Consider the following 57368-nt stretch of genomic DNA (forward strand, 5'->3'; position numbering starts at 1 on the left):
GGATAGCGAGCGGGAGCAGGTATTTCTGGCACGGGATCGGCTGGGAGTGAAGCCGTTATTTTATAGCCAGACCGAAGAAGTATTCGTATTTGGCTCAGAACCCAAAGCACTGCTTCAGCATCCAGCAGTAGAAGCAGCAGTGGACGCCGAGGGATTGGCCGAAATTTTTATCATTGGGCCTGCACGTACCCCCGGACACGGCGTCTATTCGTCCATGAAGGAGCTACGTCCCGGGCATACGCTAACCTACACCCGCGACGGCGTGCGCATTCAAGCCTACTGGAAGTTGGAAAGCATTGCGCATGAGGATAACACCGAAGAAACGGCGCTCAAGGTACGAGAACTGTTGCTGGATACGGTGGAGCGGCAGCTCATTTCGGATGTTCCAGTGTGCACCTTATTGTCTGGCGGGCTGGATTCAAGCGCTCTATCCGCATTAGCTGTCGATTATTACAACCGTACCGGGCAAGGACAAGTTCATACGTATTCGGTGGATTATGTGGATAACGACAAGCATTTTAAAGCCCATGCGTTTCAACCCGGAGCCGATGCCCCCTGGATTCAGCGGATGGTGGATGAATTAGGGACAAATCATCACTGGATTGAATTCGATACGCCAGAAGTCGTAGCAGCTCTGAACAACTCCACACTAACGCGGGATTTACCCGGCATGGCGGACGTGGATTCGTCGCTGTATCTCTTTTGCCGGGAGATTAAAAAAGGAGCCACGGTCGCTATTTCCGGCGAGGCTGCGGATGAAGTTTTTGGCGGATATCCTTGGTTCCACCGGGAAGATATGCTGAATTCGGGTACATTCCCGTGGGCAGTTGCACCCGATATGAGAGCCAGTCTGTTGTCTCCCGAGGTACGGGACTGGATCAAGCCGCTGGAGTATTTGAACGATCGCTACTCAGACGCGGTAGGAGAAGTGCCGAAGCTACCGGGGGAAACAGGAAAAGCTGCGCAAATGCGCGTCATGTCCTATTTGAACATCACCCGCTTTATGCCTACTCTACTGGATCGCAAGGATCGGATGAGTATGGGAGCCGGACTCGAAGTGCGGGTGCCGTATTGCGATCATCGACTGGTACAATATGTATGGAACATTCCGTGGAGTATCAAGATGACAGGCGGACGTGAAAAAGGTATTTTGCGCAAGTCGCTGGAGGGCGTATTGCCGGATGATGTGCTGTATCGCAAAAAAAGCCCATATCCCAAAACGCATAACCCTTCCTATCTTGAGGCTGTGAAAAAGCAGGCGTTGCAGCTGCTGGATGATTCCTCTTCCCCACTGCTCAAGCTGATCGATGCGCAAAAGGTACGCGATATTGCCGCCTCACCGGAGGCATCCACCAATCTGCCTTGGTTTGGTCAGCTGATGTCGGGTCCCCAGTTGTTTGCCTACTTGGCTCAAGTGGATAACTGGTTGCGCACTTACAAGGTAGCTATTCGATAAGCTACACTGAATGCTGGAGCAATAGAGCTTCTAAGCGGCAGCGGCAATTTTTCGCTGTGTACTATATGGGGAACAGAAAGTACCAAAAAGGCTATCCGCAGCTCATGACTGACGGATAGCCTTTTTTTTCGTTATGTGAATGGGGGGATGATTTCTCCCCTGTTACCAAGCTATGCCTGTGGATTACCCAGCTTTGTTGCCAAATCACGCAGAGCTATCCCTCGGTGACTGATAGCCTGCTTTTGTTCCAACGTTAGCTCGGCCATTGTCTTTTCAAACTCTAGCAAATAAAACAGTGGATCATACCCAAACCCGCCGCTGCCGGCGGTTTCAGTAGTAATCCAGCCCTCCACGGAGCCTGTCGATTCCAACGTCTCGCCAGTCTGCGGATTATATAGAATCAAGGTACAGACGAATTGAGCCGGGCTTAGCAAAGGCTGTCCCGTATCATCACCCAGCTGCTTCGATTCCAGAACGTCGAGCAGCTTAATATTGTTTTCGTGATCGCTGGCACCTTCTCCAGCATAACGGGCAGAGTATACCCCCGGTGCACCGTCCAGCAAGTCCACACAGAGGCCGGAATCATCGGCCAGTACGGGCAATCCGAGCACATCTCCAACCGCTTTAGCTTTTTTCAGTGCATTTTCGGCAAAGGTTTTGCCATCTTCAACGACATCAGGAATGTCGGGATAATCGTACATGCTTCTGACTTCCTTGCCAAACGGCGCAAAGGCATGCGCGAATTCCCGCACCTTTCCTTTATTTTTCGTAGCGACAATGACGACCGGGCCATCCAGCCGCATTAGGCGCCAGCTCCTGTACGTCCAGCACCGATCTTATCAGCAATCGGTCCAAGCACTTCTTTTTGGCGCTCAATCATTTGCAGAATCCCTTGTTCGCCCAAGCTAAGCAGTTGATCCAATTCGTTACGGTCAAATGGGCTTTCTTCACCTGTACCTTGCAGCTCAACATATTTTCCGCTGCCAGTCATGACAAGATTCATGTCCACTTTGGCCTTGGAATCCTCTTCATAGTTCAGATCCAGCAATGCTTTTTCACCAACAACCCCTACGCTGACGGAAGCCAGGAAATCGGTAATTGGAAAAACAGGCAGCTTGTGCTGGGTGGCAATTTTATTGACCGCAATCGCCAACGCTACGAAAGAACCGGTAATTGAGGTTGTGCGTGTTCCGCCGTCCGCCTGAATGACGTCACAATCCAACGTAATCGTCCGTTCACCAAGCGCCTGCAAATTGACCACCGAACGCAACGCTCTTCCAATCAGACGCTGAATTTCCATGGTACGGCCTGTCAGCTTGCCACGCGCAGCTTCACGCTGATTACGGCTATGAGTCGCACGCGGAAGCATGGAATACTCTGCGGTTACCCAGCCTTTTCCTTGTCCCTTCATAAAGGGTGGTACGCGTTCTTCTACAGTAGCCGTGCAAATGACTTTCGTCTCGCCAACCTCTATAAAAACAGAGCCCTCCGCGTATTTATTTACTCCTGCTGTCAATTTCATCGGGCGCAGCTCATCACCGTTTCGTCCGTTAGATCTACTCATGCTTTTTCCTCCTACGTCGTATGCAACCTGTTCTTATATGTTTATTTTACCAAAGTGTGCAGGCAAAAGCACCCCAAGGACGATTCCCGCCCTTAAAGAGGGATTTCGTTAATATGTTGCGGCTTGGCTACAGGCTCTCCATAATTTTGATTATTTTGTCCAATCACGCTTTTTTCACCATTTAGTTCAATCCGAATTTTTGTTTTGACCGCATCATCTGAATTGTCTGCCGCTGTCAGCACAACCGATTCCAAAAATTCAGCAGGCACGGCTTCTCCCTTAGCAAACATATCATCTGAAAGAGATACCGTAATTACGTTGTCTTTGGAGCGTTCTACCGATTTCAGCGCCGTCTCCCCTGTCATCACTTCTTGTAGCCCATCCTTGGTCTGCGGCCCTTGAATCAATTGATGCAGCGCTGACTGGACACGATCTTTCTCAGGGCTAACCAACCGTGTTACAGGTACATAGTATTGAACTCCAGCAGGAGAAGAAGAAGAGAAATACACGGTGACTGGACTGGAATCCAGGGGTGTCACGCCATGACCAATTTCCAAATTAATACCTACTGCACGCGTCAATGGATGATCCAGCGGTGTGCCGCCAACAGGCATTTCGTTCAGTTTCTTGCCATCCACCCAGATCTGTACGCTCTCAATATCGGGACGGTCGGTCAGGGTCCAGGTCAAACTCTCCATTAATTTTCGTTCTTCCTGTGGCTTATAGTTGGCGAAAGATTTATTGAACTCGACAACAGCCAGCTTGTTGTTCTTGTCCACCGTCACACTTTTCACTTCTGTACCCTGGGGTATTACACCTTTAAATCCCTCTGGTAATAATCCAGCATACGGCCCGCCCTCAACCAATGTTTCCAGCGCTGACTTGGCATCTGCCTGCACATCACCTGTAGCAATCGGTAAAGATACCGGGGCCAGCAAACCGTTATGATCTTGCAAAAAAACAGCTCTCAGTTGACCTGTACTGGCAGGTGCTTTTCCGGTTACAGCCTTAATCATGGACTGCTCTGTCGTGGACGGCGGGGGGTCAATGGATGCCGATTCGTTGCCGAAAAGGCTGCAGCCCGACAACAACAGGGGTAGGGATAGCAGTCCAGCTACAGAGGTCATACGCCATGGGTGTTTTATATTCATAAGTGAAGTTCCTCCCTAACAATTTTGTACAGATTGTACTAATATGTATACGAGCCTCGCGTAAAAAATAACTACTTTTTCAGCAGACTGGACACACTGGTCATAATTGCAGTAGAAATCAGGATCTATACGAGGAGGGGAACTTCAACTTTATGGACAAGAAAAAAGCACCTTACAGCCTGAATAGTAAAAAGGTAGCCGATGCCACCCGCGAGTTGCTGCACAAGCGTGGTGTGAACCTGACTGAAATTGCAGAACTGGTCATGCTTTTACAAAAAAAATATTACCCGACCCTAACGATGGAAGAATGTATGGAGAATGTGGACAAGGTACTGATGAAGCGCGAGGTTCAAAATGCCGTGCTCACGGGCATCCAACTGGATATCCTTGCTGAACAAGGCGCTCTTCTTCCCCCATTGCAGGACATGATTGAGAATGATGAGGGATTATACGGTGTGGATGAAATTCTGGCCTTTTCCATCGTAAATGTGTACGGCAGCATTGGATTTACCAATTACGGTTATGTCGATAAGCTCAAACCAGGTGTGCTGGAACGCTTGAATGATAAAAGCCTCGGGCCGATCCATACGTTCCTGGACGACATTGTGGGCGCTATCGCAGCTTCGGCCAGCAGCCGTATCGCCCATCGCAAACAGGCAGAGCGCGAGCAGGAGCTTGGGGAAGAAAGCGCACCGAATACAACCCGTTAAACAACAAACAACGCTTGGAATACAACAGATATATATAGGGTTAGAGGAGAACTAGACATGGCAAATGTAACTGAAGGGTATACATTCCGTACGATGCAGGCTGACGATTATGATCAGGCCATTGACCTTTGGAATGGCTTAGACGGATTGGGATTAAGCGAGGCCGACTCACCGGAGCGGATTGCACGCTTTTTACAACGGAACGAAGGACTTAGCTTTGTCTGTGAGCATGATGGAAGCATCATAGGCACGATTTTGGCGGGTCACGATAGTCGCAGGGGGTTTCTGTATCATCTGGGTGTAGCCACAGCACATCGTGGTCAAGGGATCGCGCCCAGACTGGTGGATAAAGCGTTATCTGCTTTGCTGAGAGAAGGCATTGATAAATGTCATCTGTTTGTGATGGAGCATAACGCAGGGGGTCAACGCTTCTGGTCAGCTAACGGCTGGGAGAAACGGGATGGAATTTTACTATATTCCCGAGGACTAGAATAGGATCTAAGCGCTTGATCTATACAAATAGGAACACCGGGTCTGATTCAAGTCGAGCTATAAACGATCAGACCCGGTGCATAATACTCACAGCTTATTCATTAGCATTTCTAACATTTCAAGCTCAGATTACCTTTATTCATAAATTACAATCCATTTTGTGGACGCAGTGCACGTTCTACAATTCCCAGCGTGGATTGACGAGAGAAGAACCGGGACACCTGAGCTACCCAATAGTTTTGGCGACCGGAAATGATGTGACTACGCCCCTTTTCAAATGCTCTCAACGCGTTCTTCACAACGGTTTGGGGAGTTTCCCTAATTCCAATTGACGCTTCACTTGCGCCAACAATATCAAAAAACGGCGTTTCCGTTGAGCCTGGACAAAGGGCCAGAACTTTAAGCCCCCGTTTCCGATTTTCGGCCCATAGCGCTTCAGTAAAAGAAAGCACAAATGCTTTGGTTGCTCCATACACCGCCATATAAGGATCGGGCTGAAATGCAGCTGTGGAAGAAACATTGATTAATCCACCATCCCGCTTACGCAATAAATCAGGCATAAATGCATGTGTGATGTCGACTAAAGCAGCCACATTGAGCATCACTTCCTCATGCTGTCGTTCTCCTGAAACCTGCTCAAAGTATCCATAGGTGGCAAAACCCGCGTTGTTAATCAAGAGATCTACCTTTAGCTGTTGCTTTTGAACCTCCTGATGCAATGCTTGGGGTGCTCCTGATGTAGAAAGATCTAACGCAATCACCGTTGCTTTTACGTTATATTTAGCTGAGAGTTCTTTAGCCAGTGTCTTTAATTTGGTTTCATTGCGTGCTACCAAAATGAGATTACATTTCTTAGCTGCGAGCGAATAGGCAAAGGCCTCGCCAATACCGGATGAAGCCCCTGTGATCAGAGCTATTTTATTTGCGTACATAAACATGATGACAACCTCCATAGTATCGTTGTTTTATTTAAGAAACATTGTTACCACTACTCTATAATGAACTGAAGTCATCTACTATGACGACCTCAGTACACTTCATATTTACGATGGAGATGAGGATGTTTTAAATGCTACGAGCGCATTCTTCAGTGTAAATGCATACACTCCTTGAGCCATATCTACATCTGAAAAATGACCTGCAAACTGAAGATGTATGACTCCATGTAAAGCAGACCAAAACATCCGGACAACCAGCAGCGGATCATGTTCTTTCAATGCTCCCTGCTCCATAGCGTGTATGACGGTTTGCAGGATTTGAGACAGGGCCGTTGTGGTACCCTCCAAGCTCTGTTCATCCGGCTTGAAATCAGATAATGCCCCGCCAAACATCATTTTGTAATAGGCTGAATGAAGCTGCGCAAATTCCCAGTACGCCCAGCATAGAGCTTCAAGATCAGCGAGTACGCTTTCGGTAACGGGTACTTGCTGAAAGGATTCAGCCAATAGCCGACATCCATCCAGGTACATCTCATTGGCAAGACCATCCTTACTGCCGAAAATACTGTAAATAATTTTGGTGGAACAGCTTAATTTCTGCGCAACTCGCCGCACGGTCACGGCCTCTGGCCCTTCTTCCGCAAGAAGGATACATGCGGCGTCAATGACATTTTTACGGAGCAATTGCTGCTGCTGTAGCTTCACTTCCGAATAGGTTTTATAGGGATGCGATGGCTCGGTCATGATTGAATGCACTTCCTTTTGCTTATTAAAAACTGTTGCTTGATGCTACTATAATAAATTAAAGATCTACACAAGATCTCAGGAAACATTGTTTCTGTTAAGAACCATAGTATTCTAAGCCTGAGTGTTTGTCAAATAAAAAAGAACGCAATGAGTAGGTACACTTACCGCGCTCTGGTTGAATGCTTAAAAATGAAGCTATGTTTGGCGTTCCACGATCAGTAGGCAATGCCTACCCGTGTACGGATAAATTCGTAACTCTTGCATTGACGATAGGTAAAATCAGCCGTATCCGCGGTGGTAATTTGTGAGCCACCTTCAGGCAAAAAATCTTTTTCCACGCGATAAATACCTGTCCGCGCTCCATCCGGCAGATAGGTTGGACATACGATTGTCCAGTCTAGTGGCGATTCATGCAGCAATTCGTACACTCGCCGATGTTCCTCGGCTGCACGAGTGCTGCGTCGCCGGGTCTCGGAGGACTCGTACCGATACAGGTCCGGTTCGGTCCGGCTTTGCAAAATCCCTGCCGTTCCTACTGTAATGAGCCGGGAAATGGACTGCTCCTGCATGAGCCGGACCAGCAGGGCTATATTAACGGATAAGGTAGTCGTTCCATCCGTATTCAGCGCACTGATTACAGCCGTCGCCCCACCCTTCAGCGCTTGTGCTACGTCCTCTGCATTAGTGGCATCGCCTTGTACGATTTGCAGCTGATTCCCGTACCCGGGTGCGAAATCCTCCAGCTTATCCGGTGAACGAACAAGGACAGTAACGACATGACCGTCCTCTAATGCATAATCTAATATGTACCGTCCTACGCGTCCGGTAGCTCCCAGCAGCAGCAAATTCATAAAATCCTCTTTTCCGGCATGCATGCCGCTTGTCATGTTGCTTCGTCATGTCACTTGTTGGGTAGTTTTCCGCGACTATTGACGGCAAAGGGGATAGAAGCGCGTGATTGAGTCCGTCTCGCTCATAGAGGCCCGTTCACGGCGCACCAGCTCCACCAGATGAGCCAGCGTCTCGGACATGGCAAACCTTAGCTGGTGAATACCCAGCTTGCCACCAAACATGGCAATGCACAGCTCATAGGCTGTGCTGCCCTCCGGTTGGATCAGCTGCTGGAATTTATCCAGCCGTTCTTCATGATGCGCCAGCAACGCTTGCGTCCGCTCCCGAAAATAACCAAACGGATTGCGGTGCCCCGGATATGCCCACGCTACCTCCAGCTCGCCTAGACGCTGCAAGCCGTCTACATAAGACCTCAACGGCTGGGCATCGCTGCCCGGCAGCAGACTGATATTAGGAGAAATCTGCGGCAAAACTGCGTCACCGCAGAGGATAACGCCGCTATTCGGGTCATATAAGGACACATGTCCGGGCGCATGCCCTCCTGTCTCGACGGGCAGCCAACTGCGTCCACCCCATTCCAGACGAGCGTCCATTCCGGTAGGAATAACGGTAATCTCAGGCTGTGGATTCACTTGCAAATAAGCCTGCCGTATATGTAATTCCAAGGCCGACACTTGCTCCAAAGGAAAGCCATGCTGGACAAAAAAGCTAGGAAGCCTGTTCTCCATTGCGACCGTCGATTCTGGAGCGTCCCACATCATCATCGCTTCCTTATGACTTCGAGCTGACATATGTACACGAGCCTGACTTTGCTGCTGCATCCAGCCCGCCAATCCGTAATGATCGGGGTGATGATGAGTTACCACAATGTCAGAGATATCCTCAAAGGACATCCCCAGCTGTTGGAAGACATGCGCCCATTCTGCCTCGGTATCCATATTGCGCGGCCCCGGGTCTACAATCGTAAAACCGTGCTGTCCCTTGAGCACATAGCTATTCACCCAGCGCAGCGGAAAGGACATGGATATTTTGACCTGAAAGCCTCCGTCTATTCGCTCACACGGTGTAAGCTCTGGCATTTTCATGGCTTCCCATCCGCCTTTCTGTTTTAAGCCCGCACGCCGACAAAAATCATTCGAGGCGAAGCATCTTCGATATATTGATCTTCATTATAGCTTCCGTGCACCTGCTCTACGGATAGTCCGGCTTGCTCTAGCAATCCACGGAACTTTTCATACGGATATAGCTTCACTCGTTCATGATACACGCGCGCGGGTTCTCCCTCAGTAGGAGTCGTACCCAGAGCAGAGGCTGCCTCAGTGGCCGTAACAGATGCGGCTGACCGAATCGCAATTTGCTTTTTCACAAAGCCATCTTCAATGACCCGATGCTCCTCAATCCAATTTCCTTCATCCTCCCGTGACGAATGCGGTACCAAATGAGCGGTTACGTAAGCAGGGTTCAAATAATCTATGATAAAGCGTCCTCCCGGCTTCAACAACCGATATATTTCCTTTAGTACTTTAAGCTGCTCCTCATCCTTTTCAAAATAACCGAAGGAGGTGAACAAATTCATCACCGCGTCATAGCTTTCATCCAGCGGCACCTCTCTCATATCCCCTTGATGCCAACTTACCCGCCCTTCGGAATCAGCTGCACGAGCCTCTCTCAGCAGCACATTGGAAAGGTCCACACCTGTCACCTTATAACCTGCATCTGCGAGCGCAAGCGAATGACGTCCCATCCCACAGCATAAATCCAATACGCTGGAGCCTTGCGGTAATTTGAGCCAGGAGATCATTTTTTGCACTTCCTGATAGGCCCCCTGAAAGTCGCGATGCTTGTATACCAATAAATAATCTTCCCCAAAGCTTTGCTCGTACCATTCTGCCATATCGTTTCTCCTCCATGAACTCATTTCGCTCTATTACATACTATATTAGCTTTTTCAAACTGGAAACTCAAAAGCATTACGAATAAGGGTTTTACAAAATCCTGAACAACAAACATGTTACAATAATCGTTATTTGAATCCATTTCATAATACCTTCAGTAGCTTTAATAAAGAGTACATGATCCACCCCATTTTATCATTAAAATGATTCATGGGAACGCTTTTAGAAGTATTCATAAGAGAAAGGAGCAGCAAAGTTATGATTCAAATTGGACTTACGGGTTGGGGCGATCACGATGACTTGTATCCAACGGGCACCAAAGCTAACCAAAAACTAAGCGTCTATGGAAGCCATTTTCCGGTAGTAGAGATGGATAGTTCTTTCTATGCGGTGCAGCCCACAGATCGTATGGCACGCTGGGCGGCGGAAACCCCTGACTCTTTTTCATTTCTCGTCAAAGCCTATCAAGGCATGACTGGACATACCCGCGGCAAGCAGCCTTACTTCAAAACAATAGATGCCATGTACGAAGCACTGCATGCATCCATACAGCCTCTTCGCGAAGCGGGCAAGCTCAAAGCCGTACTGTTTCAATACCCACCCTGGTTCGACTGTACACGTGAGAATGTCGCTGTACTGCGAGACACGAAAAAAAGGATGGGAGAGGTCCCATCCGTACTTGAATTCAGACATCAAAGCTGGTTCACACCCGATTTTCGGAAACAAACGCTGGCATTCATGCGTGAAGAAGGTTGGATACACAGCGTATGCGACGAGCCGCAGGCGGGACCGGGGTCAGTTCCCATTGTGCCGTTGGCTACAGATGGTAATCTGACAGTCGTACGTCTCCACGGACGGAACATATCGGGCTGGAATCAAAGCTCCGCGCCTAATTGGCGGGAGGTTCGTTATCTGTATCGGTACAATGAACAAGAGTTGACCGAATGGAGAGACAGATTGCTGGAGCTGGAGCAGCAAAGCCGTGAGGTGTGCGTTATTTTCAACAACAACTCAGGTGGAGACGCCGCTGCTAACGCCAAGCAGCTCATGACCATGCTTGACATGGACCCTAAACCTTTTCCACCTCGCAAGCCACCCGAAGAAGATAACGGGCCGGAACAGCTTGAACTATTTTGAAGAACAGGCTGAGGGTGGGGAGTTGGAAATAGCCTCCCTGAGCTTGCGTTCGTTATCCAGTAAATGCGGGTCGTCAGGTAAATAGCGTAAAGCGGTTTGGTTATGCTCATACGAAGCGTCCAGCTTATCTGCATGGGCGTAGCAATGGCTGAGCCGCACATGAGGTAACCAGGAGTAGCATGGCAGCGGAACAGGTCGCATACCCGGAAGGTGATGCTGTTGCTCCAATGCCTTTTCATACCAGTATGCGGCAGTGCTCCATTCGTTTCGTGTGAAAAACCAGTCACCGATCATGCAGCACAAGTCTGATTGCGGCACACCGTATCGAAAGGAGCGTAACAGACTATCCAGCTGTTGCTCCGACTTCCCGAGGTGAAGATAGCATTCCGCCGACCGCGCACAAGCGGTAATCCGATCCTCACGGTAGCCGCTCGGCTCCTCCAACAGATGGTTGAACGCCTCTACCGCCTCGGTATATTCCTTACGGTCAAAACATTCATTGGCATGCAAATACAGCAGACGCCCCTCCAGCTTACCGCTTTCACTGATCCACCGGGCGAGAATACGTTGGTTACGGAGCGTGTGGTCTTGCATTCGGCGGTGAGTTACTGCCACATCCGAATGCACGATTTGCCCCTGAGGTATCACCAGATCCTCATGCAGACGCCCTTTCCAGCGATATTGTCGCTCACGCTTCACGAGACGGATACGGCGTGAGGTGAACAACAGTTCACCCTGCTCCCCCTCTGCCAAATGAAGTGGCATTACCACTGCGTCGATATCCATAGACAAACGCTGCTTCAAGGCACGCAGGCGCTCGCGGTCCGGCTCCAGCAGCACATCGTCCGCATCCAGCCACATGATGTAGGAACACGTCGCCTTGTCAAACGATTCATTACGGGCGGCTGCAAAATCATCCTTCCATTCAAACGTATATAGCCGATCCGTATAGCGGGCTGCTATCGTCTTCGTCTGATCCGTCGATCCCGTGTCCACAATGATGATTTCATCCATCAGGTCTGCGACCGAATCCAGACAGCGTGCAAGTGTCTGCTCCTCGTTCTTTACGATCATGCACAAGCTGATGGTCATTGGATGCTCAGTCATGACTTCACGTCATCCCCCCTTTACCTTTAGCTGAATCTGCCGTCGTTTTTCCGGTAGACTCGCCATCAGTATATGCACCTCTCCTTTCAGCCTGCGTCTTGTCTAGCTGTTCGGCACGTGCATACCTTTCCATCGGCAAAAGTTGTTCCTCCATATGCCGGATTCGCTGTACCGCCTTGTCGAGTGCGGCCTTTCGCTGATTCATTTTGCGAACATGCTGCTGCTCCACCAGTCGAAATTGTTCCTCGTCCAGTTTCATCCACTCATTCAGATGCGCTACCTCTGGTTTGACCTCACGCAGTTCTTTCGACTTCTTGCGGCCTGCAAAGCACAAATATTTGTGATGTACCTCCAGCGCTTTTTCATCAAAATAAGGATACAACACACGGGAGAGGCTCCCAGCATAGTAAGTCCGCTTGTGATCATGGAAAGGATGGTATCCATAAGGTACAGACAAGACGAGCGTTCCCTTTTTATTCAACAAGCGGTAAGCATGAGCCAGCAGGGTGTCGGGATGCGCAAAATGTTCCAAAATCTCCCCTAAAATAATGGTATCAAATCCACCGGGAGGACGCTCAAATTGTGAAATGTCCTTTAACTGAAAGTGGACTCTTCCCCGGACTGGTGCGGATTCCTGACGAAGTTCTTTTTTTGCATAAGAAATGCTGCCCTCTTCCAAATCAATAGCCGTTACCTCAAAGCCTTCCCGTCCAAGCAAAATGGACGTTATCCCCTGACTGCACCCAACATCCAGCACGGTACGCCCCTGTACATGGCGGCAAATCCAGTGAATTCTATTGCGGGTGGCTTCATGAGATTCCTCCGAATTGATCTGCCCGTAATAACGTTCGTTTACCTGATCACGGTTAGCCAACAGCGGCGCCCCCTCCATCACCAGGATGCCCCAAGATCACGACATGTCCACCTGTGCAATGTGCGGTCGCATTACGTGTATCGAAGACCAGCGGGGCATGGTCGACCAGCTGTTGGTAATCCACCACAGAATGGTCTGTCGTGATGACTACGATATCTGCACTTTCCCATAGCTGAGCATTTGCCGTTCGAGATGGGATTGCTTCACCGTTCAGCTTAAAGCTCGATACATATGGGTCGGTGAAGCTCACCGAAGCTCCCATTTTTATTAGATGTTCAAACAGGACAAGAGCTGGGGATTCCCGAACATCATCAATGTCCTTTTTGTAGGCCACACCTGCCAGAATGATTTTGGCTTTGTTTATGGCTTTACCTTTATGAGCGAGCATGGCTTCAATTCGCTCCGCAATATACAGCGGCATACGCCGATTCATGCGATCTGCCAAGTCCACGAATTCCAGTGGAAAACCATGCTGCTCGGATTTCCATGACAAGTATAGCGGATCAACCGGGATACAGTGCCCCCCGATGCCAGGTCCCGGATAAAAAGGCATATAGCCGAATGGCTTGGTTGACGCTGCATCCAGTACCTCCCATATATTGATGCCAATTTTCTCGCAGGCGGCTGTCAGCTCATTGACCATTCCAATGTTGACGCTGCGGAACGTATTCTCGAACAGCTTGGCGGCTTCCGCCACGGTTGTCGAGCTGACTGGAACAATCTGGTCCAAAAAGGAGCCATAAAAACCCACTCCCGCTGCCAGACAATCCGGCGTGCAACCGCCGATCACCTTGGGTGTGTTGCGAATATTAAAATGAATGCTGCCCGGATCAACACGTTCCGGTGAAAAGCACACATAGAAATCCTTACCTACCGTCCAGCCCCTGCGCTGCTCTATCACCGGCCGAATCAGTTCCTCGGTCGTTCCCGGATAGGTGGTGCTTTCCAGAATCAACAGTGTTTGTCTACGCAAATGAGGTATGGCCTGATCAATAGCCGTTTCAATATAGGACGTATCCGGCTGATGTCCGTCTGTCAGCGGCGTAGGCACACAAATCACGACGATGTCCGCATGCTCCAGCACCTTGATATCCGTAACTGGATGCAATTGCTGCCCGATCAGACCTTCCAATGCATCATCGCCAATGTCTATGATGTAAGACTTTCCTTGAAGCAGCTTGGCTACTTTGACAGGATCGGAATCTACACCATATACATCATAACCAGCCTGTGCCATTTCCACTGCCATGGGCAGCCCTACATAACCGAGGCCGATTACTGCAACCTTTACAGTTCCTTTAGTTATTTTTTCCATAAGCTGCAAAATACCCACCTCTTTCATCGTTACTCCATGCCTCGCAGTAGCTCAGCAATTCCAGCGCGATCCATTAACTCATCGTCCGAGCGATATTGATCGAAGCTCACTCGTTCCAATCCACCATATTGGCTCAGTAAGCGCTCGTCTGCTTGCTGGGGAAGAATAACAAAATAACGGTCATCATAGCGATACGTGTGCGGCACCTCATAGGGCGAAATCAGCACCTCATGCAGCTTTTCCCCACCACGTATACCAATCTCCTTCACTTTCAACGCAGGCTGTCCCGCCTGTTCTTTCATCACTTCTGCCAGATCTGCAATATTGCAGCCCTTCATTTTCATCACAAGGGTCTCTCCCCCAATTGCCGTGACAGAAGCCTTCAGCAGCAAGCCAATCGCCTCTCCGAGCGTGAGGAAGAAGCGTGTCATATCTGGGCTCGTCAGCGTTAATTCCTGCCCCTCCGCGATCTGGCGCTTGAACAGGGGCACGACACTTCCACTCGTCCCCAACACGTTGCCGCCGCGAATACACACAAAGCGAGTACGCTCACTTAAAGTGTTGGCGCGGATCATCAGTCTTTCACCGATCGCCTTCGTCATGCCATATACATTCACCGGGTCTACCGCCTTGTCTGTAGAGACATCAATTACCTTGGCGACTCCCTGCTCTATGCTGGCCCGGATCACATTTTCCGTACCGTGTACGTTCGTCTTGAAAGCCTCCTCTGGCTGTCTCTCACACACAGGGACATGCTTTAATGCCGCCAAATGGAACACATAGTCCACTCCGCGACATGCCTCCTGCAATGCCTGAAGATCGCGAATATCTCCAATCATGAAATTCAGGCGAGGATCAGATTGAAATTGCCGCTGCATGGCAATCTGTGCAAATTCACCGCGTGAGAATATCCGGATTTCCGCCGGTCCCTCCTTCAGCAATTCAGCCGTTAGGCGTTGCCCCCAAGATCCCGTGCCTCCGGTCACTAGCAGTTTTTTTCCTTTAAACAATATAATCTCCTCCTGACCGTTACGAATTGGCAATGTCTGTTCCCAGAAATTCAGCCAGCACAGCATTCATTTCATTCTCTGACAGCCGATCCTTCGCTGGCACTTTTTTTACCGAAGTATTTGCGGCATGAATGACGTTCACATAGTTGCGAAGTGGAATGACCTCATGTGGCAGCTCCGTTACATATCCGTGCGTACCCTTCCCAGGAATGACGACACGGTAATCATTTAGAAAATCCTCCACTTGATAGCGAAACACATAAAAAGAAGGCGAACGGTGAAACACCGGTGCCATCTGCCCCTCAACCGCATCCCACAGGTAACCCATCTGGTTCACCAGCGCAACCGTCTCCGGTTGAAACTTGTAATCATGTAACTGTTGTACAAATGACTGGTGGTATAAATCGTCGGAATCTATTCGAGCAATGAGCAGTTCGTCCGCGCCTTCGATGTACGCATGAATTCGACGTTTACTTTCGATGCTCGTACCAAAACGGATGTGGTCGGGAATGGGCTCATGTCGGGCTAGTTCCTCTTCCACAATGTCACTGCATCCGCCCGCCAGCTTGACGACAGATAAGAAATCCGTATTTGTCTGACTGAGTAAACTACGCAGCGTAAAGGTTCTGAATATATCCAGTCGCTCGCTGATCCACTCACGTGTCAGGCGGTTGGGATTCATCCCATAGTTATTAAAATTAATTTCAATTACAATCTTGCGATTCATTGATCTTCCTCCCTTTCAACCGTCTTCTCTCAAGTTATGAAGACGCCTCTGAAACGGCACGTACAGATGCAACGAATCTTGTAAAAATAGGTAGAATCCAAAAATAATAGCCGTTCATACAAAAACCTTTTTGCTTTCGACATATGATAGAATACAAAGTTTTTTGCTCCATCTGAAAAGTTGAACAAGCAGGAACGACAGGGAGGTAACATGTTATGACGAATCCAAGGTATCTGGAGATTGACGAGGTACTGAAACGATTGAAGCTGGCACTCGATCAGCACCAGTCCTTTTCGCTCATTCGTATTGGGGATGGTGAAAATTTGGTGTTGTCGCAGGACACCGTCTGGCCGATGGAAAAGGTATTACAGGAACGTTGGGCGGTCAAAGCCAATCTCGGTCAAAAGGGACTGTTTCTACCGAATACGGAACTACGGGACGCGGTGGCTGAGGCAGTGAGCAAAGCTAGCATTGCTGGCATTTTGCCATATGATGACGAATCTATTAAAGCACCATCCTATATGAAGCGGGAGCTGACCGATCAGGTCTTTGCTCACTATGCTCTTTCCCCCGCACTGACCTGCCACGCCTGCCTGAATCGGTATTTGGCTGAGACACCCGCTTTCTGGGACATGCTGAAAAATCGACGCATTCTGCTGGTCACCCGGACGGCCGCTGAAGTAAAGCCTGTTCTTGAGGCCGATCCGTACAGGCTGAATATCGCGCACACGCTGGCATTTCATCAATATGAACAAATGCCTGAAACACTCCAATGGATCGCAGCACACAAAGATGACTTTGATATTGCGCTATTCTCTTGTGGTGTCAATGCAGTCGTGTTAGCACAAAAAACAGCAGAGCTAACTGGCAAAGTAGGTATAGACTTCGGCAAGGCGATTAATATCGTCATGTTCGGCAAAGCTAATTAATGAATAAAGATAACTTGTGAAAAAATCCACTTAACAAGTAATCTTTGCTCCGTATATCAAAAAAGCACTAGCAAATTTCAGTTTGCTGGTGCTTTCTACTATCATATGCTGTCCTAAAGTCCGTGATTGCAAAGAATAATCCATATAAAGCCTTGAACCCTTACTTACTTGCTTAGAAATAGAATTTGAGATTTCCTGTCACTTCTTTTACAATATTACAGAAACTAGCATTCATTTAGAAATCATGAGGAGGATGTTGAAATGTCACATAACAAGAGATTGAGGACATACCCACTTACAAAAGCAAAGCATGTAAAGGTTCATGGTCGAACTACGCAAACACGTAAACCTCTTACTCTGTTTTGGACAGGCAGTGGCATTGAATTGAATATCAAAGGCTCAGAGCTGTGGATTGAAATTGAGGCCGATTACCAGGTGTATGAACCCTGGATCAATATTGTCATCAATGGGGTTCCGATGAGTCGCCTGATGGTGACCGCAGGACGGCATTGGATCTGTCTTTTGAGAGGGTTGAACCCTGACACGGTCAAAAATGTCCGTGTGGTCAAGGATGTCCAGCCTATGAGTTCGGACTCGCGCTGCTTGTTGCAAATTCATGCCCTGAAGGTTGATGGGGAATTGCTGCCAGTCACTGATAAGCCCCTCAAGGTGGAATTTATCGGTGACAGCATTACCTCGGGAGAAGGAACGATTGGAGCGAAGGAGGAGACAGACTGGGTTCCCATGCTGTTCACAGCACTACGCAATTATACAGCCATAACAGCCGAAGCACTAAATGCGGACTACCGAGTGTTATCACAAAGCGGATGGGGTGTCCTAACAAGCTGGGATAATAATCCGCATGCGAACATACCGGCATATTATGAGCAGATATGTGGTGTGCTGACCGGTGAGAGAAATGAAGCATTAGGGGCATTTTCAGATCATGATTTTACCTCATGGCAGCCGGACGTGGTCGTAGTGAATTTGGGGACTAATGACGGGGGAGCCTTTTATTCTCCTGCATGGACGGACCCAGCAAGCGGGAAAGTGTACAAGCAACGCTTGAACGAGGACGGCACATTCAATGAAGAAGATTTACAATCTTTTGAAAGCGCTATCGTACGTTTTCTTGTCAAGCTTCGGACCTGCAATCCTGCTGCCCATATTGTGTGGGCCTATGGGATGCTGGGTACTCCGATGATGCCCTCAATCTACCGAGCGGTAGACGCGTACAAGAAAAAAACGAGGGATCGGAATGTGTCTGTATTCCAACTGCCTAACACGACGGAAGAAACGATAGGATCTCGCAGCCATCCCGGGCTCTCCGCCCATGCCAAAGCAGCAGATGAGTTGACAGTGTATTTGCGAGAGATTCTAAAGAAATAGAATCCGAGAAGCACAATCAACTCTGTAGAACACGCTCATAAAGGAAATTACAACAACTAGGTCATTTGTGCTCTGGGTGTTGTTGTTGAGAATTATAGCCACGAGTCTGCAGCAGATGTCTGTCTATGCTCGTGGCTAGTTAAGCTTGGGCGCAGCGGACTATCCTAGGAGAACCACGAACAGGCAGCGAGCATTTACTATAGAAATAATCACCTGATATATTTACAAAAACAGAGTCGAAGCAATGCCCGTGAATACCTCTGGACCATTACGAACAGTGGTCGATACACCAGAAATATAAGAAGAATATACTGTTTGTATTGCCCAGGGAGCAGACAGATCCTGTGCATTAAAAGCTTGCGTTTCATTAGAACCAGTCACGCCCAGTACCCCCTCGGCGCGGTAGACTACCTCATTCGGATCATAGTCGGCTCCACGCACGATTTCAACCGCATACGTATCGCCAAGCTCACCGAGCAGACCAATGGAACCGCTAAAAGTCACAATCGGACCTGGCACAAGAAAGGTTCGCAGGGTGATCAAACCGAACCGCTCCGGTATAGGACCCAGCTGTATATCGGGACCCTCACCTGTTTTTGATGAATTGGTGGAGCTTCTCATATCCAGAAAAAAACCCATACCTTATCCCTCCAAATTGCAAGATACTCCATGCTATGCAAGAAATTCTTTAGCGTATTGGACAAATTAGTAATAAATCTATCAATTCAGCTCAAAATAACCGATAGTAAATACATATGATATAAATATTAGAAATGAATATGTAGATAGAAAGCAGGGGTTTGATGAAACAACTGAGACGACTCAAAACATTAACACTACGCAAGAAATTGACAGCAGCATTTTTACTGGTCATGCTTGTTCCAAGCATTATTGTAAGTTCTTTTTCTTATCAAGCAGCATATAAACAGACGGACCGCCAATTACTCGATAGTGCGACAACTAGCGTTACCGCATCCGATCGTGCAGTTACTCAAACGATTCAAGCCAAAATCGCTGATCTCGAATATTACTCTACGACGATGACAGCTAGTGATAACAGTGCTGAAGCAGATGAAGACATCCTGAAAAGGTTACAAGTGTATTTAAAAATGCATGCGGAAGCTGTTGATATGTTTGTAGGAACTCCCGAAGGAAAACTCATTATTGGCAAAGCCGTAGGCTCCACAAACGATCCTCGTGAACGTCCGTGGTACAAACAGGCCATGGAGAAACCCGGACAAACCGTAATCAGCCCTGTCGGACTCAATACGGCTAAGGTCCCCGTTGTATATATTTCACGTACACTTCCTGACAACAGTGGTGTTCTCGGTCTTTCGCTGAACCTAAATAATTTAAAAGAAATCACAAATTTAAAAATCGGACAAAATGGCTATATTATGATATTAGATGGTACCAAACGTATCGTTACCCACCCGACAGAAGTCAGCGGAAGTACCAAAATGGGGGAAACGATACCTGAATTATTTGCCTCCAAAGAAGGTAGCTTCAGTTACGATATTAATGGCGTAGATAAACACCTGATTTTCAAAACCAATACGCTGACAGGCTGGAGAATTGCTGGAACGATGGACAAAGCAGAAACCAGTGCCTCCGCCCAACCGATTCTTATCACAACGATCATCGTGTTGGTGATTGCAGCCATCATCATTGGTGTGCTCGCAATGTGGCTAATCAGCAGTATACTTAAGCCCATCCAAAGATTACGTAATTCTATGGATGCCATCAGCCAAGGTAATCTTTCGATAAACGTGGCTACGACCAGTACAGATGAAATTGGTGAATTATCAAGATATTTTCAACAAATGGTAGATAACCTGCGTAACATGATTAAAGAAATTCAAGCGATGACAGGCAATTTGTCGGCATCCTCGCAAGAGCTTGCAGCAGGTGCAGAACAAACGACCCGGGCTATCGAGCATGTGACCATAGCCATTCAAGATGTGGCTGCAGGCAGCGAACGCCAAGTGGGCAGCGCTAAAGATAATCAGGAACGGATTAGCGGCATGGCAACAGACATTACCGCTATGACTGAAACCATGGCTGAAATGACCACTTACTCCGCACAGGCCATTCAGGCGTCGGATGCAGGCAGCGAGCATATCGGCAACAGCGTCGTTTCCATTGATGGCATTCGCACTACCGTGGAAGAACTGGATACCATCATCAGTGCTTTGAGTGACCGCTCTGGACGAATCGGAACGATTGTCACCGTCATTACGGAAATCGCCAGCCAGACTAATCTGCTCGCATTGAACGCTTCTATTGAGGCAGCACGCGCAGGGGAGCATGGCAAAGGTTTTGCTGTCGTGGCGACAGAGGTCCGCAAGCTGGCTGAAAACTCAGCTTATTCCGCACAACAAATTCGTGAACAGATTCAAGGGATACAGAGCGGTGTATCTGAAGCCCTGATCGCTATGGAATCCGCCAAGGAACGCGTAAGTGATGGTATTAATTCCATTGACCTATCCGGTCGCTCCTTCTCTCGCATCCGTAGAGCGGTAGCCAAATCAGCGAAGCAGCTCGATAACGTCGCAGCCTCTACCGCTGGAGTCGCAGATGGAACGAGTTCAGTCGTCAGCAGCATGGAGGAAATTACACGCATCGCTGAAGAAGCGGCATCCCATACGGAGACCGTGTCCGCAGCCGCAGAGGAGCAGCTCGCCTCCATGGAAGAGATCGGTTCGTCTGCCGCAGATTTGACCCGTCTGGCGGAGCAGCTTCAAGATTTACTGACACAATTCCAATTAGATGAAACAAAATAACCGTTCCAACCGATAAATACAGAGAAAGAGTCTTCACAATGAGGGAGGGTTGGAACATGGATATCGCAGCATTATCAACAGGTATGAGTCAGGCCAGCTTAGCTCAAGCCGTAAGTGTGAAGGTATTAAGTATGGCTAAGGATCAGGCCAGTGAACAAGGACAGGCTTTAGTGCAGATGATGGAAAAAAGCGTACAGCCTCATCTTGGCGGTCAACTGGACATTCGCGCATAAGTACATCCATATGCTTGGTTAAGGGCGATTCTGCTCAGGTCTGGACAGACCCGGGTAGAATCGTTTTTTTATCTCCCTATTTTTCGTTCAGCACAAAACGTAGTAAACTAGAAATATCGTCCACGACCTCGGTTCGGAGGATAGCGCAACATTCACACGATTTACATTGAAAAAGGAGGATACATAGTCTATGAGTTATTCTGATTATTTTGAAAAAGCCAGAGAGCAACAACTGGGCGAGTTACAGGAGTGGTTGTCCATTCCGAGTATCTCAGCATTATCGGAGCACAAAAAGGACATTAACCAAGCAGCTGATTGGCTCGCTGCCAAACTGACTGCTGCCGGTCTGGAAAACGTTGAAATCATTCCAACCAAAGGGCACCCGCTGGTATATGCGGATCATTTGCACGCACCTGGTAAACCAACGATCCTCGTGTATGGACACTATGATGTACAACCCGTAGACCCGCTTCACCTGTGGGAAACGCCACCGTTTGAGCCATCCATCCGTGATGGAAAATTGTATGCGCGCGGAGCGACAGATGATAAAGGGCAGGTTTTCTTGCACATTAAGGCAGTTGAGGCCATTTTGAAGCAGGAAGGCACATTGCCGCTGAACATCAAATTCTGCGTTGAAGGTGAGGAAGAAGTGTCCAGTCCGAACTTGCTTGAGTTTTTGCAAACTGGAGCTGAACGTCTGGCCGCGGATGCTGTACTGGTGTCCGACACTTCCTTGATCGAAAAAGGGAAGCCTGCCATTTGCACAGGTTTGCGTGGACTATGTTCACTGGAAGTCGCCATTCACACGGCGAACACAGATCTACATTCCGGCTCTTTCGGTGGCGGCGTGCCGAATGCCCTGCATGCTCTGGTGTCCTTGCTGGCAACCCTGCATGACGACAAAGGCGGCGTAAGCGTCGAAGGATTCTACGACGATGTTGCTCCATTATCGGCAGAGATGAGAGAAGAATTCGTGAAGCAAGGCTTCAATGAGAGCAAGCTGCAACAAGATCTTGCACTTGATTCTCTCTATGGCGAAGAAGGATTCAGCTTCGTTGAGCGTGTTGGGGCACGTCCGACACTGGAGCTGAACGGCGTATACGGTGGCTTCCAAGGGGAAGGCACGAAAACGGTCATTCCAAAAGAAGCTCATGCTAAAATCACGTGCCGCTTGGTGGCTAACCAGAATCCGCAAGACATTCTGGACAAAATCGAGCGCCATTTGCGCGCCCATGTTCAGGCAGGAGCTACCCTGGATATTCAACAGGGTGAAAAAGCGAACGCCTTTAACATCGACCCGTCACACGCGTTTCTGCAAGCGGCGGCCGATGCTTTTGAGAAGGTATACGGTGTGCGTGCCCTCTTTACCAAGGATGGAGGCTCTATCCCAATCGTGGAGACCTTCTCCCGTGTGCTGACTGCCCCAGTCGTGCTGATGGGCTTCGGCTTGCCAGATGAGAACCTGCATGCGCCAAACGAGCATTTTAACTTGGACAATTTTGACAAGGGTCTGCTGACGATTGTAGAGTTTTTGAAATCGGTGTAAGCACATGACAACTTCTTATGACTAAGTTACAATAGAGAGGGCGAAAGCCCTTTCTATTTTTTTTTAAGGAGCGCTACATAATATGATTATTCAGTTTATTCGTTTACGGTAATGTGAGGTACAGTTCATGAAAACTCAACCATTTTTCCGAAAATGGGTTGGGTCTATTTGGCTGTGCCTTTTTTCATTCACCAAATACGAATGAACGGGGTGCTTTTCTGTGTCCAAATGGAATAAACACGAGATGAAGGCTGACCTGATTGGAAAGCATCAACATCTCTTTAGGTGTCCTCTATGCTCTCAACCGATGCGTATGGTGGAAGGTAAAAGCCTCCTATGTACGAATCAGCATTGCTATGATCTCTCAAAATGCGGGTATTTACATTTAGCCGCCCGGTCCTATAAGACTAAATATGATAAACAACTATTTTCCTCCAGAAGAATGATGTGCAATAACGGATTTTTCGATCCCTTAAATGAAGCGATAAGCAGCACTATAATGAAATTTATGAAGCCACTGTTTGATCAAAAATCACACCTTTACTTGCTCGATGCAGGTTGCGGGGAAGGCACTCATTTGAGCCACATTCAGGATAAGCTGACCTGGAAGGGAATCACTGAGCTTACAAGCGTAGGTATGGATCTGTCTAAAGAAGGTATTGTGGCCGCAGCCAAAGAATATCCTCATACCCTCTGGTGTGTTGCGGATCTGGCTCATTGTCCGTTTTCAAATCAACAATTTGACGGTGTATTCAATATTTTATCCCCTTCTAATTATGCTGAATTTACAAGAATCCTTTCGGAGGACGGCTGCGTCCTGAAGGTCATTCCCGAACAATATTATCTTCGGGAATTGAGATGCTTGTATGAACAGAAAAAGAATAAGCCTGCTTATTCGAATGACAATATATTAAGCCGATTTAAAGATCATTTTAAACTTCTATCCGCCGAACGGTTAACCTATCGTTTTATGTTAAATGCCGACCTCATGAAACCTTTGCTCCATATGACTCCCTTATCGTGGGGAGCTACGGAAGCAGACTGGCAGCAAGTGCAGGAAATAAATTTACCGTATGTCACAGTAGATTTGCTCATCTTATGCGGTAAAAAATAGAATACTAAAAAGCATTCACAGCATGGAACCATCCATGCTTCGTGAATGCTTTTTTTACGTTAGTCCCGTCGCTTAAGAAAAACGGGTGTAGCGCAACAGGTGAGCTAGCCGATTGAGCCGTTCTATCTCCCGATCCAACTCATGCAGCGGCTGTCCAGCCAAAGCAGCGTTTGCTCTCAGATCCCGTAGCGGGTTCATTTTCCGACCCATGAGTTTGAGCACCGTTGCCTTCCCCATGTTATTCACCACCACATATTGCGTTAGCGGATCAAGCTCAATCCACAATACATGATGCTGTTGAAAAAACGATAATAGTTGCTTTTTTAACGCCTCCAGCTCTTCAATCTCACCTGTGATTTGCGGATGATGATGAAAAGCCACATAGCCCATCACCCGCAGGTCACTTATGATTTGTTCCAAATGAAGCGTTTCGTTTATGTACACATGGTTCGTGCTCATGCGGTTTCTTGCACCATTCGTATGATCTTCCCGGATGACGTTCACCACCTGACTATCGTTATATCAAGATTTATCTTTCCCCTTTTCCAATAGCTGCACAAGCCAGTAACCTCCAAACAACAAAGCTCCTACTGCAAAAATAACGGTATACACCGTATATAACGTTGTCAGTTCAAACAAACTATTGTACCGATTAAGCAAGATCCCCCACAAGCATAGCAGAAAATTGCTACCATTTTGCTGATGAAAGCGATGCTTGTAGATCCGTTGAATCAAAACAGCCAGGAATCCTATCAACAAAACGTGATTCAGCAAAATACTCCACATTTCCATAAGCCCCCTTTTTCACTATAGCGCAATCGGCTTTGAAAAGTCAGGACATGTACAAACCTTACGAACAAAAAAACAACCGGCTTATACGCCAGTTGTTTCCCGTTCCACAAAATACTTATTGGTCATATAATGGGCCTTGCCTCTGGAAGTATCCACCATTCCCTTTTTGTTGTCGAGAAAAACAATCTCCCGGCATTTGGTGCAGTACCACTTGGTCCGCTTAAAGGGAGATTCTGTTACATACGATGTACCACATTTGCAATCTACTTTAATTAAGGTTTCTGTTGATTTGTAAGCCTGGGACAACTCTTTTAGGCCAGTGTCCGGCTGTTGAATCGGGATAATAACCTCCTGATAGCTTGAATACTGATTATGCACTTTAAAATCAGCCACCAGTTCCGCATGCAGTCCAAAGTACTCTTTGCCGATCTCGGTTACGAATTTTTTGCCAATTCTGTAACACTCAAGCCATTCCTGTATCTGTTGATTAGACAAAGGCACTGTGCCCTTGATACCACTATTTAATGTGTAAGTCATGATGTATAAAGTATCATCTTGTCTATGTCCGTACATGAGAAGCCTCCTTATAATACACTTGATAATGTACTACAAAGCGCAAAAAACATCAATTTTATTATTTGGCAAAAGACTTAATATATCTCGGTAAGCACATAAGAGGTGTGAGTGTATGGTTAGAAAGCAACTGACAATCTGTCAGTTGCTTTGTCTTTCCACATAGTATTTGTTGGTCATGTACCACGCCTTGCCTTTATCCGTATCCACCATGCCCTTTTTACGATCTAGGAACACAATGTTATTACACTCCTTGCATGACCACTTGGTTCTTTTATGCGGTGACTCTTCTATATAGGAAGCACCACATTTACATTCTACCTGAATTAATGTTTTATACTGGCTGTACGCCTCTACCAGTGGGTCCAGCTCTACAGCTTTGCGTTCCATTACAGGCTGTATTATGGATATGTGTTCTCTCTGCTCCGAGTATTCATTATGTACCTTGAAATCTGCTACCAACTCAGGGTTTAAACCAAAATACTGTTTCCCCACAACCGTTACAAACTTGCTGCCAATTCGATATGCTTTGATCCATTCCTGCACCTGCTTACTGGTTAGGTCGACAGTTCCCTTTATACCGCTGTTCAGCGTATAAGTCATCAAGTGTTGGTTGGGTGTCATATGTCTTAACGTTCACCTCCGATCAAGAATATACCACAGGTAGCTCTAGGCAAAAGCTACTTCCTACTACCTGAAGCAATGAGCTTTTTCTGCCTTGTGATTCTTCTTCAACACCTATATATAAAAGTATAGCTCAAAACCTGATCCATCTTCCATCCTGTCGTCATGCTGAATACTGCTTTGTAGGGATTTATATTCTTAGACTATCACCAGATGCATTTCTATCTTAGTATAACTTTGTGGTACAGTCCTATGTTTTGATCACTCCTGTTAGTTGCACTATGATCTCTAATGGTAGTTTCTTCCTTCTATATATAGTACATCATTTACACGCAAATTCCCACATATTTCAGCGGTTATTCTGTAAAACAAAAGCCTTCATCCTTTTTAAAAGGGTTACGGGACTGATCACATGGTAGAGGTTACTGCTTCCTTGCCGTCCCCCCGATTATGTTATAATAAAATAAAGCAAAAAGAGCGAGGTGAAGTCGATGAAATGGGAAGAAATTGCCGAATCACATCCGAGGCGATTTGTGTTGGTTGAGGCTATAAAAGCCAGTTCCAATAATCGCGTGCGCAATCTTGAAGACATGGCGGTTATTCAGGATTACGACAACCCGAAAGATGCTTGGAGCGGGTATAAACATTTTCACAAACTGTATCCGTCACGCGAACTGTATGTGTTCCATACCAGTCGATCCGATGTCGAGGTTGTAGAAGAGTTTTTCTCAGGAGTACGGCAGCGTACATGAAGATTAACCTCCATAATGGTTTGCCAATTGTTTCCTTAACTTTGAGACATCACAACCAAACTGCTCTATTACCAAACGTATTGTTCGATACAGGGTGCGCTGCAACAGTGTTTGATACGGATTTACTAGCCCAAATCGGCATTCACATTGATTTCATTAACGGGAGAGCAAAGCGGATGTACGGGGTGGGCGGCACAAAATTTGCTACGAACAGGTAATTCCTCATCTAAAAATCGGGCATATTCAATTAGATACATTTCCAATTCAACTAAGCTCTATTCAAGAGCCGTATGGATTTGATGGCATATTAGGCATTGATTTTATGCTAAAAACAAAATTAATTGTTGACTTTGATTTAATGAACATCCACTCCCCACTTTCACCTTTAAAATAATTCCAAGCAGGTGGCCACATGTCTCTTCCTTTAAATCTGATTACCATCATGCTCAGCCCGTAGAAGTATTACTTATACCCTTGGTTTCTCCTGCGGGCTGAGCCTTTGCCCAAGGGAGCGTGATGGTAATGAAACCTAATCAAAAAAATCGGTATCGAGCTTATTTTAGGCACCACAGAAAACGTGTTATTCAGCGTAAAAAACGGCTTTCAGCACACCGGGGATGGGTCGTCAAATTTGATGGTGTATTCTCCAAAGGAAAAATCCATTGTTCCTGCTGGATGTGCAGTAATAAAACAAAACGACTGGGCTATCCCAAATCAGAGCTAGCAAGAATAGATAACTGCCAGGAACAGCTTCAGGATTATCGTTTCTAAACTAAAAAACGATCAAAACAAGCGAATGTCCATTGCTATGACACTCGCTTGTTTTACGTTTACAATAGATTTCCCAGCTTCTCTCCTCAATTTGAAATATAGAATAAACTTACTAGGTTTGATCAGCTAACATACCACAAAACAAAAGCCTTCCCGACCACCCTTCACTGTCGAAGGATCATCGAGAAGACTTTGTACCCCGCAAGGAACGAGAGGTCAGATTTTTAATTCGCCAAGCCTGATTAATTCTACGACCGCCTGTGAACGACCTTTTACGTTCAATTTTTGCATCACATTGGAAATATGGTTTCGGACCGTTTTTTCGCTAATAAATAGCTGTCCGGCGATGTCACGTGTTGTTTTGTCCTGCACTAGCAGTTCAAATACTTCACGTTCACGGTGAGTTAACAAAAACTTGTTTTTGTGGTCGTTACCCTTCGTCAATTTCACCCCTCCTTGCTCGGGTTTTGTGTGGTGTAACAAGGTTAAGGGATACAGTCAACACATTTTATGTCATGTGCTCGGGTATGGTTCAATATGCGGATAAAAATGGGCATAGGCACCTTACTTGCTGCTTTAATGATGGGTTGGACTTTGTGTCTAAATTATGTATTGACAGGCATATGGGCCAGCCTTATGATAAGAAAAACCGCGACTGATAATCATTATCAAAATAAAAATTCGATATAGATATCGCGCAACAGACTATGGTTCAGGGCCAGTTTGGCCAGAAAGGGTGTTCATTGATTATGAAACTACGTTATGCCGTACCGGCCGGAGTGCTGGTCTCTTCTATTCTGTTCGCAGGTTGCGGACAAACCGGAACTGCTACTCAGCAGCCTGCCGCAACGACCAAAGATGCAGGAGCCACAACACAGACAACGACTCCTGCCGCTTCTGCCCCCAATTTTGATCAAGCGGTAACAGCTTACCGCACCTATGCCATCGAGCAATGCGATACATTTGTGAAGAAGACAGAAGAATTCACGAACGCGGTCAAAGCTGGCGAACTGGATAAAGCCAAGGCGCTATATGCCCCTGCACGTATGTACTATGAACGGATTGAACCGATTGCAGAAGCGCTGGGTGATCTTGACCCGAATATTGATGCACGTGACGGTGATGTGGATGCAGCGGATTGGCGCGGCTTTCACCGTATTGAAAAAACATTATGGGAAGAAAACACAACCAAAGGAATGGACGAGTTTTCCGACCGACTGCTGAGTGATGCCAAGCTGCTGCGTGCCAAAGTAGAAACAGTTAATATTGACGCCAGCCTGATGGTAACGGGTGCAGTCGAGTTGTTGAATGAAGTATCTACCTCGAAGGTGACGGGTGAAGAGGAGCGATATTCTCATACGGATTTGTACGATTTTGCTGCCAATGTAGAAGGCGCGCAAAAGATATATGACATTTTGAAAACAGATCTGAACCAAAAAGATGCGGCATTGGAAAAACAAATCGGTGAGCGCTTTGCGGCCTTACAGCAGGAGTTGGCTCCTTTTAAAGACGGAGAAGGCTATGTATCGTATACAAAACTGAAACCGGAAGAAGTTAAAAAGCTGAGCCAAAACCTCGATGCCTTGGCAGAACCGTTGTCCCAAATGGGGAAATTGTTAGGAGTGTAATGATATGAAAGGCTTTAAGCGGCAAAAAGGGCAAGAAAAGCCGCAGTATGCGGAATCCCATAATGAACAGGCTGATCTGGTAAAAAAGGATGCGAAGCTAGTGGAAGATGAGTCGTCAGGAAAAAGCAAATCCGTATCACGCCGAGACCTATTGAAGCTGGCCGGGGTAGGTGGGCTAGGCCTCCTGCTTGGCGGCGGGGGCGTGGGAGCCGTGCTGTCAGCCGGTCAACGCCTCGAAAGCATGATGACGGATGCGGATACCAAAGATGTAATCCCTTTTTACGGTAAGCATCAGGCAGGTATTGTGACTCCGGCGCAGGATTTCATCTGCTTCGCCGCTTTCGATCTAACAACCAGCGACAAGGAACAGATGCGTAGCCTCTTCAAAGCCTGGACGGAAGCAAGCGCTACAATGACTTCTGGCGTGCTCCTTGGCAACGATAATGAAAATCTCAACCTCCCTCCTTCCGATACAGGCGAGGCGGCAGGATTGTCGCCATCCCGCACGACGATCACCTTTGGCGTGGGCCCATCCTTTTTTGATGGACGATACGGCCTGGCAGGGCTTAAACCTGCCGAGTTCCGTGAGCTGCCCCGTTTTCAAGGGGATGCCCTGGAGGAGCAATGGTGCGGCGGCGATATCGGAGTGCAGGTATGTGCCAATGACTTGCAGGTAGCTTTCCATGCCCTGCGTAATTTGGCGCGTATCGCCAGAGGAACGGCGGTGCTTCGCTGGACGCAGGAAGGCTTCCAGCGAACAGCACAGGCCGATCCTGCGGGAAGCACACCACGCAATTTGCTGGGCTTCAAGGACGGTACGGGGAACCCGGACACCTCCAAGGCAGACGAGATGAATCGGCTGGTGTGGACTCAGACCAGTGACGGACCAGCATGGATGGGCGACGGCAGCTATATGGCTGTACGCCGTGTACGCATGCGGGTAGAGGTGTGGGATCGCTCAACATTGGGCGACCAGGAGGATACTTTTGGACGTCATCGCAGCAGCGGGGCCCCACTCGGTAAGGTCAAGGAGTTCGACAAGCTTGATCTGGCGGCCAAAAATCCGGAAGGCAAGCCGGTTACACCTCCCACCTCTCATGTGGCTTTGGCTCATGGGGACGGGAGCATTAATATTTTGCGGAGATCTTATTCGTATTCAAGCGGATTGGACAAGCAAACAGGACAGCTGGATGCCGGGCTGCTGTTCATCAGCTACCAGCGTGATCTGTTCAAGCAGTTCGTTCATATTCAGGAGAAGCTTGCACGCAATGACAAGCTGAACGAATACATTGTACACAAAGGCAGTGCGGTATTCGCCTGCTTCCCGGGTGTATCGCAAGGCGGCTACATCGGGGATACGTTATTTTAGCAGCAGGCAAGGAAGGGGATTTATATGAATCGGTGCAATAAAGGCTTGGGATGGGTGTTTGTGCTGGTGGCGGCTCTGCTGCTGACCGTCACTCCGTTCATGTCCGGCTCCGGGTCGGTCGCTTTTGCACAAACAGATGCCAAAGCTGTCACCAATGATCAGCTAATGCCTGTGGTGGGGGGAGCGCTGGTGGAGGCGGGACAAGCTCAATGGACGGAAGCCTCCAAGGATCTGAAAGAATTCCGCACGCTGTGGGAGGCCGCCAAAACGAATGGCGGAGATTCAACTCACATCGCGGCTGTAGATCAAGCACTCACCGATGCGGAGCAGACACTCGCCAGTGGCGGCGGGGAACCAGCGAAAGCTGCCTTATCCGTGCTGGCGCGCTCGGTCAATGAGTACGTCACTGCTGCCGAAGGGGACAAAACAGCCCCGGCTGGAGCCAAAGCAGCGGAAAAACTGCTTCCTATGGCGAAGGGCAGTCTGGCCGCCATGCAAAAAGGCGATTGGGCTGCTGCCCGGGTGGATTACGATCGAATCGTCAAAGCCTGGTATCAGGTAGAAACACCGATTCGTTTGGACAATTTCCCGGTATACAGTTCGCTCGAAACTAAAATCAGTCTCATTCGCATCTCCATGCAAGCTGAGCCCATTCGCCAAGAACAGGCTCTTAAGGAAATGCAGGAATTAACGACTCTGCTGTCTGATTATAGTCAGGGCAAGTCTGTGAACACAGGCCAAGGAACGAATGCAGGCAATACGGCTACGGGAACGGCAAATGGTTCGGCAGCTTCTCTGACCGATGCAGTCACCTTGCTCGAATCCGCACGCCAAGATGCTGTAGCTAATCAATCAGAGCAAGCGGCTGATAAGGTAGTGCAATTTATCGCTCTGTGGCCTTCCGTCGAAGGACATGTACAAATTTCCGATCCGACGTCTTACACTGCGATTGAAAATGAAATGACCGAAACTTCCGGATATCTGCTGTCTTCTCCACCGAATACAGACAAAGCCATTCAGACTCTTGATCAGATGCTGGACAGGCTCCGTCCGTTGACGGAAGAACGTTCTTACACTGCGTGGGATGCCGCGCTGATTTTGCTGCGTGAGGGCCTGGAGGCCATCCTCGTGCTCGCAGCTCTGCTGGCGTATGCCAAAAAAAGCGGCGAAGCCGTGGCTGGACGTTGGATATGGGCAGGAGCCGGAACGGGGCTGGTGCTGAGCGGAATTCTGGCAGTGCTGTTCACCACACTAGTGGCAGCAGCCGCATCGGGCAGCATGCGTGAGCTGCTGGAGGGTGTCACCGGGCTGGTGGCGGTCGTGCTGATGCTGACCGTGGGTAGCTGGTTGCATAGCAAATCCAACGCTGCCGCATGGAACCGCTTTGTGGAAAACAGCGTGGGCAACGCGCTGGCACGAGGAAGCCTGTGGTCGCTATTTGCGGTTTCTGCGCTCGCAATTCTGCGTGAAGGAGCCGAGACAGCTATCTTTTATGTCGGTATGGCTCCAGCCATCGAAACCTCACAATTGCTGATCGGCATTGGCTCAGCGACGATTATTCTGGTCATTCTGGCGTTTGCGATCATTAAATTCAGTGTACGATTGCCAATTCGCGCCTTTTTCCTGACTGCCACTGTACTGATTTACTATCTCGTATTCCGATTCCTGGGCGAAAGTATTCATTCGCTTCAGGTGGCCGGTAAGCTTCCGGGGCACACTGCCTCCTCGCTTCCGTCCATTAGCTGGCTGGGAATGTATCCAACTTGGGAAACATTTGTCCCACAAATCGCTGTACTGATCTTTATGGTATGGCAGCTTGTGCGTCAGGAAATGCGAAGCTCCAAGCAACAATAAGTCGATGCTACCCTACTCATCATGTAAAAAACGCCAAATCACAGGTCCGATTTATATCGGTTCCCATGAGTTTGGCGTTTTTTTACGTACTTACTGCACATCCTCAGGCAACGGAATCATGCGCTGATGATGCAGCAGGTCTGTGCGGTCACCGTGTTCACGAATGACATGCACCTCCCCACGAAAATCGAGCAGCTCCGCCGGGGTAGCATGTCCCAGAAATTGTAGTGGACTATAGCTCAATCCATAGGCACCTGCATTCGGAAAGGCAATATAATCGCCCTCGTGAATCGGAGGAAGCTGCGCTTTTTTCACAATACAATCCTCGGGTGTACAAAGCGGACCGACAATGCTTACCGTCTCAAGCTCCATGGATGCCTCTTCCAGAGGCCCTCCTATTCGGTTTGCAACCTCTTCTAATGATTGTTCGACAGCCACAGCCGTTTGAGCAGAAGCGTCTCTCTGCCCCATCCATAGGGTTGCTTCCACTTCTCGTTCTTTGGGCTCTTTCAATTCTCCCGCTTGCCTGCGCATAATTCGCACCGGGTAGTTGTCCCTAATGCGGCGTCCTCGAAAAGTAGCTGCGGCGTAGTGATTCATGCCACCATCAGCCACGACAAACTTCTCCCCCTTGGATTCCTTTGTATACAATGCTCGGCAGACATACATGCCCGATTGAGCGACCAGATACCTGCCGCTTTCGATGATTAGCTTAACCCCGGGCATGCGGGTTCGGGTCTGCTCCGCGAGTGCGTTCAGTCCGTCAATGACGTGATCCATATCGAGCGGTTGCTCATGAGCAAAATAAGGTACACCAAACCCGCCGCCCAAATTGACCGTATGCATTGCCACACCATACTGAGCCTGTACCCGTTCTGCCAACTGTAGCGTATTCGCAAATGAAGCTAAAATCTGATCCGATTTCAACATTTGCGTACCTGTATATACCTGAATACCTTGAAAATTGACGTGCGGGCAATCTTCCAGCACCTTAAAAAAGTGATCCAGCTGCCCTTCATCCACTCCAAAGGGGCGCGGAACACCACCCATTTTAATCGTTGCTCCAGACAGATCGTTATCGGGATTGATGCGAACCGCTGCCCTGACAAGCTGGCCCGCTTGGGCAGCAATGTCCTCCAGCAGACGCAGCTCCCTCACCGATTCGACATGAATACAGCCGATTCCACAGGCTACTGCCTCGTTCAGCTCGGCTACTGTTTTTCCCGGTCCGGCGTACAGCACGTCTTCCGCAGCATACCCGGCCTCCATAGCGACGAACATTTCTCCAGCCGAAGCAATCTCAACACCACAACCTAACGAGCGTAGCAACCCAGCCAAGGCTACGTTACCATTAGCCTTGAGCGCATAATGTACACGCACGGCCGGGTGCAATCGGGATAGTAACGAGCTGACATGGGCATGCAGCGCATCCCCGTCATAATAGTAAAATGGCGTCGGATGCTCGCCGAAACGCTCCAGTAAGGCTTCGTCCTTTTTATCCATCTACTGAATTCCCCTCCTCTCTTTGCCTTGATACTCAGTATTTTGCATCATTCGCTCCCCACCGCTCGAAAACACAATCATACTCATACTGCATAGATCGTCTCGCCCGAGCGTGCTGCTTCATGAATGGCTGCCAGCAGTCTGACGCGTTCAGCAGCCTCGCGAAAAGGAATGGGCTCCGCTTCTCCCCGGATGATGCTGCAAAAGGTATTCAACTGATTGACATAATAGTTCATAGGCTCGAAAACCGTTTTGGTATGCGAGGATGTCTGTGATAACACAGGCAGTGCGTCCGCATCCGTTATATTCGGCATGATATCCTTCTTTATTTCCGTCTTGAGTGTCATTTTATAAAAACCTAAATTTGCCCGAAAGCAGTCCTTTAAAGTGACTACTCCCGAATCAAAGGTCAGTACATGAGCACAGTGATAAGGGCGCTCAAATGAAAAGAGGGCAGATGCCTTCAATCCGCTCGGATAACGGGCTTGCGCACGAAATGTCCAGTCACAACCATGAGGACCATCAAAATCCGATTGACTGTGGAATTCAGCCTGCTCCAATCCAACGACGGCTTGAAGCAGCTGGAGCCAGTACACGCCCAGATCCCAAAAGCATCCCCCACCCTGCTCCGGACGAGATCTGTAATTGTCCGCATGTCCTTCTTTTGCCGGAATGCATAGACTCGTCTCTATGGAGCATAAGCGACCATAACGCCCCGATTCTACGATCCTCCGCAGCTCATGCTGCCAAGGATGGTGCTGCACCATGACTCCCTCCAGCAGGTAAGCGCTGCTCTGCTCGACTGTCGCTGCCAAGGGAGCCAGATCAGCCGTATTCAGGCATAACGGTTTTTCCACCAGCACATGCTTATGAGCCCGTAGTGCTTTGCCAATCCACTCGGCATGCAAGTCATTGCTGAGCGCAATATATACAGCGTCGATCTCCGGGTCCTTTAGCATATCCTCAGCATGACGATAAACGACACTGACGCCAAAACGATCTGCCATTTCTCCTGCCTTGGCAACCGTGCGGTTCGCAAGCGCGGTCACGCGTGCCCCTGCAACATGTCGGATTGGTTCCAGTAACGCACGGGGAGCAATGGCAGAACAGCCAATGATCCCAAAGCGAATATCTCGCATCGCAGGTTCTTGCGCAGCCGCGGCAGCGTTCATGACCCCTGCTCCATTCCCAGTGAGCTTGCTGGCATTTGGATGCTATTCACATAGGACTCTATATAACGCGGCGTTCGACTGCGCAGCTCTACGATCCTGCGATGCATATCCTCCAGTATCTGAGCACTGCCGTCATAGGTTTGTATCCACGTATCGTACCGCATACCCAATCCAAGCCGTTCCCATAGATCCGCATTATGCTTCTCATGCACACCAAATGGCTCCAGCATAATGAGCGGAGTAGCTGTAGCGAACGAATCGGTTAGGCTGCCACCACCTGGCTTGCTGACAATGGCCTGGACACGACATGCTTGGTCCAGCATGCTATGGTAATCCGGTCCAACCTGATACACTGTCTTCTCGCCTCTTTTCACCTCTCCGAAAGGTGGAAATGTATGCTCTCCGGCTTCATTTCGCTGCCATGTCCTCCACTGCGGGTCCATCTGAAAATAGCGTATACTGTCCCGCTGTTCATCCGGTTGATCCTGATCATACAACAGCAGGTCCAGCTCCCAGCCCGCTTCTTCCAACCGTCCAACCTTGTCACGGTAGGTGCCCATGCCCCAGCCGCCGCCATGTACGAATAAGCGGGATTGCCGTGCTTCAAACGGTACATACTCCACGGCCGGCACATCAATATAGTGGCTGACTCTATTGTTATCATTTTCAAAAAAGGTCGTTTCTCCACAGCCATCCGCAAAACGTGGGTTATGCTTGGCTAGATTTTTCCAGGAAGGAGAAGGTGTCGAATCCATATACACAATGTCCACATGCACCGACTTCGGTTCTCTGCGCTTGCGATACTCCTCCAGTACATACATCCAATGACCGGATAAGCATATAAAATACCGCCGATCCTCCTCTATCCATTGGTTCAGCAGTACTTCCATCGCTGCGAGATCCAGTGAATTACGCATATCCTGCGGAACCTTTTGTGACATTAAGGCCACCGCAAAATTGTCATGGTAAGCTTTGCGGCTTTTGTCGACCTTGAGACGGGCCGATTCTGGCAGCACATTTTCAAATACATGAATCGCCGTATCCACGCCCAGCCTGCGAAGACCCGCTTGCAACAACAAGCCAGGGGTATAAAAGCCCAATCCGAAACCGGAACACAAAATCGTTACCTTCATAAGCTTATCCGTATTCTTACGCATGCTCATACGCCTCCCGTTTAATTCAGCACTGTAAAATGATGCTCTGCCAAAAAACGCTCCAGCTTTGTAGTCAATCGCATTTTTTCCTCATCGCTCGCAGCAACCAGTTCCAAATAAAGACGACCCTTGCCTCGTGCCCGTTCGCTTCCAGCGGTTTCTTTTTTACCATTCAAGTCCGGCTTACCCAAGCCGTTCCCTTCTGATCCGCCATCGCTGGCCCCAATCCCGCTCACACGAACCTGCTTGGCAGATGATCTGCCTCCGCGTCCGGTTGCATTTCTGCTTGGCGTGCTTGTATGGCCTACAATCTTGTTCTCGCCATCTCGTCCACCTGTGTTCACATATAATGTATTGGCACCCAGAGGCATGACACCTTCTTCACGTTCACCTGTGAACAACAATCCTTCACCCTTCAGTCCTTCCAGCAGTTCTTCATAGGATAGACTGCCATCATGGGACAGCGAATAATTCGTCAGCGTGCCACGCATATTTTTCCTGGCCAGAAAGGTATCGAGCTGATGCTTGATCAAACTCATCGACTTTCTGGCATTAATTTCGATAATTGGCTCCAGCTTCCCACCACGAAGTGTCATGGAATCAATGCAAACATCGCCATAATAACCATCTTGATACAATTGCCGTCCCACATCCTGCATCAAGCTAAAATAGCCCTCGCGCTCCAGCCGCTCCAAAAATGCCCCGTCCGGCGACAAGGATTCCCGATAGGAGAATTGAGTGTTAGCCAGCCATTGTACAGATAAGATATCGACACTCCCATCATCACCAATCGTAAATTGGCATGAAAAATCCTGCTCTTTCTCCAGAAAAGGCTCCAAAAGGAAAAGCACCTGTTTGCCTTTACGCTCCTGTCCACGCAAATACGATACGATCCGGTCCAGCATTTGTGTCGAGGTAATGTGCAGGTTTCCTTTGCCCGATACGCCAAAATCATCCTTGATTAAAAAGCTTCCATCCCGTAGCAGCTTACGTCCCGCCTCAGCAACATCTGCAAACGAAGTCACAATATAGCCCGGGTTGCGCAGACCAAGGCTGCGTTTCAGATCAGAGGAATACGTTTTGGCATTTACCTTGCGAATCGTTTCCAGCGGCGGCTGATGCAGTGTTATTCCCCAAGCACGTGCAGCCTCCTCCACATGCGGTAAACCCGCAAACGGGCTAAGCACACAGCCTTCCAGTTGAGGAAACCCCTCTCCGGCATCGGCCTTGCGACTGCCCAGCAGTTCAAATACTGATGCGGTCGACACGTTGCCTGCACGCTCCATGCCATCGGTCAAGTCCCGTTCGTTGACAGCCGGATGAAAGCCCAACTGCGCGATATACTGACGATGTACGGGCGAAATGGCATAACGGGTCAATAACGCATCTCCCGGCTGGCAAAAGCTGAACAGCAGTTCATCCATCGCTGCTACAATCGCAGAAGAAGCCCGGTCAGGCAGGGCTGGCAAGGAAGCTAACTGGGCATCCCGCCAGTAAACCTCCGCTTCGAACGTTCCCATATACAAATGACGCTGATTCGGTATCGCATTCATATGATTCGCTTCCTTTCCTGCTTCATTATTGGCCTACTATACTGTAGCGCTACTGGCTCGCGCTCGTATAATCACGTAGAGCAAACTGCCATATCAGGCGGATGATCGCCAGCAGCCAGAGAGGTGCGAGAAATGCCCATACCACTAACCCGGTTTCCATTTTGCCGAGAATGAACATGGGCGGAAAATTACAAATGACAAACACCGGAAGCACGAACAAACCGATACGCTGAATCAGATTACTGTACACGGCCATCGGCACATAGTTTGTCTCGAAAATGCTGTTGGACAGCTCCGTAACGCCGTTCGTGCGGATGATCCAGAAGGCTAGCAGTTGAGGGAGCAAAAATACGGAGTATGCCGTAAGCACCCCGCATCCAAGCAGCACAGAGAACCCTCCTACAGTTTCAAAATTAAACGGCAATCCGAGTCGTTGCCAGCCGACCCCTGTCATAATTCCGCCGCCAATTACATTCGGCACGGTATAGCCCAATTCAAATTGACGCAGTGTTACCATAAATTGCAGCGATACGGGTTTAGTCATGAGCACGTCCAGTGAGCCGGTACGAATTTTGTCAGGCAGGCTTGTAAAATTACTGTAGAACAATCCACTATAAAATCCGCTCATCATCGTAAATACGCCGATATATAACAATATGGCGTCAGGAGACCAGCCATTAATATCCGTCCCAGCGCGGTATGGAACCGATGCGTACAGCAGCTTGATGAGCAAATAAGCCGTTTCAACCAGAAATGCAGTTATAAAATTAATGCGGTATTCCATCTGCGACATGACAGAAAACTGGACAAACTTCCAGTACAGTCTGATGTAGCGCCTAACGTTTCGGAAAACATTTTTCATGTTAACCCCCCACCGAGACAAAGCGTTTGACCCCGGCTTGCCACACCCAGCGTGATAGGGCCGCCAGCACTACAATCCAGAGCCATTGCACGCCAATGCCTTTAGCGGCTTCCAGCACAGTCAGCTTGCCCGTCAACGCATTCACCGGAAAAAATACGGTGTAGCTGAACGGTAGCAGACTGAACAGACGGGCCAAAACATCTCCAAAAATCGTCAGCGGAAACACGGTACCGCTAGCTACGTAAATGACAAGCGACAGCGTATAAAATAGTCCCGCCGATTCCGTCACCCAAAAGGCTATGCCGCTCAGCGCATAATAGACCACAAAATTAAGCACAAGCGCTCCCGGCAACGCCAATATGTAAAGCAGGATGTACGATAGCCCGAAGCTGATTTGTCCTTCCAGGCTAAGACATAACAGCAAAATAGCAGCCGCCAGCAGCACGACCGCAGACTGTATGACTTTGCCTCCGATAAACCGGCAAAAACGGTAAGCAAAATAATGCACAGGCTGTACCATGAATTTTGCCAGTCCACCTTCCTTGATATCTGTAGCAATTTCGTATTCAAAGCCCGTAGCAATCAGTTTTCCAGTTACTCCCGCCATGACCACATACACCAGCATTTCTGGCAGAGAATAGCCCAGCACTCTTGCTTGTCCCGAAGAACCGAATACAGCTAGCCAGAGAAAAATTTGCGTCATGATCGGCAACATAAATCCCGCCATTTGGAGCCAATAATTAGCCCGATACTCCATTTCGTTTTGCATACCAAGCTGGAGTACCTTCACATATTTGTTATTTCGCATCGGCCAGCCTGCCCCCATCGTACAAATTGGCTATCCCCTCTTCCAGCGGGACGTCCTCAATCGTAAAATCAACGACAGGCAGTGCGTCCAAAATCTTTTTGGACCAAGCCAAGGTATCTTCTGCATCCAGCTCAAATACCGCCTCCAGCTCCGAGTTGGAGCGAAGTTTGCCGAGGCTCGCCAACGTTAGGCTGGATACGGGGGTCTCCAGTCGAACCTTGAGTAATTTACGGGCACCGATGACCTCATTCACCTTGTGTAAGTCTCCGTCATAGACCAATCTGCCCCCGCTGATAATGATGGATCTACTGCACAAATCCTCAATATCCTTCATGTAATGGCTTGTCAGCAGGATGGTCGTCCGGTGCGTGCGGTTATAGGCTTTGAAAAACTCTCGAATCCGCCGCTGAGAAACAAGGTCCAGTCCGATGGTCGGCTCATCCAGCAAAATGACCCGTGGACGATGCAGCAGCGCGGCGATCAGTTCCATTTTCATACGCTCGCCGAGAGACAGCCGCCGAACCTGCACATGAAGCTGCTCTTCCACTCCAAGCAGAGTGATCAGTTCATCTAGTGCCTCTTTATAACGGTTTTCATCGATTTCATAGATAAGCTTGTTCAGCTCGAATGACTCGCTTGCAGGCAAATCCCACCAGAGCTGGTTTTTCTGTCCCATTACAATGGAAAACTGGCGTTTAAACTCTTTTTGTCGTTTCCACGGGGTAAAGCCGAGTACCGATGCCTCCCCGTCCGTGGGATGGAGAATGCCAGACAGCATTTTGAGCGTCGTTGTTTTGCCCGCCCCGTTTGGACCGAGAAATCCGACAATTTCGCCTTCCTCAATGCTAAAGCTGACATTTTGCACAGCCTCTTTGGTCAGCTGCTCACGCCTGAACAAGTTTTGTAACGATTTGCGCACGCCCGGCTCCTTTTTGTAGTACGTAAATGTTTTCGACAATTGCTTTAATGTAATGGACGGCAATCAATTCCCCTCCTCTTTCCTCTGTGCAGGACACCTGATGAACGTTTCTTATGCGGCCGAATGCTTGGACTACTCGGCTGCTTTCTCTGCTAAAATCATCAGTTCCTCCAGCATATGCCGCTGTCTTTCAATTAAGTGCAAAGCTCGTTCCGTAATTTCAGGCATCCGATGCTTGCGCAGTTGAAGCCCTGTTTTGTAAATATGCAGATTAAGCTTGTGCCAATCCGCGTACAGCGCCTGTGCCAATTCAATTACATGCTGTGTTTGTGGTCCCAGCGTAGCTTGATGCAGCAGGCAATAATCAGCTGTATAATCCGTCAAATGAAGGGCACTGCCCAATCGCAGATTGTAATAGATTTCATGACAGTACGTCCGAAAATCCTGATCCTCCATGTCTGCCAACAGATGGAAGTCACCGACAAATGCCCGGTACCCCTCATCTCCCCGCTTGACCTGCTTGCCTGTCACAGCTTTCCCCGTTTGACTTTCCGACTCATTAGACGTAGGTACGCCTCTCCAGATGGCTTCGTGTCCAGTCAAATACTGTCGAATATGATGAGCACACGCAGCATGCATCTCACTTGGCGAAAGCGGGGCAGGCTGCTCCACCAGCCATGCATACTCAATAATGCCCTGCATCAGATCGTCGAGCCGGGCTGAGCCCACATAAGTCATGGCATGTCCCGAGGAATCGAGCAGGAAGCTGTCATTCACCTGTGCTGTCCGTTCTTGCAAGTCCAACCCGCACAACTCAATCACGTGGCCCCTTGGGTAATTTTTCACATATACATCGTGATAGGTTAAAGCGGTGCTCGACGTATGCAGCATGGTACCGTAGCCCGATGTGAGTACCTGCAACAGGTTGGTTTCATCGCTGACACCAGCGACCCACGGTTCCACCCGAATAACAGGTCCACCACTGGCTGCCATTTCTTGAAGCTGCTCCGGATATTTCTCAGGTCCGAAGCGCTTCAAATCTCCACCGTACTCTGCGCACATACTTCCACACAGCATGAATAGCTCGGATTCGGCCATGTTCACTCCGTACCTCCGCAATGAGGTACGCAGGGAAGAATATACACAATGTTTCCCTGGAAGAGCGTTTGCGACTTCTTCTGCACCATAGTCCACAACGGAATCATGACGAGTCTCCATATCGGATTCCTGCATCAACCTTGTCTTTTCAGCGCCCTTATGCATATTTGCCCAGCAGACGCTCGATGCCTTGCAGTGTAGATAGATGCTCCAGCACTAGATCGTCGTCCTCCATCGTAATATCAAGCTCATTTTCCAACTCTACAATTAATTCCACAGCGGATAAGGAATTCAGCCCCAAGGTTCGCAGATCCTGATCCGGAGTCAACTGTTCCAGTTCTCCCGGAGCCAGTTTCAAAATCTTTTCCAGCAAGGGTACTACATGGTATACATCTGTTTTCATTTTTGATTCCCTCCAATTTATGAGCATCCTAATCCAGCAATAATACCTTCCAATTTGTGCGCATAAGCATCAGCTTCCTGCCAGCTGTCTGCCAAAATAAGTGTGAAAATCCGGTTCACATAGCCCCGCTTCACAGGAATACCAGACAATGTACCCGCCGTATACACAAACACCCCTTCTGGACGTTCGGGCGTATAGAGCAAGCCCTCCTCCGCGAGCAACCCGCACAAGCGGCTGTAGGTGAGAGGTGTAGCGGTAACGTTGCGGTAATAACGGGATAATGTTTTATGCTGTTCTCCCAGGACGGATGACAGGAACGAAATATAGGTAGACAACGTAAATCTACCATTTATCTCAATGACTGGAACCAGCAAACCTTCTTCGTCAACAAAACCGTCAATAGAGGCCATTCCCGTATACCCAATGGAATAGAGATGCGTACCCAGCTGATAGGCGCAGCGTCTCACTTCTTCCTCCAGCGCATCGCCAATCTCAGCCGGCACTTGAGATCCGATATATACGGTGCCATCCACGTTTTGCCTTTTTAGCGAAAACATCGTCACACCACCGCCCTCGTCAATGCAGAGCTGGTAGTTCAGATCCATCTGCTTATTGTGCCAGCGCTCCACCAGCCAACCGCAGGAAGATGGCGACGAGCCGCCAAAACGCTTCATCACACTCAGCAGTGTGTCCAGCTTGGACAGCTCGTCCAGCATATACATGCCTTGTCCTGAGGCACCGTGCGGTTGCTTGATAATCAGCTTCACAGGTCCATCCGATAAGTCAGCCAGTCTGGCACACTCCCTGCGGATCGCCGATTCGTCTGCACATACAGCGCCTTCGCTGACGGCAAAACCAAGCTTTTGCGCGGTCAGGCGGCTGAATATTTTATCATTCACCTGAGCACTGACCGCGGATGGAGCACCGATCAGCTCTAGCCCGCAAAGCTCCGCAATCGCTTCCTCCTGCGGTGTGACCGCATAGGGGACGAGCCACGCTTTGGCTCCGCCGCTGCTGTGGCCTGCATCTGCAACCGTGCGCAGTCGTGCCAAAAGCGCCTCATCCGCCAGCACCAGCTCTGAAATCGGCGTTAGCGGATCAGAAGGCTCCGGCACCTCAATACGCGGCAGGCTAAAGCCCAACCGTTGGAGCATGTCCAGAAACGCCTCATCCGGCTGTTCCCGAAGTACAATGACATCCTGACTTCGACATAGCAGGAGATTCATTTCCTCCATCCGGTTTACGACTTGCTGTTCATCCCGGTCTACCATGCCCCCCTTGCGGGGGGATGGATGCCACACTTGCTCTGCGCCGATATTAAACAGCCAAATCAGGACTCCATGGTCCCGTTCATGCGCAAGCGCTTCCACAAGGTTAATAGTTTTAGTCGTCACGTCTTGTCATCATCCCTCTCTCTTCCATCCAGTAACAAACAACATCCATAGAAAACTAAATGTATTTCAGAGAGCCTGCCCCGTGCAGATACAATACGCTGCATTTGGAGCACACCGGAGTCAATCCTTCATGATTAATCTTTTGACGAGTTTTCTCATACGCATCCGAGTTCCATATCTCCTTCAGACTGTGCTCACGCATGCTTCCAATCGTGAACTCACTGAAAAATTTGCAAGGCATGACCTTCCCGTCTGGTAAAATATCTGTTCTGGAGGTGAGCGCCAAACAATGATTGGAACAACGGCTGACCATTTCCTCGCCATGTATAAATTTATCAATTTCCTCATAATCCAAACCGGGCTGATAGCGCACGCGAATGTTCCATACTCGCTCATTGATCCGCTGTAGTTCCTGCATCAGAGGATCGATGTTATCCGGGTTGATTTTATATTTGAAAGCATGCCAGCTACTAATATTTTTTTCTTCAAGTTGTCGGAGCCAGGAGAAATTATGTGTGAAATATTCATCCATTTTGAGGGAGGTCTCTTTGGAAATGTACCAGGGGAACGTCAGCAGCACCAGATCCAGCCTTTTGTCCTCCAGCATTTGCAGAAATTCGTACATCCGTCCGATCATGTTATCGTTAATGACCGCATGGACAGTTACCCGTCCCTTGTACAATCCCTGGTCGCGCAGTTCAATCAGCTTATCCATCTGCCGCATTGTTTTTTGAAAGGTGCCTTTACCGCGAATTAGATCGTGTTCTCTTTCAAAACCTTCAATCGCTATTAATAACTCCAGATTTTCGGACAAATCCAAAATCCGGTCCAAATATTTATCAATAAGTAATCCATTTGTACAAAAGGTCATTTCGCGCCGATCTTCCGCCAGCACGTCCAAAATTTCATCAAAACGCCGGTGAAACATCGGTTCGCCGCCCCACATGTACAGTCTGGACTTGGCTTCCTTGGTTTCGCTCAAAATCTGCCGGAGCATGTCCGGAGCAAGATCCATGTTTTGTTCTTCTTTATCCATTTGGTGATGGTAGCCTTCCTCGTTCCATTCAAAACAGTGTGTACATCTCAGGTTGCAGCGGTTGGTCAGCTTAATGCCGATCGTCTGGGGCATGTCCGTTTTGAAAGTAGGGTCCTGTGTGGCGTTACGGTAAGATACAGAAGCGTTTTTCAGGTTACGCTTGATGAGCTTGAACGCTTTCTCATCAATCAGCACATTGCTTTTGGGCTGCATGCTAACACCTCGTTTAATGGATTTTCAGGCACATGTACCAAGCTGTACGTCAGACCGTCTCCATTCCCTCCAGGTGCGGCGCTTGTTCCGCATCGCTGATCCCCTGAATGTAGCTGCAAAACGCATCTACCGAGCTCAAATGCTCTAGCTCAAAGGAATCAAAATCAATCTCCACATCAAACGCATCCTCCACTTGCAGCATGAAATGAACCAACTGCAACGAATCCAGTCCGGCATCATGAATAATGTCCGAATGTCCATCCAGCTTAGCGACCAGTTCAGGATCTTCCTTAACCGCGCTGATCATTTCAATCACTTGGCTTTGCATAGCAAACTCCTCCTTGTGAATGAGATTCTGTTCGTTCCACCCAACGATGCCCTCTGCAAAGAAAGCTCCTAGAAAAATTCCTTCACTGGAACTTTATTCAATTATACTCCTCCAATGAAGAGACAAGTCAATAGGTTGTTTTGTAAGTAAAACTCGCAATATGTAAATTAATGTATGATAACTTCTACAATTTTCGCCGGCTATTTTTTCGCAAAATCTAATAAAAATTCTCCTCACATCTCTTGCATGAGCGGCAGAATTATTTTACAATACACATGAAAATGTTTTTCCTTATATTCTTCTTGTATACGATACTTTTTTTCACACAAACATTCTACAGCCAAAGGAGCACAGCTCATGTCCCCCATTCTTCATACATTAGCCCATAGACTGGAGCAGCTTCCCGTACAGGAGCGCAAGCTGGCGGAATCCATCCTGCAATCCCCGGAAGATGTGCTGCATTTGGGTATTCGGGAGCTGTCAGAGCGTTGTGGTGTGAGTGCGGCGACCGTTACGCGGTTTTGCAAATCACTACATTTTAAAGGCTATCCCGATTTCAAAATGAAGCTGGCCGCCGAGTTGTCCCACTCCAACCGTAATGGTGAAGAATCCTATCAGGATATTGTCGCCGGAAATTCACTTTCCCGAATCGTGCAGGCTATTCAGGCGAACCATACCGCATCCATTGCGGACACGACCCGACTGCTGGATTACGACAAGCTGGAGCAGGCCATTGCATGGCTGTCAGCCACGAGCCGCATTGATCTCTATGGGATGGCGACATCGTCGATTGTGGCACAGGATTTTTACCAGAAGCTCATCCGTATTGGCAAGAACAGCACTGCCTTTGCAGATTCGCATATGCAGATTACCTCTGCCTCCTCGCTCGGAGCAGGAGATGTCGCCTTTGCCGTCTCTTATTCAGGAGAAACCCAGGAGACCATTGCGGCTCTACGTTGTGCAAAGGAACAGGGGGCTAAGACATTATCCCTGACCTCCTTCGGAAACAATACGCTGGCAGGTCTTGCGGATATTGCGCTATTTTCCTCCTCATTGGAGGAAGGAATGCGACGTGGGGATATGGCCTCCCGCATTGCCCAGCTTCATATCATAGATATTCTGTTTACAGGTATGGTGAGCGCAGATTTTGACAAATATATTCCGAGATTGGAAGGTTCATATCAACAAGTGAGCAAGCTCAAAAAACAACCAGGGGGTCACTAAGATGAACATACGCATTTTGAACAGCCGTGAGGACCTGAACGCTACTGCCGCCGCTGTGATCGCCAGCTTGCTGCTATCCAAACCACAGGCCATGCTTGGCCTGGCCACCGGTAGTACGCCGATTGGCATTTACCAACATCTTGCAGATATGTACAGCAAGGGACAGGTCAGTTTTGCACGAGCCTATTCCGTGAATCTTGATGAGTATGTTGGTCTTCCCCCAGAACATCCGCAGAGCTATCGAAGCTTTATGAATGAGCACTTGTTCCAGCATATCGATATTCCGATATCCCATACACGTGTCCCTGACGGGAATGCACTGGATCTGGCAGCAGAATGTGCAGCGCACGAGCAGGCCATTTTGGACCATGGACCCGTGGATCTGCAATTGCTTGGCATTGGTCATAATGGTCATATCGGCTTTAACGAACCTGGTCACCGCTTGACTGGAGCCACACATGTTGTAGATTTGAAAGAAAGTACGCGCTCGGCGAATGCTCGATTTTTTGGCGATATAGATGCTGTACCCAGGCAAGCAGTTACGATGGGAGTAGGCACGATTCTTAAAGCGAAGCAAATTATACTGGTGGCTTTTGGTTCGGATAAGGCTGATATTATAAAGCAGGCTTTAACTGGACCTGTCACGACTGAGTGTCCGGCTTCTCTGCTGCAATGTCACCCCAATGCACTTATTTTGCTGGATCAGAAAGCAGGAGGAGGGTTCAATTGAAGTCAAATGAAATGAGTGGTAACGTACCCCAGCTACTGTATGGGCAAGTTGTCGTTGGAAATGACATCATTGAAAAAGGGGTTGTCGTCATTGAGGGGCAATCCATTGTATACGCTGGTTCAGAAGAGCATTTACCCGCCGATTGGACAGCGGTAGTCTTGGCAAATCAGGAAGAAAGCGCAGCGAAAACCGCAAACATTGTGCGTTTGAAAGGAGGCTATCTGCTACCAGGCTTTATTGATATTCATGTTCACGGCGGTAACGGTGAGGACTTTATGGACTCCAGTCCAAGGGTGCTGGATACGATCACCTCCTTTCACGGTTCACAAGGAACGACGGCTATGCTGGCTACCACCATGACCGCGCCCAAGGAACAGATTGACCGGGTATTGAGTGAAGTTCACGCATACATGGCACTACCTATGCCCTATGCTCAGTTGGAGGGCGTACATCTGGAAGGGCCGTTCATCAGTCCGAACTGGCCTGGAGCGCAAAACCCAGAACATATCGTGCCACCGAATCTCTCATGGGTGGCAGAATGGGAGCAGCGCTATCCAGGCCTTGTTCGCCAGCTCACGCTTGCGCCCGAACGGGAAGGAGCGCTGGAACTGATTGCATGGCTGCGTAGCCATGGCATTACCGCGGCTCTCGGTCATACGGATGCTACGTATGAAGAGGTTGAACAGGCAGCGACGGCGGGGCTGAATCATGCGGTGCATGCATTTAATGCTATGACTCCGCTGCATCATCGCAAGCCGGGAGCCGCCGGAGCCGTACTCGCTGATCCGCGCATTGAAGCAGAAATCATCGCGGACGGCATTCATGTGCATCCCGCCGCCATTTCCCTGCTCGCTAGATTAAAGCAGGATCATAATCTCATTCTCATCACAGATGCCATGTCTGCTACTGGTCTGGAAGACGGTCATTATACGCTCGGCGATTTGCCGGTGATCGTGCAGGGCGGTGTAGCACGACTGGAGGATGGCGTCACTTTGGCAGGAAGCACACTAACGATGATTGAAGGCTTCCGCTACTTGGTTCAACATGTGGGTATAAGTATTCCCGCGGCATCACAAATGGCCAGCCTGAATCCGGCTCGATCCTTGCACATTGCTGATCGTACAGGTTCGCTTGAAGCAGGTAAACAAGCAGACATCCTGTTACTGGATGGAGACTTAAAGCTGCAAGGCGTATGGATTAAAGGATTGCGTAAATAATTCAGTTATAGTTATCATTCCCCAAAACTAAAGAGCTATCCACCAGCGTATTCGCTGAGATGGATAGCTCTTTCTTTGGCATTGCACACACTTATAGGGTTTGAATTAGCGATGATTCATTGGCGCGGGCGTATGATTTTGTGGGCGTGTGGGTGCTGTATTTTCCATTGGACGGTTTGTACCAGCCGCCGGAGTTGGGAATACACGTTCAATCACGTCCACCATTTCATTGCTCAAGCCTCTAATCGGATGACCATTTTGCACACTGTGTGTAAAGTCAGTGGCTTGTTTAACAAAGTCCGGGTTAGCGGATACATACACCTGTTCAATCGAAGGCGCAAATTGCTTCACTTTATTAGCGATACGGCTCTTGACTGCATCACTTGGTTCATATGCAGTTCTTGCTCCCTCGATGGTGGTGTTTCCGGTATTTGCGCGATTGTTGTCCGTCAAGCCACGCAACATACCGTACGAGCCTGTACCCATCGTACCGAATAAACCGTCATCACGACGCGCAGGTGTTCCATTCCCGGTTACTCCATTGTCTGTCATTCCAGGCGTTGTAGTATCCGTAGTACGGTTTCCTCTAGTACCATTAACGCCATTCACACTCGGTACATTCCCGTTACGTCCAATACTATTTGCACTTGGAGTACCGTCAACACTTGGAGCACCAACACCTGTTCCGTTAGCTTGGTCTTTCAAGGAAACGGCTACATAGGCATGTCGTTCACCGACCAGCACTGTCGCAGACTTTACATCCGGCATCTCGGATATACGTTTGGACAAATTGCGATCGACTTGCAGATTACGGACTGGATGTCCGGTTCGGTTGGCATTTTCATTCAATGCCATCCCGTCCATACCATTGGACTTAACCCCATAACGATTGACACCATCCATACCATAACGGTTCACACCATCCATATGATGTGTGCTTTGCGCGTTATAGCGTGTACTGTTCGTACGAACGTTATGATCGGCATTTCCGCACCCGGTCAAAGCAGCCATACTGGCGAGTAAAGCAGCAGAAATCGTAAAACTGATGACCTTCTTAGTTCCTGGCATGAACTCATCCTCCATACATTATAAAATGTGTGACGAGATTATCATGCGCTATGAATCATAGGGATATCCTGACTAAAAAATGACTAAAAAAATAAAATTTTAATGTAAATATGAAATACAATTGATGATTTACCACAAGATGGCATGTATAATAAGCTTGAAAAATACTTTATTTTACAAAGGAGGATTTTCAGTTTGAAAAAGATCACCGTTTTGATGCTCATTTTTTTGTTATCAGTTACTCTTGTTCCCGTTGGCGCTTTTGCAGGCTCCACTACACCCCAACCCCCAAAAGATCCCGCCGGAAGCTGGGCAGAAGGTCCACCACCTAATCGCGTTGATCCAGCCAAGCCCGCACTATTGTTCGTACATGGTTTGAACAGTAGCGCTGAAGTCTGGACCAAGAATGATAACGATATGCTTCAGCGCGCACGTGACGCCGGATACCAGACAGCCACCATTAATCTGTACGATACAACTGGCACATCCCAAGATATGTGGGACAATGGTAAGCTTCTGGCCGACAAAATTAAGGTCATCAGCAATCACTTTGGAAAAAAGCTTATCGTCATCGCCCACAGCAAAGGTGGAGTGGATACTCAAACCGCTCTCGTATATAACGGAGCCGCTCCTTATGTACAACGTGTCATCACCCTCAGCAGTCCTCATCATGGTTCACAACTTGCAGATCTCGCCTACAGTAGCTGGGCCGGATGGCTGGCAGATATCGTCGGGTCACAAAATCCCGGTACCTCCACTTTACAAACATCTTATATGAAGTATTTCCGAACCAAGACCGATTCACTTAGTAATGCGACTACAGTTCCATTCTTCACGTTTGCTGGTGATAACTGGTCTGGCGGCACTGCTTCCTACATACTGGGCGGACTTTACCTCTCCTCCTTTGGTAAGAATGATGGAGTGGTCACAGTCGACAACGCTAAGCTTCCCGGCGGACGTGTAGTTAAAGTCGGATCTTGGGATCATGCCAAGGTTCGCACTGGTTCTTACGTCTTCTCCCTGATCCAACCCTACCTCCAAGCGAACACTCCAGCATTGAATCAGGAAACTGAGGCACTTTCAGCATCTTCCCTGACTGCTTCTGCTTCACAATCCACCTATAGCGAGATCGATAATTCATATTTTATCCGAGGCGGCGATTATAATGGAAAAGCCTCACAAACCCTCACTGTTGAAAATGGTGTAAAATCCATTGATCTGGACTGGATCAGCGATAAACGTGTGAGTAAACTGGAACTAACCAAGCCTGACGGTACTAGTGAAATTATTAATCTGAAAGCAGGCTATGATGACGATATTTTTGCTGGTGCCTGGCATCATAACGCCGTCATTCAAAATCCAAAACCGGGCACCTATAAACTGAACGTCACGGTTCCTGATAATGGAGCGTATCTCCTGATTGCACGTTACCAGGCTGTTCAAGTTCCTGAGCTGAAATACAATTTAAATGCAGTGGGCCCGAAGCTAAATTTGAAACCACAGGATTCCCCGAACAGTGTTACACAAGTCACCTACCAAGTTCAATATTATGGTGATCCGCAGCAAGGAGTCACTTCTACATCCAAAGGTTTGACGGTACAGCAAAAAAACGTTAACCCTACCGGACAAATTGAGCTATCCAAAGCGGACAAGCCCGGCATCTATTCTGTAACCTATGAAATTAGCGGCACCACAGAGGCTGGATATCCGTACCGCCGCACAGCTGTTCAATCCATTTATATTGATGCTGACGGCAACAAGTATGTTGACTAAATAAATCTACAACCTAAAAAGCCTGCAAACCCCCATTATAGTTGGGGCGTTTGCAGGCTTTTTTTCATTACAAAACATCTTGATAGAAATAATACTTTGTAAGGCATTCGTTGTGTTCAATCCGTTGTCTGATTCCTCAGCTTATGAAGCCAATAGTAGTGGTGTATATCCATAATAAAATGAAAAAGAACACATGCCAGCATCGAGTATACACTTATCAATACTGTGGCAACTAATTGTTGTGTAGCGAATCCGAGGGAAACATTAGCTATCAGATAACCAGCCCCAGTAAATGTGGTGATAGTTACTACAGGCGCTCTTTTGTTTTTTTCCTTAAACTTTGGTTTCTTCTTATGATTTGAAGGATCTTTGAATTTCGTTAAATTATATTTTATAAAGTAATACAAGGCCACTCCATAAAGGGCAAAAGAACCTACAAAATACCATGGAGTATCCAGATCCAACATGCCATAAGCAAACTTTTGTGTCATGATCATGAAGCCAATAGAACAAACCAAACCAAATACACCACGGAATAAAATGTAATTCAACTGCAATTTGCGTGGCATGATGACCAGTACAAGGGCCCAAATGTTTATCATAACAATCGGTGGCAACAGTACATAAACGTAAACTGCAATGTATGGATTTCCCACTAAGGGGATAACTAGAAACAGATCTAACAGTAATGAAACAAGAATGATGACATTGGAACGAATACTGTTGACTGGGTACATCTTCATACTTTTTTCAAAAGAAGCCCTGTTATCACTCATAAACTTATAAGCCCTCCGTTAAATAAGTAAATCTACGGATAAGGATAGCCAAGGCTATATCCATTGTCCACTTTTTACTGTCTTTAACTCTTGTTGCAGTTCTTCTATAAAATCAGTCACAATGCTTTGGACAGCATCTTCACGGGACATACGAATATACCGACTGGTCTTTTGAATGTCTTCCTCGAACAATTGAAGTATCCTACACATGGCCTCCTGATCTCCACTTCGTACTAATTTTAGCAATTGGACGAACTCAGCATCCGAAATAACTCTTTGAGCATTTTCTTTTTCCATTTATTCACCGCCTGTTGGGATAGCTTTAACTCTTTTGCAATCTGTGCTTCGGTTTTGTCTAGTATGTAAAGGTCAAAGATGATCATTTTTCCGATCTCAGAAGATAGAGAGTTGATAAGCTGTAGTGTGTACATATTAGAGTTTGAAGATTCTGTAAAAGATGGGGCGCTGACGGCTTCGTTCTTTTCCATTACAAATTCATGATTGGTTTGTACCCGAGCACGATACTGGATTCTCCAGGCAATGCGGTACAGCTTCTTTCGATATTGTTCCACCAATGTTAGCTGAGACTTATCCATTGTAAATCACCCTTTCTCTTTGGATTTGACTTTTTCTAAATCCTCATACTATAGGGTAATTTGCAAACCTATTTCACAACCAAAACAGAACATTTGTTCTTATTTATTATACTATTTTTACATGCAGTTGTATATGGTTCTTTTAATTTACCTTCCTTTATATATGGCTAAAAAGGAGGGAATACATTGCAAATGGATGATGCTCTTTCTCTGGTTACCAACGTAGGCTTTCCGGCTGGACTTTGTTTTATTTTGTTGCGGCACATCCTGCACACGATGGAAGAAAAGCTGGATAAGCTGGATCTCTCACTTCATGAGCTGATTCAGGTTATCCAAGATTTAAACGACAATAACAGCTCTTCTTCCAAAAGCAGCAAACCTGACGAATAACGAACACAAAGAAGCTCCAGACGACGATCATCCGCCGTTGGAGCCTCTTTGTGCGCTAATTTAATTTCTAATGATTATTTTCCAGTCTGAGCTTGGTCGTGGCCATTCTGTTCAGTACGGTTCACGTCAGATACTGACAGACCATAAGCCCAGTTACTTTGTGGCGGCACAACCCATACGGTATCTGGATCATCGTTAAGCGTCCAGCCCTGATAGACCAGCTGGGAATCATCCTTACCCAGCGATATACTCAGCGTAAAGCGGTGAACAGGCTTGCTCAGCTCGGAGGCTTTGCGCAAGGCCTGACTGCTAGCCAGGTTTTTGATTTGCTGCGAGAGGGAAGTCGCCGTGTCATTGGCTACTGACTTTCCGTTCAGCGTCCAAGATGTGGAAGCACTGTCTCCGGTTCCGCTGTTACCGGAGGATTTGAGCATCCATGAAGAATTTTGGCCTTCCCACTCTATTCCGCTCAGCTTGGTATCGTCCCAATCGAACGGCGTTGTATCTATAAAATCATCAGCACCCAGCAACAACCCTGAAAGTGTATCTATAGGTACAGAAGCTATCTCTTTTTTGTCTGATAATACATAAACAGCATCTCCGGAAGGCAACGTTTCACCGAAGGCAAAGGTACGAACGTCGCCCTTCTTGGTCTTAATCTCAATCTGATCATGGGTAGCGCTGATCCCATATTTGGCTACGTCTGTAGGGGAAGATTCCACCACTTCACCCAACTTTACATTTTGAATCGCTGCTAGCCAATTGTCTATTGTATATTGGTTTAGCGGGTAAGTCCGTGGCTTGCTCATACTCCATTGACCATCATGTTGTTCAAGTTCCACCGACTTGCCGTCCTTTCCTGTGATCGCGAAAGACGTAATATTCTCTTGCGTAAGCTGAACCAGCTGGCGAGCCGCCGGCGCTTGTTCACGAAAGAAGTTTTGGCTCTTTGCATAGATTATACCCGCTCCCAATACAACTAACAGTAGCACTGTGGGTATCCATTTTCTCATGCTCTTCTTCGCCTCCACCATAATAAGATTCCGATGACCGCGAATAGCAACGGCAATCCGATGACAGATATGGTCAATATCGTTTTTGCTTGTGCAGGAGTCAAGTAAGCTACCTTATAATCCTGCTCCTGACGAGGACGAATGGTAAGCCCATCAGAATGTTCCTGCACATAATTCAGACTGTTCAGCACAAAGTCTCGATTGCCTCCTGTGTTGATCTCAGTGTCGCTTAAAAGGGCAGACGTTCCGAGAATAACGGCTTTGGGCTTGCCGTCTTTCCCTTCTACCGCATAACCGAGATTCAGCGGCCCCTGCGGGTCCTTGTCATCCTTCTGCGTTTCGTTGTTCAGCAGCCCTTGGATATTCGTTTCGCCATAGCTGGCTGCAGAAGATTTCATCAAAAGCGTCGTCTTCCAATCCTTCTGCTCTCCTGCCTGCAAAGCAATAGACAGTGAAAGAACCGGGTACAGATTGGAAGCCGCCAACTTGTCGGTGATCGCATGACTGCCGAAGGTAGGAACCGTCCATAGAGGTCCAAGTGTATTCGTCTGTTCCTGATCCACCACGATGGCATGAGTGTCCTTCACTCCATAATCAGCCGCTAATGCATCAAGGTTTTTCCAATCGGACCCCATGTTCGGGTGAAAGCCTAGTGCCATAAAAAGCTTTCCGCCATCATTCAGATACGTACGAATACTCTTCAGTTCCGTTGCACTGATATCACGTTCTGGTCCGACAATAGCCAATACAGACGCATCTTTGGGCACGCTCCCCGCCTGATTGAGCTGAACTTCCTCTGTTTTCACATTATCTTGTGACAGTGAGCTACTTAATTCAGTCATTTGGGACAATGGGATTTCCTCATGTCCAGTTAGAAAGGCTACTTTCCCTTGACGGGTAGATGATAATCCCAACAGTCCACTAGTCAGCTTTTCTTCCCCGGTAAATTGGTATGCCCCTTCGCCACTCCCCTGAGCTTGCGTAAATAGACTCCCAATATCTATAACCCGCTTCTTCTCCCCTTGCACCAACACAATAGACGCTGCAGTAACACCATATTGCTTGGCCAGTATCGGTTCCTGATTCAGATCGTATTGCTCGACCTTGAGCTTGTTGTTACGCTTGGCGTATTCATTCAGCATATCCGTAACATCCCGGTTCAGCTTCTGATTTTGTGAAGTGGATACGGTAAAAGCAATGAGCCGTACGTCTTCCTTTACACCCTGGATGGTCGTCAACGTTTGGTCAGACAGCGTATACTGCTTGCCTGCCGTCAGATCCAGTTGAAAGCCACCTAACGACCGCAGAAATAACGTCAATAAAATAAAAATCCCTACAGCAGCAATCGATAGTACCACACTATTGGTATGACCCAGCCATTTTTTCATATTCATTACCTCCACCGTTTCCGTTCAACCACTTGGATACTGAATAGCAAAAAGAGCACCGCCACCGTCACGTAGTACATCACATCGGCTCCATTCAGCAATCCTTTGGTGAAACTGTCAAACCGTGCGGTTAGTGAAAAAGGTTCCAGCCATTGCTGTACCGCCGCAGATGCACCCGTCTGTCCACCAAACGAATCCAGCATCCAGAACACAAGTAAAATAATAAAACTGACGACCGCCGACATCATCTGATGCTGTGAAAGCGTCGAAGCGAATAAGCCGATCGCCATCATGGCTGCGCCAAGCATGAACAGACCGATCACAGATGTTAATACCAGCGTCCAATCCAGCTTCCCATAAAAGGACATCACGACCGGATACGCTAGACTGCACAGCACTAATATGAGCAACATGCCCAGCGACGCCAAAAATTTACCTACGATCATTTCCGTCACACTCACAGGTGAGGTAAGCAGCAGTTCATCCGTACCTTGCCTGAATTCCTCCGCAACCAGCCTCATCGTGAGCAATGGGACGACGAACACCAGCATGGACAAGGTGTCACCGAGTACCAGCCGATAGTCCAGAATGCTAGGCTGATACATAACAAAATTTGTATAAAAAAGCAACCCCGTCAGCAGCATGTACACTGCAAGCGCAAAATAGGTCGTTGGTGTCCACAGATAGGCTTGCAGCTCTTTTTGACAGACCGCGAACAAACGCCTCATGACCGATTACCTCCTGTATCCTTATCTTCTTCAGCCTTATCGTCGCCGGACGCAGCATCTCCATGCTCCACCGTGATAGCCGTAGGGGCTGCATTCTCCGAGGAATGTAGGTCTTGTACTGCTGGATCGCTGACCTGACCTTCTTCCGTCTCGCGGGTCGTTAACTGCTGGAAGATATTTTCCAAGCTAAGGTTTTCTTTTTTCATCTCCAAAATTGGAAGCCTCGCATCAGACAGCACATAAAATAGTTCTTCGCGAAAATCCTCACCTGAGTCTCCTGTGAGTAGCAATCCGGTCATATCTGGCTCTGCGGCAGTCAGCTCCGTGTTCGCTGGAGGCAGCGTGGTCGCCATAGATTCAACCTCTACTTTCCCCCAAGTACGCAGGACATCCAGCACCTGCTCACGCTTCCCTCTGACCTCCACCTTCACCTTGAATCCATCTTCCATCGAACCGCCGAGCGCATCAGGGCGCCCATCCATGACCAGTTTCCCTTCATGGATGATGAGAACACGATTGCACAAAGCATCCACCTCAGGCAATATATGCGTACTTAGCAATACCGTATGATTTTCGCCAATCTCCTGAATGAGCTGACGAATCTCCAAAATCTGATTGGGGTCCAAACCTGAGGTTGGTTCATCCAATACCAATAAATCCGGGTTATGAATAATCGCACCTGCCAGTCCCAAGCGCTGTTTATACCCTTTGGACAAACTGCGGACTAATTGTTTTTCCCGCCCATTCAGTCCTAGCCTGGAAATCATCTCCGAAATACGCAGCTTCTGCTCTCTCGCAGGCACGTCCCGAATACTAGCTACAAACTTTAAATAGGATCTTACGGACATATCCTCATACAAAGGGGGAGTCTCCGGCAGATAACCGATTTTGGAACGGGCCTGTCTGCCCTTATCCTGAATCGGGATACCGTCAATTGTAATCACTCCCTCGTTGGGTTGAAGATACCCTGTAATCATGCGCATCGTCGTCGTTTTACCCGCACCATTCGGCCCCAGGAAACCAACAATTTCACCGCGCTGCATTTCAAAATCCAGCTTATGTACCCCCCGGTTGCCCTCATACCACTTGCTCACCTGCTGCACTTTGAGCACATGTTCCACCCTTTCTTTTATCGTAATCTTCTCCCTGCTGCTCCCCTACTTCCCTCCCACCTAAAATGTTGCATGAGTAGCGGGTAGCAGCGAAGCGGAGGATTTGAAGCTGGAGAAGCGCCAGCATTCGCCTTTGCTGTAGGATTCTTACCTTTATATGTCTTATCTAATCAAAGAAGAATCCTACAGCAACAGCGATCGGAAGCTCAAAGCCTTCGCGGAGCGGTCTCCCCGCACCTTATGCTACACTTTTAAATTCTAATGATAATCCCCCACATATAACTCCAGCTTAACGTCACTTAAATAGAAGCTTAAAATAATGTGTCTGAAATGTGAACACAAAAATACACATCTGCCCTCGGAAACTTGTACGGTTCGCTAGGATATGGATTCGCATCTACTATCATTACAACGTGTGAAGGGAGTGTATAAAAGCGATGAGTGTATTGTTTACCAATCTAGTTTCTAACGGCGACTTCGAGATCGGATCAACCCTTTTTTGGAGCTCTGTCAATGTGACTGTCACTAACTTATCTGTAAAAAAGACAAACTTTTATAGTGCGATCCTGGCAGGAGGC

At 48.1% G+C, this 57368-nt stretch carries 61 protein-coding genes and 1 pseudogene (2 of these 62 cut by a window edge); 23 read left to right on the plus strand and 39 right to left on the minus strand.

Going from position 1 to position 57368, the window contains the following annotated elements; genetic code table 11:
- On the plus strand, positions 1 to 1456 hold the 3' portion of the coding sequence (gene asnB / locus NLX82_RS16745; RefSeq protein WP_254348665.1) for an asparagine synthase (glutamine-hydrolyzing). 389 nt of this gene lie to the left of the window's left edge; only the last 1456 of its 1845 coding nucleotides appear in the window; its start codon lies off the left edge, out of view; its stop codon occupies positions 1454 to 1456.
- Positions 1457 to 1626: 170 nt separating this feature from the next.
- Here asnB and NLX82_RS16750 read toward each other — a convergent pair whose 3' ends face one another.
- From NLX82_RS16750 to NLX82_RS16760, 3 genes are all read right to left on the minus strand, one after another.
- Positions 1627 to 2259, minus strand: a complete 633-nt coding sequence (locus tag NLX82_RS16750; protein WP_254348667.1) for an XTP/dITP diphosphatase — start codon at positions 2257 to 2259, stop codon at positions 1627 to 1629.
- Entirely contained in the window at positions 2259 to 3020 is a 762-nt protein-coding gene (gene rph, locus NLX82_RS16755; RefSeq protein ID WP_013311675.1) for a ribonuclease PH, read from the minus strand. The genes NLX82_RS16750 and rph overlap by 1 nt, the downstream gene beginning before the upstream one ends.
- Positions 3021 to 3112: 92 nt before the next feature.
- Complete coding sequence (locus tag NLX82_RS16760) at positions 3113 to 4171, minus strand: GerMN domain-containing protein (protein WP_023990027.1); 1059 nt, start codon at positions 4169 to 4171, stop codon at positions 3113 to 3115.
- 152 nt (positions 4172 to 4323) lie between these two features.
- On the opposite strand from NLX82_RS16760, the gene NLX82_RS16765 reads away from it, so the two are divergent.
- Positions 4324 to 4881 (plus strand): phosphatidylglycerophosphatase A family protein, encoded by a 558-nt coding sequence (locus tag NLX82_RS16765; RefSeq protein ID WP_023990028.1) that lies wholly within the window; start codon positions 4324 to 4326, stop codon positions 4879 to 4881.
- Positions 4882 to 4938: 57 nt separating this feature from the next.
- Positions 4939 to 5376 carry a GNAT family N-acetyltransferase gene (locus NLX82_RS16770; protein ID WP_071642634.1) on the plus strand — a complete coding sequence of 146 codons (438 nt, stop codon included), beginning with the start codon at positions 4939 to 4941 and terminating at the stop codon, positions 5374 to 5376.
- Positions 5377 to 5519: 143 nt separating this feature from the next.
- Here the strand turns inward: NLX82_RS16770 and NLX82_RS16775 are convergent, their stop codons facing one another.
- From NLX82_RS16775 to NLX82_RS16795, 5 genes are all read right to left on the minus strand, one after another.
- Positions 5520 to 6311, minus strand: a complete 792-nt coding sequence (locus NLX82_RS16775; RefSeq protein ID WP_254348669.1) for an SDR family NAD(P)-dependent oxidoreductase — start codon at positions 6309 to 6311, stop codon at positions 5520 to 5522.
- Positions 6312 to 6416: 105 nt separating this feature from the next.
- Complete coding sequence (locus tag NLX82_RS16780) at positions 6417 to 7055, minus strand: TetR/AcrR family transcriptional regulator (RefSeq protein WP_023990031.1); 639 nt, start codon at positions 7053 to 7055, stop codon at positions 6417 to 6419.
- Positions 7056 to 7273: 218 nt separating this feature from the next.
- A complete protein-coding gene (locus NLX82_RS16785; protein WP_023990032.1) occupies positions 7274 to 7909 on the minus strand; it encodes an NAD(P)-dependent oxidoreductase in 636 nt (211 codons plus the stop codon).
- A 75-nt stretch (positions 7910 to 7984) separates the two neighbouring features.
- Entirely contained in the window at positions 7985 to 8995 is a 1011-nt protein-coding gene (locus NLX82_RS16790; RefSeq protein ID WP_068941731.1) for an MBL fold metallo-hydrolase, read from the minus strand.
- 23 nt (positions 8996 to 9018) lie between these two features.
- Positions 9019 to 9804, minus strand: coding sequence for a class I SAM-dependent methyltransferase (locus NLX82_RS16795; protein ID WP_028541526.1), 786 nt, complete (start codon positions 9802 to 9804; stop codon positions 9019 to 9021).
- A gap of 259 nt (positions 9805 to 10063) precedes the next feature.
- On the opposite strand from NLX82_RS16795, the gene NLX82_RS16800 reads away from it, so the two are divergent.
- Positions 10064 to 10942: a DUF72 domain-containing protein gene (locus tag NLX82_RS16800; RefSeq protein ID WP_254348670.1), complete on the plus strand. Its 879-nt coding sequence runs from the start codon at positions 10064 to 10066 to the stop codon at positions 10940 to 10942.
- Here NLX82_RS16800 and NLX82_RS16805 read toward each other — a convergent pair.
- Genes NLX82_RS16805 through NLX82_RS16825 form a run of 5 tightly spaced genes read right to left on the minus strand, consistent with a single transcriptional unit; the run spans position 10934 to position 15975 of the window.
- Positions 10934 to 12049, minus strand: a complete 1116-nt coding sequence (locus NLX82_RS16805; protein ID WP_254348672.1) for a tetratricopeptide repeat-containing glycosyltransferase family 2 protein — start codon at positions 12047 to 12049, stop codon at positions 10934 to 10936. The genes NLX82_RS16800 and NLX82_RS16805 overlap by 9 nt on opposite strands.
- A gap of 4 nt (positions 12050 to 12053) precedes the next feature.
- Positions 12054 to 12923 carry a class I SAM-dependent methyltransferase gene (locus NLX82_RS16810; protein WP_075154668.1) on the minus strand — a complete coding sequence of 290 codons (870 nt, stop codon included), beginning with the start codon at positions 12921 to 12923 and terminating at the stop codon, positions 12054 to 12056.
- Entirely contained in the window at positions 12916 to 14265 is a 1350-nt protein-coding gene (locus tag NLX82_RS16815; RefSeq protein WP_075154669.1) for a nucleotide sugar dehydrogenase, read from the minus strand. The genes NLX82_RS16810 and NLX82_RS16815 overlap by 8 nt, the downstream gene beginning before the upstream one ends.
- A 2-nt stretch (positions 14266 to 14267) precedes the next feature.
- On the minus strand, positions 14268 to 15248 hold the full coding sequence (locus NLX82_RS16820) for a polysaccharide biosynthesis protein (protein WP_053326002.1): 981 nt from the start codon (positions 15246 to 15248) through the stop codon (positions 14268 to 14270).
- A gap of 19 nt (positions 15249 to 15267) precedes the next feature.
- Positions 15268 to 15975: a glycosyltransferase family A protein gene (locus NLX82_RS16825; RefSeq protein WP_068941740.1), complete on the minus strand. Its 708-nt coding sequence runs from the start codon at positions 15973 to 15975 to the stop codon at positions 15268 to 15270.
- A 215-nt stretch (positions 15976 to 16190) separates the two neighbouring features.
- Between NLX82_RS16825 and NLX82_RS16830 the strand changes: the two genes are divergently transcribed.
- Both NLX82_RS16830 and NLX82_RS16835 read left to right on the plus strand, forming a co-directional pair.
- Positions 16191 to 16904, plus strand: a complete 714-nt coding sequence (locus NLX82_RS16830) for a GT-D fold domain-containing glycosyltransferase (RefSeq protein ID WP_023990040.1) — start codon at positions 16191 to 16193, stop codon at positions 16902 to 16904.
- Positions 16905 to 17165: 261 nt separating this feature from the next.
- Positions 17166 to 18293 (plus strand): SGNH/GDSL hydrolase family protein, encoded by a 1128-nt coding sequence (locus NLX82_RS16835; protein WP_075154671.1) that lies wholly within the window; start codon positions 17166 to 17168, stop codon positions 18291 to 18293.
- 222 nt (positions 18294 to 18515) lie between these two features.
- Here the strand turns inward: NLX82_RS16835 and NLX82_RS16840 are convergent, their stop codons facing one another.
- Entirely contained in the window at positions 18516 to 18932 is a 417-nt protein-coding gene (locus NLX82_RS16840; protein WP_068941746.1) for a hypothetical protein, read from the minus strand.
- A 164-nt stretch (positions 18933 to 19096) separates the two neighbouring features.
- Between NLX82_RS16840 and NLX82_RS16845 the strand changes: the two genes are divergently transcribed.
- The 5 genes and pseudogenes from NLX82_RS16845 (at position 19097) to NLX82_RS16860 (ending at position 23969) form a co-directional block, all read left to right on the plus strand.
- Positions 19097 to 21076, plus strand: a complete 1980-nt coding sequence (locus tag NLX82_RS16845; protein ID WP_023990043.1) for a methyl-accepting chemotaxis protein — start codon at positions 19097 to 19099, stop codon at positions 21074 to 21076.
- Between the two features lie 56 nt (positions 21077 to 21132).
- The gene (locus tag NLX82_RS16850) at positions 21133 to 21309 is read left to right on the plus strand and encodes a YjfB family protein (protein WP_023990044.1); all 177 of its coding nucleotides are present in this window, start codon (positions 21133 to 21135) and stop codon (positions 21307 to 21309) included.
- A 190-nt stretch (positions 21310 to 21499) separates the two neighbouring features.
- On the plus strand, positions 21500 to 22855 hold the full coding sequence (locus NLX82_RS16855; RefSeq protein WP_053326004.1) for a dipeptidase: 1356 nt from the start codon (positions 21500 to 21502) through the stop codon (positions 22853 to 22855).
- A gap of 244 nt (positions 22856 to 23099) precedes the next feature.
- Positions 23100 to 23231, plus strand: a pseudogene (locus NLX82_RS27775) (putative RNA methyltransferase); the annotation flags it as partial.
- Between the two features lie 123 nt (positions 23232 to 23354).
- Positions 23355 to 23969 carry a methyltransferase domain-containing protein gene (locus NLX82_RS16860; RefSeq protein ID WP_226887829.1) on the plus strand — a complete coding sequence of 205 codons (615 nt, stop codon included), beginning with the start codon at positions 23355 to 23357 and terminating at the stop codon, positions 23967 to 23969.
- 72 nt (positions 23970 to 24041) lie between these two features.
- Here the strand turns inward: NLX82_RS16860 and NLX82_RS16865 are convergent, their stop codons facing one another.
- The 4 genes from NLX82_RS16865 to NLX82_RS16880 form a co-directional block, all read right to left on the minus strand.
- Complete coding sequence (locus NLX82_RS16865) at positions 24042 to 24428, minus strand: hypothetical protein (protein WP_175405285.1); 387 nt, start codon at positions 24426 to 24428, stop codon at positions 24042 to 24044.
- 63 nt (positions 24429 to 24491) lie between these two features.
- On the minus strand, positions 24492 to 24755 hold the full coding sequence (locus tag NLX82_RS16870) for a hypothetical protein (protein ID WP_023990048.1): 264 nt from the start codon (positions 24753 to 24755) through the stop codon (positions 24492 to 24494).
- Positions 24756 to 24842: 87 nt separating this feature from the next.
- On the minus strand, positions 24843 to 25334 hold the full coding sequence (locus tag NLX82_RS16875) for a hypothetical protein (RefSeq protein WP_013311697.1): 492 nt from the start codon (positions 25332 to 25334) through the stop codon (positions 24843 to 24845).
- 141 nt (positions 25335 to 25475) lie between these two features.
- The gene (locus NLX82_RS16880; RefSeq protein WP_023990049.1) at positions 25476 to 25958 is read right to left on the minus strand and encodes a hypothetical protein; all 483 of its coding nucleotides are present in this window, start codon (positions 25956 to 25958) and stop codon (positions 25476 to 25478) included.
- 491 nt (positions 25959 to 26449) lie between these two features.
- Here NLX82_RS16880 and NLX82_RS16885 point away from each other — a divergent pair, with 491 nt between their 5' ends.
- The 3 genes from NLX82_RS16885 (at position 26450) to NLX82_RS16895 (ending at position 27481) form a co-directional block, all read left to right on the plus strand.
- Entirely contained in the window at positions 26450 to 26710 is a 261-nt protein-coding gene (locus NLX82_RS16885; RefSeq protein WP_023990050.1) for a hypothetical protein, read from the plus strand.
- Positions 26707 to 26928 (plus strand): hypothetical protein, encoded by a 222-nt coding sequence (locus NLX82_RS16890; RefSeq protein WP_235322313.1) that lies wholly within the window; start codon positions 26707 to 26709, stop codon positions 26926 to 26928. The genes NLX82_RS16885 and NLX82_RS16890 overlap by 4 nt, the downstream gene beginning before the upstream one ends.
- Positions 26929 to 27232: 304 nt before the next feature.
- Positions 27233 to 27481 carry a hypothetical protein gene (locus NLX82_RS16895; protein ID WP_075154672.1) on the plus strand — a complete coding sequence of 83 codons (249 nt, stop codon included), beginning with the start codon at positions 27233 to 27235 and terminating at the stop codon, positions 27479 to 27481.
- Positions 27482 to 27697: 216 nt separating this feature from the next.
- Here the strand turns inward: NLX82_RS16895 and NLX82_RS16900 are convergent, their stop codons facing one another.
- Positions 27698 to 27925: a helix-turn-helix domain-containing protein gene (locus tag NLX82_RS16900; protein WP_007431813.1), complete on the minus strand. Its 228-nt coding sequence runs from the start codon at positions 27923 to 27925 to the stop codon at positions 27698 to 27700.
- A gap of 305 nt (positions 27926 to 28230) precedes the next feature.
- Between NLX82_RS16900 and efeO the strand changes: the two genes are divergently transcribed.
- The 3 genes from efeO to NLX82_RS16915 are packed head-to-tail and all read left to right on the plus strand — an operon-like array spanning position 28231 to position 32332.
- Entirely contained in the window at positions 28231 to 29109 is an 879-nt protein-coding gene (gene efeO / locus NLX82_RS16905) for an iron uptake system protein EfeO (protein WP_023990051.1), read from the plus strand.
- A 4-nt stretch (positions 29110 to 29113) separates the two neighbouring features.
- On the plus strand, positions 29114 to 30478 hold the full coding sequence (gene efeB / locus NLX82_RS16910; protein ID WP_023990052.1) for an iron uptake transporter deferrochelatase/peroxidase subunit: 1365 nt from the start codon (positions 29114 to 29116) through the stop codon (positions 30476 to 30478).
- Positions 30479 to 30502: 24 nt separating this feature from the next.
- Positions 30503 to 32332: an FTR1 family iron permease gene (locus NLX82_RS16915; RefSeq protein WP_023990053.1), complete on the plus strand. Its 1830-nt coding sequence runs from the start codon at positions 30503 to 30505 to the stop codon at positions 32330 to 32332.
- Positions 32333 to 32422: 90 nt separating this feature from the next.
- Here NLX82_RS16915 and NLX82_RS16920 read toward each other — a convergent pair whose 3' ends face one another.
- From NLX82_RS16920 to NLX82_RS16975, 12 genes are all read right to left on the minus strand, one after another.
- The gene (locus NLX82_RS16920) at positions 32423 to 33835 is read right to left on the minus strand and encodes a type III PLP-dependent enzyme domain-containing protein (RefSeq protein WP_068941759.1); all 1413 of its coding nucleotides are present in this window, start codon (positions 33833 to 33835) and stop codon (positions 32423 to 32425) included.
- Positions 33836 to 33918: 83 nt separating this feature from the next.
- On the minus strand, positions 33919 to 35007 hold the full coding sequence (locus NLX82_RS16925) for a Gfo/Idh/MocA family protein (protein ID WP_076159759.1): 1089 nt from the start codon (positions 35005 to 35007) through the stop codon (positions 33919 to 33921).
- The gene (locus NLX82_RS16930; RefSeq protein WP_076159756.1) at positions 35004 to 36164 is read right to left on the minus strand and encodes a UDP-glucuronosyltransferase; all 1161 of its coding nucleotides are present in this window, start codon (positions 36162 to 36164) and stop codon (positions 35004 to 35006) included. The genes NLX82_RS16925 and NLX82_RS16930 overlap by 4 nt, the downstream gene beginning before the upstream one ends.
- A gap of 17 nt (positions 36165 to 36181) precedes the next feature.
- Positions 36182 to 37714 carry a hypothetical protein gene (locus tag NLX82_RS16935; RefSeq protein ID WP_076159753.1) on the minus strand — a complete coding sequence of 511 codons (1533 nt, stop codon included), beginning with the start codon at positions 37712 to 37714 and terminating at the stop codon, positions 36182 to 36184.
- A gap of 49 nt (positions 37715 to 37763) precedes the next feature.
- Positions 37764 to 38576 carry an ABC transporter permease gene (locus tag NLX82_RS16940; protein WP_023990058.1) on the minus strand — a complete coding sequence of 271 codons (813 nt, stop codon included), beginning with the start codon at positions 38574 to 38576 and terminating at the stop codon, positions 37764 to 37766.
- A gap of 1 nt (position 38577) precedes the next feature.
- Positions 38578 to 39384 (minus strand): ABC transporter permease, encoded by an 807-nt coding sequence (locus NLX82_RS16945; protein WP_028541504.1) that lies wholly within the window; start codon positions 39382 to 39384, stop codon positions 38578 to 38580.
- Entirely contained in the window at positions 39374 to 40366 is a 993-nt protein-coding gene (locus NLX82_RS16950) for an ABC transporter ATP-binding protein (protein ID WP_076159750.1), read from the minus strand. Before NLX82_RS16950 ends, NLX82_RS16945 begins: the two co-directional genes overlap by 11 nt.
- Positions 40367 to 40435: 69 nt before the next feature.
- A complete protein-coding gene (locus NLX82_RS16955; RefSeq protein ID WP_254348673.1) occupies positions 40436 to 41521 on the minus strand; it encodes a hypothetical protein in 1086 nt (361 codons plus the stop codon).
- A 37-nt stretch (positions 41522 to 41558) separates the two neighbouring features.
- Complete coding sequence (locus NLX82_RS16960; RefSeq protein WP_023990061.1) at positions 41559 to 41804, minus strand: acyl carrier protein; 246 nt, start codon at positions 41802 to 41804, stop codon at positions 41559 to 41561.
- A gap of 17 nt (positions 41805 to 41821) precedes the next feature.
- Positions 41822 to 43198, minus strand: coding sequence for a preATP grasp domain-containing protein (locus NLX82_RS16965; RefSeq protein WP_076159747.1), 1377 nt, complete (start codon positions 43196 to 43198; stop codon positions 41822 to 41824).
- A gap of 55 nt (positions 43199 to 43253) precedes the next feature.
- A complete protein-coding gene (locus NLX82_RS16970) occupies positions 43254 to 44447 on the minus strand; it encodes a radical SAM/SPASM domain-containing protein (protein ID WP_023990063.1) in 1194 nt (397 codons plus the stop codon).
- Between the two features lie 49 nt (positions 44448 to 44496).
- Positions 44497 to 44775: an acyl carrier protein gene (locus tag NLX82_RS16975; RefSeq protein WP_013311713.1), complete on the minus strand. Its 279-nt coding sequence runs from the start codon at positions 44773 to 44775 to the stop codon at positions 44497 to 44499.
- A 357-nt stretch (positions 44776 to 45132) separates the two neighbouring features.
- Between NLX82_RS16975 and NLX82_RS16980 the strand changes: the two genes are divergently transcribed.
- The 3 genes from NLX82_RS16980 to nagA are packed head-to-tail and all read left to right on the plus strand — an operon-like array spanning position 45133 to position 47946.
- Positions 45133 to 45999 carry a MurR/RpiR family transcriptional regulator gene (locus NLX82_RS16980; RefSeq protein ID WP_023990065.1) on the plus strand — a complete coding sequence of 289 codons (867 nt, stop codon included), beginning with the start codon at positions 45133 to 45135 and terminating at the stop codon, positions 45997 to 45999.
- A 1-nt stretch (position 46000) separates the two neighbouring features.
- Positions 46001 to 46729, plus strand: a complete 729-nt coding sequence (nagB, locus tag NLX82_RS16985) for a glucosamine-6-phosphate deaminase (RefSeq protein ID WP_068941770.1) — start codon at positions 46001 to 46003, stop codon at positions 46727 to 46729.
- The gene (nagA, locus tag NLX82_RS16990) at positions 46726 to 47946 is read left to right on the plus strand and encodes an N-acetylglucosamine-6-phosphate deacetylase (RefSeq protein WP_254348674.1); all 1221 of its coding nucleotides are present in this window, start codon (positions 46726 to 46728) and stop codon (positions 47944 to 47946) included. The genes nagB and nagA overlap by 4 nt, the downstream gene beginning before the upstream one ends.
- Positions 47947 to 48051: 105 nt before the next feature.
- Here the strand turns inward: nagA and NLX82_RS16995 are convergent, their stop codons facing one another.
- Positions 48052 to 49014 carry a YhcN/YlaJ family sporulation lipoprotein gene (locus NLX82_RS16995; RefSeq protein WP_028541499.1) on the minus strand — a complete coding sequence of 321 codons (963 nt, stop codon included), beginning with the start codon at positions 49012 to 49014 and terminating at the stop codon, positions 48052 to 48054.
- A gap of 195 nt (positions 49015 to 49209) precedes the next feature.
- Between NLX82_RS16995 and NLX82_RS17000 the strand changes: the two genes are divergently transcribed.
- Positions 49210 to 50787 carry an esterase/lipase family protein gene (locus tag NLX82_RS17000; RefSeq protein ID WP_023990069.1) on the plus strand — a complete coding sequence of 526 codons (1578 nt, stop codon included), beginning with the start codon at positions 49210 to 49212 and terminating at the stop codon, positions 50785 to 50787.
- Positions 50788 to 50903: 116 nt separating this feature from the next.
- On the opposite strand, the gene NLX82_RS17005 is transcribed toward NLX82_RS17000, so the two are convergent.
- The 3 genes from NLX82_RS17005 to NLX82_RS17015 are packed head-to-tail and all read right to left on the minus strand — an operon-like array spanning position 50904 to position 52159.
- Positions 50904 to 51563: a hypothetical protein gene (locus NLX82_RS17005; RefSeq protein WP_023990070.1), complete on the minus strand. Its 660-nt coding sequence runs from the start codon at positions 51561 to 51563 to the stop codon at positions 50904 to 50906.
- Positions 51564 to 51617: 54 nt separating this feature from the next.
- Positions 51618 to 51860, minus strand: a complete 243-nt coding sequence (locus tag NLX82_RS27580) for a helix-turn-helix domain-containing protein (RefSeq protein ID WP_071642683.1) — start codon at positions 51858 to 51860, stop codon at positions 51618 to 51620.
- The gene (locus NLX82_RS17015; protein ID WP_025719486.1) at positions 51803 to 52159 is read right to left on the minus strand and encodes a hypothetical protein; all 357 of its coding nucleotides are present in this window, start codon (positions 52157 to 52159) and stop codon (positions 51803 to 51805) included. Before NLX82_RS17015 ends, NLX82_RS27580 begins: the two co-directional genes overlap by 58 nt.
- Positions 52160 to 52345: 186 nt before the next feature.
- Between NLX82_RS17015 and NLX82_RS17020 the strand changes: the two genes are divergently transcribed.
- Positions 52346 to 52549, plus strand: coding sequence for a hypothetical protein (locus NLX82_RS17020; protein WP_023990072.1), 204 nt, complete (start codon positions 52346 to 52348; stop codon positions 52547 to 52549).
- 74 nt (positions 52550 to 52623) lie between these two features.
- Here the strand turns inward: NLX82_RS17020 and NLX82_RS17025 are convergent, their stop codons facing one another.
- From NLX82_RS17025 to NLX82_RS17040, 4 genes are read right to left on the minus strand one after another with little or no spacing between them, the layout of a single operon-like run.
- Complete coding sequence (locus NLX82_RS17025) at positions 52624 to 53562, minus strand: DUF4340 domain-containing protein (protein ID WP_023990073.1); 939 nt, start codon at positions 53560 to 53562, stop codon at positions 52624 to 52626.
- On the minus strand, positions 53559 to 54950 hold the full coding sequence (locus NLX82_RS17030; protein WP_023990074.1) for a GldG family protein: 1392 nt from the start codon (positions 54948 to 54950) through the stop codon (positions 53559 to 53561). Before NLX82_RS17030 ends, NLX82_RS17025 begins: the two co-directional genes overlap by 4 nt.
- Before the next feature lie 5 nt (positions 54951 to 54955).
- Positions 54956 to 55678: an ABC transporter permease gene (locus tag NLX82_RS17035; protein ID WP_028541495.1), complete on the minus strand. Its 723-nt coding sequence runs from the start codon at positions 55676 to 55678 to the stop codon at positions 54956 to 54958.
- Positions 55675 to 56790 (minus strand): ABC transporter ATP-binding protein, encoded by a 1116-nt coding sequence (locus NLX82_RS17040; protein WP_023990076.1) that lies wholly within the window; start codon positions 56788 to 56790, stop codon positions 55675 to 55677. The genes NLX82_RS17035 and NLX82_RS17040 overlap by 4 nt, the downstream gene beginning before the upstream one ends.
- Positions 56791 to 57227: 437 nt before the next feature.
- On the opposite strand from NLX82_RS17040, the gene NLX82_RS17045 reads away from it, so the two are divergent.
- A protein-coding gene (locus NLX82_RS17045) for an NTTRR-F1 domain (protein ID WP_302055870.1) crosses the window boundary here: on the plus strand, positions 57228 to 57368 show its 5' portion. Its footprint extends 1431 nt past the window's final position; 141 of the gene's 1572 nt are visible here — the first part of the coding sequence; the start codon lies at positions 57228 to 57230; its stop codon lies off the right edge, out of view.

The organism is Paenibacillus sp. A3M_27_13 (assembly GCF_024213315.1).
In the GTDB taxonomy this organism is placed as follows: domain Bacteria; phylum Bacillota; class Bacilli; order Paenibacillales; family Paenibacillaceae; genus Paenibacillus; species Paenibacillus polymyxa_B.

Coding starts and splice junctions, on each gene's coding strand:
- NLX82_RS16960 (WP_023990061.1), bottom strand. CDS start 41,804: ATGAAAACAGATGTATACCATGTAGTACCCTTGCTGGAAAAGATTTTG.
- NLX82_RS16825 (WP_068941740.1), bottom strand. CDS start 15,975: ATGAATCGCAAGATTGTAATTGAAATTAATTTTAATAACTATGGGATG.
- NLX82_RS16750 (WP_254348667.1), bottom strand. CDS start 2,259: ATGCGGCTGGATGGCCCGGTCGTCATTGTCGCTACGAAAAATAAAGGA.
- NLX82_RS17025 (WP_023990073.1), bottom strand. CDS start 53,562: ATGAGAAAATGGATACCCACAGTGCTACTGTTAGTTGTATTGGGAGCG.
- NLX82_RS16980 (WP_023990065.1), top strand. CDS start 45,133: ATGTCCCCCATTCTTCATACATTAGCCCATAGACTGGAGCAGCTTCCC.
- NLX82_RS16760 (WP_023990027.1), bottom strand. CDS start 4,171: ATGAATATAAAACACCCATGGCGTATGACCTCTGTAGCTGGACTGCTA.
- NLX82_RS16920 (WP_068941759.1), bottom strand. CDS start 33,835: ATGGATAAAAAGGACGAAGCCTTACTGGAGCGTTTCGGCGAGCATCCG.
- NLX82_RS17005 (WP_023990070.1), bottom strand. CDS start 51,563: ATGAGTGATAACAGGGCTTCTTTTGAAAAAAGTATGAAGATGTACCCA.
- NLX82_RS16800 (WP_254348670.1), top strand. CDS start 10,064: ATGATTCAAATTGGACTTACGGGTTGGGGCGATCACGATGACTTGTAT.
- NLX82_RS16915 (WP_023990053.1), top strand. CDS start 30,503: ATGAATCGGTGCAATAAAGGCTTGGGATGGGTGTTTGTGCTGGTGGCG.
- NLX82_RS16845 (WP_023990043.1), top strand. CDS start 19,097: ATGAAACAACTGAGACGACTCAAAACATTAACACTACGCAAGAAATTG.
- NLX82_RS16855 (WP_053326004.1), top strand. CDS start 21,500: ATGAGTTATTCTGATTATTTTGAAAAAGCCAGAGAGCAACAACTGGGC.
- NLX82_RS16890 (WP_235322313.1), top strand. CDS start 26,707: ATGAAGATTAACCTCCATAATGGTTTGCCAATTGTTTCCTTAACTTTG.
- NLX82_RS16995 (WP_028541499.1), bottom strand. CDS start 49,014: ATGCCAGGAACTAAGAAGGTCATCAGTTTTACGATTTCTGCTGCTTTA.
- NLX82_RS27580 (WP_071642683.1), bottom strand. CDS start 51,860: ATGGAAAAAGAAAATGCTCAAAGAGTTATTTCGGATGCTGAGTTCGTC.
- NLX82_RS16880 (WP_023990049.1), bottom strand. CDS start 25,958: ATGACACCCAACCAACACTTGATGACTTATACGCTGAACAGCGGTATA.
- NLX82_RS17035 (WP_028541495.1), bottom strand. CDS start 55,678: ATGAGGCGTTTGTTCGCGGTCTGTCAAAAAGAGCTGCAAGCCTATCTG.
- NLX82_RS16840 (WP_068941746.1), bottom strand. CDS start 18,932: ATGGGTTTTTTTCTGGATATGAGAAGCTCCACCAATTCATCAAAAACA.
- NLX82_RS16935 (WP_076159753.1), bottom strand. CDS start 37,714: ATGAATGCGATACCGAATCAGCGTCATTTGTATATGGGAACGTTCGAA.
- NLX82_RS16945 (WP_028541504.1), bottom strand. CDS start 39,384: ATGCGAAATAACAAATATGTGAAGGTACTCCAGCTTGGTATGCAAAAC.
- NLX82_RS17015 (WP_025719486.1), bottom strand. CDS start 52,159: ATGGATAAGTCTCAGCTAACATTGGTGGAACAATATCGAAAGAAGCTG.
- NLX82_RS16795 (WP_028541526.1), bottom strand. CDS start 9,804: ATGGCAGAATGGTACGAGCAAAGCTTTGGGGAAGATTATTTATTGGTA.
- NLX82_RS16790 (WP_068941731.1), bottom strand. CDS start 8,995: ATGAAAATGCCAGAGCTTACACCGTGTGAGCGAATAGACGGAGGCTTT.
- NLX82_RS16885 (WP_023990050.1), top strand. CDS start 26,450: ATGAAATGGGAAGAAATTGCCGAATCACATCCGAGGCGATTTGTGTTG.
- NLX82_RS16780 (WP_023990031.1), bottom strand. CDS start 7,055: ATGACCGAGCCATCGCATCCCTATAAAACCTATTCGGAAGTGAAGCTA.
- efeO (WP_023990051.1), top strand. CDS start 28,231: ATGAAACTACGTTATGCCGTACCGGCCGGAGTGCTGGTCTCTTCTATT.
- rph (WP_013311675.1), bottom strand. CDS start 3,020: ATGAGTAGATCTAACGGACGAAACGGTGATGAGCTGCGCCCGATGAAA.
- NLX82_RS16805 (WP_254348672.1), bottom strand. CDS start 12,049: ATGACTGAGCATCCAATGACCATCAGCTTGTGCATGATCGTAAAGAAC.
- NLX82_RS16765 (WP_023990028.1), top strand. CDS start 4,324: ATGGACAAGAAAAAAGCACCTTACAGCCTGAATAGTAAAAAGGTAGCC.
- NLX82_RS16955 (WP_254348673.1), bottom strand. CDS start 41,521: ATGGAGACTCGTCATGATTCCGTTGTGGACTATGGTGCAGAAGAAGTC.
- NLX82_RS16895 (WP_075154672.1), top strand. CDS start 27,233: ATGAAACCTAATCAAAAAAATCGGTATCGAGCTTATTTTAGGCACCAC.
- NLX82_RS16785 (WP_023990032.1), bottom strand. CDS start 7,909: ATGAATTTGCTGCTGCTGGGAGCTACCGGACGCGTAGGACGGTACATA.
- NLX82_RS17030 (WP_023990074.1), bottom strand. CDS start 54,950: ATGAAAAAATGGCTGGGTCATACCAATAGTGTGGTACTATCGATTGCT.
- NLX82_RS16860 (WP_226887829.1), top strand. CDS start 23,355: ATGAAATTTATGAAGCCACTGTTTGATCAAAAATCACACCTTTACTTG.
- NLX82_RS16835 (WP_075154671.1), top strand. CDS start 17,166: ATGTCACATAACAAGAGATTGAGGACATACCCACTTACAAAAGCAAAG.
- NLX82_RS16930 (WP_076159756.1), bottom strand. CDS start 36,164: ATGCGTAAGAATACGGATAAGCTTATGAAGGTAACGATTTTGTGTTCC.
- NLX82_RS16925 (WP_076159759.1), bottom strand. CDS start 35,007: ATGAACGCTGCCGCGGCTGCGCAAGAACCTGCGATGCGAGATATTCGC.
- NLX82_RS16815 (WP_075154669.1), bottom strand. CDS start 14,265: ATGAAAGAGGTGGGTATTTTGCAGCTTATGGAAAAAATAACTAAAGGA.
- NLX82_RS16870 (WP_023990048.1), bottom strand. CDS start 24,755: ATGTGGAGTATTTTGCTGAATCACGTTTTGTTGATAGGATTCCTGGCT.
- NLX82_RS16975 (WP_013311713.1), bottom strand. CDS start 44,775: ATGCAAAGCCAAGTGATTGAAATGATCAGCGCGGTTAAGGAAGATCCT.
- NLX82_RS16775 (WP_254348669.1), bottom strand. CDS start 6,311: ATGTTTATGTACGCAAATAAAATAGCTCTGATCACAGGGGCTTCATCC.
- NLX82_RS16850 (WP_023990044.1), top strand. CDS start 21,133: ATGGATATCGCAGCATTATCAACAGGTATGAGTCAGGCCAGCTTAGCT.
- NLX82_RS16940 (WP_023990058.1), bottom strand. CDS start 38,576: ATGAAAAATGTTTTCCGAAACGTTAGGCGCTACATCAGACTGTACTGG.
- NLX82_RS16875 (WP_013311697.1), bottom strand. CDS start 25,334: ATGTACGGACATAGACAAGATGATACTTTATACATCATGACTTACACA.
- nagB (WP_068941770.1), top strand. CDS start 46,001: ATGAACATACGCATTTTGAACAGCCGTGAGGACCTGAACGCTACTGCC.
- NLX82_RS16770 (WP_071642634.1), top strand. CDS start 4,939: ATGGCAAATGTAACTGAAGGGTATACATTCCGTACGATGCAGGCTGAC.
- NLX82_RS16830 (WP_023990040.1), top strand. CDS start 16,191: ATGACGAATCCAAGGTATCTGGAGATTGACGAGGTACTGAAACGATTG.
- NLX82_RS16970 (WP_023990063.1), bottom strand. CDS start 44,447: ATGCAGCCCAAAAGCAATGTGCTGATTGATGAGAAAGCGTTCAAGCTC.
- NLX82_RS16865 (WP_175405285.1), bottom strand. CDS start 24,428: ATGAGCACGAACCATGTGTACATAAACGAAACGCTTCATTTGGAACAA.
- efeB (WP_023990052.1), top strand. CDS start 29,114: ATGAAAGGCTTTAAGCGGCAAAAAGGGCAAGAAAAGCCGCAGTATGCG.